This window comes from Micromonospora sp. NPDC048935 (genome assembly GCF_043197875.1).
Classification (GTDB): Bacteria; Actinomycetota; Actinomycetes; order Mycobacteriales; family Micromonosporaceae; genus Micromonospora.
On the sequence record NZ_JBICTZ010000003.1, the window covers coordinates 458,424 to 515,031 of the forward strand.

The 56,608-nt window shown below is 70.9% G+C and carries 53 protein-coding genes (1 of these 53 running past the window's edge); 29 read left to right on the forward strand and 24 right to left on the reverse strand.

Going from position 1 to position 56,608, the window contains the following annotated elements; translation table 11 throughout:
- Positions 1–230: 230 nt before the first annotated feature.
- Positions 231–671 (reverse strand): (deoxy)nucleoside triphosphate pyrophosphohydrolase, encoded by a 441-nt coding sequence (locus tag ACGFIW_RS12780; RefSeq protein WP_393313791.1) that lies wholly within the window; start codon positions 669–671, stop codon positions 231–233.
- Positions 672–854: 183 nt separating this feature from the next.
- Here ACGFIW_RS12780 and ACGFIW_RS12785 point away from each other — a divergent pair, with 183 nt between their 5' ends.
- From ACGFIW_RS12785 to ACGFIW_RS12815, 7 genes are all read left to right on the forward strand, one after another.
- Positions 855–1,163, forward strand: a complete 309-nt coding sequence (locus ACGFIW_RS12785; RefSeq protein ID WP_357067759.1) for a 4a-hydroxytetrahydrobiopterin dehydratase — start codon at positions 855–857, stop codon at positions 1,161–1,163.
- Positions 1,164–1,214: 51 nt separating this feature from the next.
- The gene (locus ACGFIW_RS12790) at positions 1,215–1,577 is read left to right on the forward strand and encodes a PH domain-containing protein (protein ID WP_203147864.1); all 363 of its coding nucleotides are present in this window, start codon (positions 1,215–1,217) and stop codon (positions 1,575–1,577) included.
- Positions 1,578–1,810: 233 nt separating this feature from the next.
- Entirely contained in the window at positions 1,811–2,542 is a 732-nt protein-coding gene (locus tag ACGFIW_RS12795) for a class I SAM-dependent methyltransferase (protein WP_393313794.1), read from the forward strand.
- Between the two features lie 193 nt (positions 2,543–2,735).
- On the forward strand, positions 2,736–3,110 hold the full coding sequence (locus ACGFIW_RS12800; protein ID WP_393313796.1) for a VOC family protein: 375 nt from the start codon (positions 2,736–2,738) through the stop codon (positions 3,108–3,110).
- Positions 3,111–3,114: 4 nt separating this feature from the next.
- Positions 3,115–3,717, forward strand: a complete 603-nt coding sequence (locus ACGFIW_RS12805; protein WP_393313799.1) for an NAD(P)H-dependent oxidoreductase — start codon at positions 3,115–3,117, stop codon at positions 3,715–3,717.
- Between the two features lie 236 nt (positions 3,718–3,953).
- Entirely contained in the window at positions 3,954–4,610 is a 657-nt protein-coding gene (locus ACGFIW_RS12810; protein ID WP_393313802.1) for a phosphotransferase, read from the forward strand.
- A gap of 239 nt (positions 4,611–4,849) precedes the next feature.
- Positions 4,850–5,251, forward strand: coding sequence for a hypothetical protein (locus tag ACGFIW_RS12815; protein ID WP_393313804.1), 402 nt, complete (start codon positions 4,850–4,852; stop codon positions 5,249–5,251).
- Positions 5,252–5,530: 279 nt separating this feature from the next.
- On the opposite strand, the gene ychF is transcribed toward ACGFIW_RS12815, so the two are convergent.
- A complete protein-coding gene (gene ychF, locus ACGFIW_RS12820; protein ID WP_393313806.1) occupies positions 5,531–6,616 on the reverse strand; it encodes a redox-regulated ATPase YchF in 1,086 nt (361 codons plus the stop codon).
- Between the two features lie 96 nt (positions 6,617–6,712).
- Here ychF and ACGFIW_RS12825 point away from each other — a divergent pair, with 96 nt between their 5' ends.
- Positions 6,713–7,282 (forward strand): exonuclease, encoded by a 570-nt coding sequence (locus tag ACGFIW_RS12825; RefSeq protein ID WP_393313809.1) that lies wholly within the window; start codon positions 6,713–6,715, stop codon positions 7,280–7,282.
- A gap of 3 nt (positions 7,283–7,285) precedes the next feature.
- Here ACGFIW_RS12825 and ACGFIW_RS12830 read toward each other — a convergent pair whose 3' ends face one another.
- The gene (locus tag ACGFIW_RS12830; protein ID WP_393313812.1) at positions 7,286–8,020 is read right to left on the reverse strand and encodes a Type 1 glutamine amidotransferase-like domain-containing protein; all 735 of its coding nucleotides are present in this window, start codon (positions 8,018–8,020) and stop codon (positions 7,286–7,288) included.
- Between the two features lie 127 nt (positions 8,021–8,147).
- Positions 8,148–8,666: a hypothetical protein gene (locus ACGFIW_RS12835; RefSeq protein WP_393313815.1), complete on the reverse strand. Its 519-nt coding sequence runs from the start codon at positions 8,664–8,666 to the stop codon at positions 8,148–8,150.
- A 444-nt stretch (positions 8,667–9,110) separates the two neighbouring features.
- On the opposite strand from ACGFIW_RS12835, the gene ACGFIW_RS12840 reads away from it, so the two are divergent.
- From ACGFIW_RS12840 to ACGFIW_RS12860, 5 genes are all read left to right on the forward strand, one after another.
- On the forward strand, positions 9,111–10,562 hold the full coding sequence (locus ACGFIW_RS12840; protein ID WP_393313818.1) for an FAD-binding oxidoreductase: 1,452 nt from the start codon (positions 9,111–9,113) through the stop codon (positions 10,560–10,562).
- A 77-nt stretch (positions 10,563–10,639) separates the two neighbouring features.
- The gene (locus tag ACGFIW_RS12845; protein ID WP_393314075.1) at positions 10,640–12,115 is read left to right on the forward strand and encodes a DNA-3-methyladenine glycosylase 2 family protein; all 1,476 of its coding nucleotides are present in this window, start codon (positions 10,640–10,642) and stop codon (positions 12,113–12,115) included.
- Positions 12,112–12,621, forward strand: a complete 510-nt coding sequence (locus tag ACGFIW_RS12850) for a methylated-DNA--[protein]-cysteine S-methyltransferase (RefSeq protein WP_393313820.1) — start codon at positions 12,112–12,114, stop codon at positions 12,619–12,621. Before ACGFIW_RS12845 ends, ACGFIW_RS12850 begins: the two co-directional genes overlap by 4 nt.
- A gap of 36 nt (positions 12,622–12,657) precedes the next feature.
- Positions 12,658–14,511: an ABC transporter ATP-binding protein gene (locus ACGFIW_RS12855; RefSeq protein ID WP_393313823.1), complete on the forward strand. Its 1,854-nt coding sequence runs from the start codon at positions 12,658–12,660 to the stop codon at positions 14,509–14,511.
- A complete protein-coding gene (locus ACGFIW_RS12860; RefSeq protein WP_393313826.1) occupies positions 14,508–16,388 on the forward strand; it encodes an ABC transporter ATP-binding protein in 1,881 nt (626 codons plus the stop codon). The genes ACGFIW_RS12855 and ACGFIW_RS12860 overlap by 4 nt, the downstream gene beginning before the upstream one ends.
- Here ACGFIW_RS12860 and ACGFIW_RS12865 read toward each other — a convergent pair.
- Positions 16,385–17,131, reverse strand: a complete 747-nt coding sequence (locus tag ACGFIW_RS12865; RefSeq protein ID WP_393313829.1) for an SDR family oxidoreductase — start codon at positions 17,129–17,131, stop codon at positions 16,385–16,387. The two genes, ACGFIW_RS12860 and ACGFIW_RS12865, sit on opposite strands and share 4 nt — an antisense overlap.
- 105 nt (positions 17,132–17,236) lie before the next feature.
- Between ACGFIW_RS12865 and ACGFIW_RS12870 the strand changes: the two genes are divergently transcribed.
- The gene (locus ACGFIW_RS12870) at positions 17,237–18,130 is read left to right on the forward strand and encodes a LysR family transcriptional regulator (protein WP_393313832.1); all 894 of its coding nucleotides are present in this window, start codon (positions 17,237–17,239) and stop codon (positions 18,128–18,130) included.
- Between the two features lie 82 nt (positions 18,131–18,212).
- A complete protein-coding gene (gene valS / locus ACGFIW_RS12875; protein ID WP_393313835.1) occupies positions 18,213–20,882 on the forward strand; it encodes a valine--tRNA ligase in 2,670 nt (889 codons plus the stop codon).
- Positions 20,883–20,927: 45 nt separating this feature from the next.
- Here valS and ACGFIW_RS12880 read toward each other — a convergent pair whose 3' ends face one another.
- From ACGFIW_RS12880 to ACGFIW_RS12900, 5 genes are all read right to left on the reverse strand, one after another.
- Positions 20,928–21,572, reverse strand: a complete 645-nt coding sequence (locus ACGFIW_RS12880; protein WP_393313837.1) for a hypothetical protein — start codon at positions 21,570–21,572, stop codon at positions 20,928–20,930.
- Positions 21,573–21,665: 93 nt separating this feature from the next.
- Positions 21,666–22,376: an ABC transporter permease subunit gene (locus tag ACGFIW_RS12885; RefSeq protein ID WP_393313840.1), complete on the reverse strand. Its 711-nt coding sequence runs from the start codon at positions 22,374–22,376 to the stop codon at positions 21,666–21,668.
- Between the two features lies 1 nt (position 22,377).
- Complete coding sequence (locus ACGFIW_RS12890; RefSeq protein WP_393313843.1) at positions 22,378–23,289, reverse strand: ABC transporter ATP-binding protein; 912 nt, start codon at positions 23,287–23,289, stop codon at positions 22,378–22,380.
- Positions 23,289–24,194 carry an ABC transporter permease gene (locus ACGFIW_RS12895; protein WP_393313846.1) on the reverse strand — a complete coding sequence of 302 codons (906 nt, stop codon included), beginning with the start codon at positions 24,192–24,194 and terminating at the stop codon, positions 23,289–23,291. The genes ACGFIW_RS12890 and ACGFIW_RS12895 overlap by 1 nt, the downstream gene beginning before the upstream one ends.
- On the reverse strand, positions 24,187–25,101 hold the full coding sequence (locus ACGFIW_RS12900; protein ID WP_393313848.1) for an ABC transporter ATP-binding protein: 915 nt from the start codon (positions 25,099–25,101) through the stop codon (positions 24,187–24,189). The genes ACGFIW_RS12895 and ACGFIW_RS12900 overlap by 8 nt, the downstream gene beginning before the upstream one ends.
- Before the next feature lie 392 nt (positions 25,102–25,493).
- On the opposite strand from ACGFIW_RS12900, the gene cysC reads away from it, so the two are divergent.
- The 3 genes from cysC (at position 25,494) to galT (ending at position 29,032) form a co-directional block, all read left to right on the forward strand.
- Positions 25,494–27,023 (forward strand): adenylyl-sulfate kinase, encoded by a 1,530-nt coding sequence (cysC, locus tag ACGFIW_RS12905; RefSeq protein ID WP_393313851.1) that lies wholly within the window; start codon positions 25,494–25,496, stop codon positions 27,021–27,023.
- A gap of 111 nt (positions 27,024–27,134) precedes the next feature.
- Positions 27,135–27,959 carry a DeoR/GlpR family DNA-binding transcription regulator gene (locus ACGFIW_RS12910; protein WP_393313854.1) on the forward strand — a complete coding sequence of 275 codons (825 nt, stop codon included), beginning with the start codon at positions 27,135–27,137 and terminating at the stop codon, positions 27,957–27,959.
- Complete coding sequence (gene galT / locus ACGFIW_RS12915; protein ID WP_393313856.1) at positions 27,956–29,032, forward strand: galactose-1-phosphate uridylyltransferase; 1,077 nt, start codon at positions 27,956–27,958, stop codon at positions 29,030–29,032. The genes ACGFIW_RS12910 and galT overlap by 4 nt, the downstream gene beginning before the upstream one ends.
- A 326-nt stretch (positions 29,033–29,358) precedes the next feature.
- On the opposite strand, the gene ACGFIW_RS12920 is transcribed toward galT, so the two are convergent.
- A complete protein-coding gene (locus tag ACGFIW_RS12920) occupies positions 29,359–30,576 on the reverse strand; it encodes an NADP-dependent isocitrate dehydrogenase (protein WP_350858005.1) in 1,218 nt (405 codons plus the stop codon).
- A 138-nt stretch (positions 30,577–30,714) separates the two neighbouring features.
- Between ACGFIW_RS12920 and ACGFIW_RS12925 the strand changes: the two genes are divergently transcribed.
- A complete protein-coding gene (locus ACGFIW_RS12925) occupies positions 30,715–31,380 on the forward strand; it encodes an MBL fold metallo-hydrolase (RefSeq protein WP_393313859.1) in 666 nt (221 codons plus the stop codon).
- Positions 31,381–31,467: 87 nt separating this feature from the next.
- On the opposite strand, the gene ACGFIW_RS12930 is transcribed toward ACGFIW_RS12925, so the two are convergent.
- Entirely contained in the window at positions 31,468–32,418 is a 951-nt protein-coding gene (locus tag ACGFIW_RS12930; protein ID WP_393313862.1) for a malate dehydrogenase, read from the reverse strand.
- 126 nt (positions 32,419–32,544) lie between these two features.
- Positions 32,545–33,405, reverse strand: a complete 861-nt coding sequence (locus tag ACGFIW_RS12935; RefSeq protein ID WP_393313865.1) for a bifunctional methylenetetrahydrofolate dehydrogenase/methenyltetrahydrofolate cyclohydrolase — start codon at positions 33,403–33,405, stop codon at positions 32,545–32,547.
- 475 nt (positions 33,406–33,880) lie between these two features.
- On the opposite strand from ACGFIW_RS12935, the gene ACGFIW_RS12940 reads away from it, so the two are divergent.
- From ACGFIW_RS12940 to ACGFIW_RS12960, 5 genes are all read left to right on the forward strand, one after another.
- Positions 33,881–35,482, forward strand: coding sequence for an ABC transporter substrate-binding protein (locus ACGFIW_RS12940; protein WP_393313868.1), 1,602 nt, complete (start codon positions 33,881–33,883; stop codon positions 35,480–35,482).
- A 196-nt stretch (positions 35,483–35,678) separates the two neighbouring features.
- Positions 35,679–36,617 (forward strand): ABC transporter permease, encoded by a 939-nt coding sequence (locus tag ACGFIW_RS12945; RefSeq protein WP_357067679.1) that lies wholly within the window; start codon positions 35,679–35,681, stop codon positions 36,615–36,617.
- Positions 36,618–36,795: 178 nt separating this feature from the next.
- Positions 36,796–37,752, forward strand: coding sequence for an ABC transporter permease (locus ACGFIW_RS12950; protein ID WP_393313871.1), 957 nt, complete (start codon positions 36,796–36,798; stop codon positions 37,750–37,752).
- Positions 37,753–37,759: 7 nt separating this feature from the next.
- Positions 37,760–38,791 (forward strand): ABC transporter ATP-binding protein, encoded by a 1,032-nt coding sequence (locus ACGFIW_RS12955; RefSeq protein ID WP_393313874.1) that lies wholly within the window; start codon positions 37,760–37,762, stop codon positions 38,789–38,791.
- A complete protein-coding gene (locus ACGFIW_RS12960) occupies positions 38,772–39,809 on the forward strand; it encodes an ABC transporter ATP-binding protein (protein WP_393313876.1) in 1,038 nt (345 codons plus the stop codon). The genes ACGFIW_RS12955 and ACGFIW_RS12960 overlap by 20 nt, the downstream gene beginning before the upstream one ends.
- An 80-nt stretch (positions 39,810–39,889) precedes the next feature.
- Here the strand turns inward: ACGFIW_RS12960 and purH are convergent, their stop codons facing one another.
- A complete protein-coding gene (purH, locus tag ACGFIW_RS12965) occupies positions 39,890–41,461 on the reverse strand; it encodes a bifunctional phosphoribosylaminoimidazolecarboxamide formyltransferase/IMP cyclohydrolase (protein ID WP_393313879.1) in 1,572 nt (523 codons plus the stop codon).
- Entirely contained in the window at positions 41,458–42,078 is a 621-nt protein-coding gene (gene purN / locus ACGFIW_RS12970; RefSeq protein ID WP_357558433.1) for a phosphoribosylglycinamide formyltransferase, read from the reverse strand. Before purN ends, purH begins: the two co-directional genes overlap by 4 nt.
- Before the next feature lie 287 nt (positions 42,079–42,365).
- Here purN and ACGFIW_RS12975 point away from each other — a divergent pair, with 287 nt between their 5' ends.
- Positions 42,366–42,911, forward strand: a complete 546-nt coding sequence (locus ACGFIW_RS12975) for a DUF4190 domain-containing protein (RefSeq protein ID WP_393313882.1) — start codon at positions 42,366–42,368, stop codon at positions 42,909–42,911.
- Between the two features lie 161 nt (positions 42,912–43,072).
- Here ACGFIW_RS12975 and ACGFIW_RS12980 read toward each other — a convergent pair whose 3' ends face one another.
- The gene (locus ACGFIW_RS12980) at positions 43,073–44,395 is read right to left on the reverse strand and encodes a DUF6350 family protein (protein ID WP_393313885.1); all 1,323 of its coding nucleotides are present in this window, start codon (positions 44,393–44,395) and stop codon (positions 43,073–43,075) included.
- 198 nt (positions 44,396–44,593) lie between these two features.
- On the opposite strand from ACGFIW_RS12980, the gene ACGFIW_RS12985 reads away from it, so the two are divergent.
- Positions 44,594–44,860, forward strand: coding sequence for a DUF4190 domain-containing protein (locus ACGFIW_RS12985; protein WP_357067663.1), 267 nt, complete (start codon positions 44,594–44,596; stop codon positions 44,858–44,860).
- 72 nt (positions 44,861–44,932) lie between these two features.
- Here the strand turns inward: ACGFIW_RS12985 and sucD are convergent, their stop codons facing one another.
- The 3 genes from sucD to ACGFIW_RS13000 form a co-directional block, all read right to left on the reverse strand.
- Positions 44,933–45,820 (reverse strand): succinate--CoA ligase subunit alpha, encoded by an 888-nt coding sequence (gene sucD, locus ACGFIW_RS12990; protein ID WP_393313888.1) that lies wholly within the window; start codon positions 45,818–45,820, stop codon positions 44,933–44,935.
- A gap of 2 nt (positions 45,821–45,822) precedes the next feature.
- Positions 45,823–47,001 (reverse strand): ADP-forming succinate--CoA ligase subunit beta, encoded by a 1,179-nt coding sequence (sucC, locus tag ACGFIW_RS12995; RefSeq protein WP_393313891.1) that lies wholly within the window; start codon positions 46,999–47,001, stop codon positions 45,823–45,825.
- 439 nt (positions 47,002–47,440) lie between these two features.
- On the reverse strand, positions 47,441–47,845 hold the full coding sequence (locus ACGFIW_RS13000; protein WP_088987674.1) for a cobalamin B12-binding domain-containing protein: 405 nt from the start codon (positions 47,843–47,845) through the stop codon (positions 47,441–47,443).
- 512 nt (positions 47,846–48,357) lie between these two features.
- Between ACGFIW_RS13000 and ACGFIW_RS13005 the strand changes: the two genes are divergently transcribed.
- Complete coding sequence (locus tag ACGFIW_RS13005) at positions 48,358–49,065, forward strand: M23 family metallopeptidase (protein WP_357526323.1); 708 nt, start codon at positions 48,358–48,360, stop codon at positions 49,063–49,065.
- 263 nt (positions 49,066–49,328) lie between these two features.
- Positions 49,329–50,099 carry a M23 family metallopeptidase gene (locus tag ACGFIW_RS13010; RefSeq protein WP_393313894.1) on the forward strand — a complete coding sequence of 257 codons (771 nt, stop codon included), beginning with the start codon at positions 49,329–49,331 and terminating at the stop codon, positions 50,097–50,099.
- Positions 50,100–50,170: 71 nt separating this feature from the next.
- Here the strand turns inward: ACGFIW_RS13010 and pcrA are convergent, their stop codons facing one another.
- Positions 50,171–52,576, reverse strand: a complete 2,406-nt coding sequence (pcrA, locus tag ACGFIW_RS13015) for a DNA helicase PcrA (RefSeq protein ID WP_393313897.1) — start codon at positions 52,574–52,576, stop codon at positions 50,171–50,173.
- 277 nt (positions 52,577–52,853) lie between these two features.
- Between pcrA and ACGFIW_RS13020 the strand changes: the two genes are divergently transcribed.
- The gene (locus tag ACGFIW_RS13020; RefSeq protein WP_393313900.1) at positions 52,854–53,249 is read left to right on the forward strand and encodes a chorismate mutase; all 396 of its coding nucleotides are present in this window, start codon (positions 52,854–52,856) and stop codon (positions 53,247–53,249) included.
- Positions 53,250–53,348: 99 nt separating this feature from the next.
- On the opposite strand, the gene ACGFIW_RS13025 is transcribed toward ACGFIW_RS13020, so the two are convergent.
- The 4 genes in view from ACGFIW_RS13025 to ACGFIW_RS13040 are tightly spaced (at most 25 nt apart) and all read right to left on the reverse strand, a layout consistent with a single transcriptional unit that may run on beyond the window.
- Positions 53,349–54,362, reverse strand: a complete 1,014-nt coding sequence (locus ACGFIW_RS13025) for an ABC transporter ATP-binding protein (protein ID WP_393313903.1) — start codon at positions 54,360–54,362, stop codon at positions 53,349–53,351.
- Positions 54,355–55,383 carry an ABC transporter ATP-binding protein gene (locus ACGFIW_RS13030; protein WP_393314078.1) on the reverse strand — a complete coding sequence of 343 codons (1,029 nt, stop codon included), beginning with the start codon at positions 55,381–55,383 and terminating at the stop codon, positions 54,355–54,357. Before ACGFIW_RS13030 ends, ACGFIW_RS13025 begins: the two co-directional genes overlap by 8 nt.
- Positions 55,384–55,408: 25 nt before the next feature.
- Positions 55,409–56,377, reverse strand: a complete 969-nt coding sequence (locus tag ACGFIW_RS13035) for an ABC transporter permease (RefSeq protein WP_393313906.1) — start codon at positions 56,375–56,377, stop codon at positions 55,409–55,411.
- Positions 56,370–56,608, reverse strand: partial view of an ABC transporter permease gene (locus tag ACGFIW_RS13040; protein WP_393313908.1) — the final stretch only. It continues 688 nt past the right edge of the window; 239 of the gene's 927 nt are visible here — the last part of the coding sequence; its start codon lies off the right edge, out of view — the gene reads right to left on this strand; its stop codon occupies positions 56,370–56,372. The genes ACGFIW_RS13035 and ACGFIW_RS13040 overlap by 8 nt, the downstream gene beginning before the upstream one ends.

Consider the following 56,608-nt stretch of genomic DNA (forward strand, 5'->3'; position numbering starts at 1 on the left):
CGTTTGGGTGACGAGGTCACCTCCCCGCGCCCCCCACACCACCACAACTCCCCCCCCCCGCACCCGCACAACAAAAAACACCCCCCCCGGGGGGGGGGGCCCGGGCCCCCCCCGGCGCCCCCCACCCGTTTCCCCACCCGCAGACCGTTGACCATGGGGTTGTTGCCGCGACACGCCGAGCGAGCGGGCAATGACTCCATGATCGACGGGAACTGGGGCCGAGGGTGTTTCTAGGGGGTTTTCAGGTGGGGGCGGAGGGCTGCGACTATCGGGGCGTCGGCGGGGAGCCAGGTGACCGAGTCCAGTTCGTCCGCCGCGAGCCAGCGCAGCGCCTCGTGTTCCAGCGCCTGCGGCTGGTCATCGTCGAGCAGTCGGGCAGCGTAAACCTTGAGCACCGAGCGGCCGTGCGCCATCCGGACATTGCGGCCGACCCGGTCGCCGATCTCGACGCGTACGGCCAACTCCTCGGCGCACTCCCGGATCAGCGCGTCGGTCTCGGTCTCCCCCGGCTCGACCTTTCCGCCGGGAAACTCCCACATCCCCGCCACCTCGGGTGGGGCGGCACGCGCACAGGCGAGCACCCGCCCGTCCCGGATGATCGCCGCACCGACGATCACCTTCAGGTCTCGTCGCTCGGTCTGCCCGCCGTCATTCGCCCGTTCGGTCCGCACGGGCGTCCAGGGTGCCAGATCAATCGGCGGTTTGGGTACCGTAGCCGTCCGCTAGGCCAACAGAACACGGAAGTGTGGGCGTGGACACCCCTTCCGAGCGGCGACAAACTAGAGGACACCGACAAGACACGGGATGGCGACGATTTGGCCACGAGCCGACAACGGCGCTTGGGGGGTGCGGTGATGCGAGTGCTGTTCAACAGCAGGGCCAAGCACGACTACCTCTCCGACGCGTTGACCCTGCTATCTGGTTGGACGCGCGAGGGCGAGCAGATCCGCCGGACGCTCGCGATCGACGACAGCCAGCACGCCGCCCTGACCGAACGGGTCAAGGTCGTCGCCGACGCACTGCACCTGCGCCCCGAGATCAGCCGTCTGCCCGACAGCACCCAGATCCGGGTCGGTCACGGCAACGGCGAGCCGCTGACCGAGGGTGAGGTCCTGTTGGCCGCCCGCATCGAGGACGCGTACCGGGCGGTCACCGAGTCCTGACGCCCGTCGCTCTCGCCGGCGGGCTGGCACCGGTTTTCTAGCCTTGGACCCATGGCGAACATCGCGTACGACCGCAAGGAGCAGGTCCAGCAGATCGAGAGCGGCCTCCTCGACGGTGAGCAGATCATCGCCGTCTACGACGCGGTCGGCACCGGCACCGGGTTCATCGGGCTGACCGACCGCCGCGTGATCATCCAGGATCGCTCGTTCGTCGGGAAGCGGTTCGCGATCACCAGCATCCCGTACTCGAAGATCACCAGCGTGAGTGTGGTCAGCAACAAGTCCTGGGGTGGCTCGTTCTTCTCCACCGGTGCGATCGCGATCCACGTGGGGACGCACACCTACGAGGTGGAGTTCCGTGGCGCGCAGAAGAGTCACCACGTGCACAACGTGATCCTGCACCACATCTCCTGACCGCCCGCGCACCGCGGCCCGGCTGGCGTATATGCCTTGCCGGGCCGCTGCCGTCTCTGGTCTGCTCGGTGCACAGCCGCGCGAAGGGAGCAGCCACCATGCCCGACACGACGAAGTCCCTCCGACCGAACGTCATCCGACCTGAGGAATCGAGGCTTCGTGAGCAGTTCTGCTCCGACTCCCCCGGCGCGGGAGCGCGCCACTGACCCCCTGACCAACCCCGGAGGCCGCTGATGTCGGTCTTCGACGATCCCGGCCTCTTCGGCCGACTGTGGGCGGCCGGCTACGACAGCCCCGGCAATCCCGACCCGGTGCCGGCGGTGGACTTCCTGGCCGACCTGGCCGACGGTGGGCCCGTTCTCGAACTGGCGATCGGCACCGGCCGGGTCGCTCTGCCACTGGCCGAGCGCGGTCTCGACGTGCACGGTGTCGAGGCGTCCGAGGAGATGGTGGCGCAGATGCGGGCCAAGCCCGGTGGCGACCGGATCCCCGTGGTCGTCGCCGACATGGCGGACGTACCGGTGACGGGTGAGTTCCGGCTCGCGTACCTGGTCTTCAACACGCTGTTCAACCTGGTGGACGCCGAGCGGCAGGCGGACTGTTTCCGCAACGTCGCCCGGGTGTTGTCGCCGGGCGGGGCGTTCGTCATCGAGACGTTCGTGCCCGACCCGCGCACCTTCGACGCCGACGAGCAGGTGCAGGTCTGGGGCGTCACCGAGGACTCCGCGACGATCCGACTGCATCGGTACGACCGACCGGCGCAGTCCTTCATCCGGCAGACCATCACCTTCGACGCCGGCGGTGTGCACCTGAAGCCGTTCGCCATGCGGTATGCCTGGCCGCACCAGATCGACGAGATGGCGCAGCGGGCAGGGCTCCGGCTCACCGAGCGGTACGCCGACTGGCACCGGCGGCCGTTCACGGCCGACAGCCCGTCGCACATCTCCGTGTACCGCGCGGAGTAACGGCGGTGGGTCGACTCCGGTTCCGGGAATCCGGGGTGTCGAGGTCTCCGTGACCCCCCGACTCCAAGGAACCGGAGTCGATCTCACTCTTGCCGGTCGTGTCGACCTGGTAGTGGCGCTCGCGACCGGCCGGCTCGGTGAAGCACCACCGCATGTCATGGTCGCGTCGTACCCGGGGCGCACAATGGCGTGCATGTCTGAGCCATCGCCGCACCGGCACCACGCCATCGACTACATCGAGTTCACGGTGACGAACCTCGTCGAGGCCAAGCGCTTCTACGCCGACGCGTTCGGCTGGGAGTTCACCGACTACGGCCCCGGGTACGCGGGCATCCGCAGCCCGCACGGCGACTCGGCCCCCGAGGTCGGCGGGCTCCGCCTGGACCAGGACATCCGGGCCGGCGGTCCGCTGGTGCTGCTGTACTCACACGATCTGGACCGGTCCGTGCAGGCCGTGAAGGAGGCCGGCGGCCAGGTGCTGAAGGGGCCGTACGAGTTTCCCGGTGGCCGGCGGTTCCACTTCACCGACCCCAGCGGCAACGAGCTGGGCGCCTGGGCCGAGCGGTAATCGCATGCACACGCTTGTGGTAACCGTGCATCCGGAGCCCGAGTCCCTCACGCACCACACGGTGCGGCAGCTCGCGGCCGCGCTGCGCCCCGGTTCGGTCGAGATCGCCGACCTGACGAAGGAGGGGTTCGATCCGAGGTTCACACTGGCCGACCATCAGGCATACCAGCAGCGCGGCGGGTGCCCGCCCGACGTGCGCCGCGAGCAGCAGCGCATCGACCGAGCCAGCGACCTCGTGCTGGTCTTCCCGGTCTACTGGTGGTCGATGCCGGCACTGCTCAAGGGGTGGATCGACCGGGTCTTCATCAACGGCTGGGCCTTCGACTACACCCCCGCCACCGGCATCCAACCGAGGCTGCAACGTCTCACCACCCACCTGCTCCCCATCGCCGGCGACGACGCCGGCAGCTACGAGAAACACGGGTACGGGCAGGCGCTACGGACACAGATCGAACACGGGATCGTGGACTACTGCGGCAGCCGCCGTGGCGTCACGGCCTTCGTGCACGAGTCCGAGCGGGACGACTCTGCGGCCACCGCGGGAGAGGTCGACCGAGCCGTCGCCCTGATCCGGGAGGCCATCGCCGTACCGCTGCACGCACGCTAGGTCGGCCCCACCCGGCCGGGCAGGCGTCGGCGACCCCACGGGCCTTGCCGGGGCTGAGCAGCGTGCGTCGCGAGAACGGCGTCGCCATCCGGTCGGCGCCGCCGCAGGAGACACCCCGCCGCTGAACGTGCCGGCTCACCAGGTGGCCGCTTCCACCGGGGTGGCCAGCAGATCGAGCTTGCCGGCGAACTCCCTGCCCTTCGAGGGGTTCAGCATCCGTCGGTTACGGTCGGGTCGTGGTGGATCCGGTCCCGCTGGCCTCGGGCCGAGACGCCGACGTCTTCGCCATCGACGATCGGCGCGTCCTTCGGCGCTACCGCAACGGTGGGGACGTGGCCGCCGAGGCGGCAGTCATGGCGTACGTGGGCAGTCTGGGTTTTCCGGTACCCACCGTGTACCAAGCGCGCGGGACCGATCTCGTCATGGAACGACTGGACGGGCCCACCATGCTGTCGGCACTCGTCGCCGGCGAACTCGACGCCCCGGCGGCTGCCGCCTGTCTGGCAGACCTCCATCATCGACTCCACGCGTTGCCGCCCCGGCTCAACCCACACGACGACGCCCGGATCCTGCATCTCGACCTGCACCCGGACAACGTCGTGCTGACGTCACGAGGGCCGGTCCTCATAGACTGGCGCAACGCCAGCGAAGGACCTGCGAACCTCGATGTCGCGCTCTCCGCGGTCATTCTCGCCCAGGTCGCGGCCGATACCGGGCATCCCCTGGCGGCACCGGCCGCCACGCTGTTGGGCGCCTTCCTGGACGGTGTCGGCGACGGCCTGCTGACCGTGCTGGGCCAGGCCCTGGCGGTACGGCGGAACGACCCCGCGCTCACCACCGGTGAACGGGAGCGGCTCGACGCCGCCGCCGGCCTCATCACCGGTCACTGGTGAGGCCGGAACGTGCCGACCGGCATACCTTGCAGGGTGCTCGTGGTCGCCTTCCCGAATACCGCGCTGTCAGGGCCGGCGGGTCACCGCACAAAGGCGAGAACCACGCGGCCCAATTACCTTGACCAACCGACCAAACCCCTGGTCAAGCCACGTATATCTATCCGTTACCACTGGCGGACTTCGCAATGACCGCGACAGCTATACGGTCCAACTCAGAGCCTACGGATATGGAGCAATCTATGCGGAAAGCAACGTCGAGGAGACTCGCAGCGGCGGGTGGCGCACTCACGCTGGCGTTTGCCGGCATCCTTCCGATCGCGACACCGGGAGTTGCGGCGGCCCGGCACGCTCCGGGCGTATCGTCGAACGAGACGATCGGCGTACCGACCGAGGTCGGAACGATGGCCTCTTGTTCGGACTGGACGCCGCACATCAGGCGGGTCATCGTCGGCAGCGCGGCGGTGCACACCAGCTATTCGGGGTCATCCTCGGTGATAGCCCACTGGAAGTCCAAGACGCTTTTCCGTATCGACAAGCGTTGCGTGAACGATGCCGGAAACCTGTGGTGGCACTCCGACTGCTGCACGGGCGTCAAAGGCTGGATCTGGAACGACTACACCGAGTTCGCCCACTACAACTAAACACCCCAGCAGTGCCGACAAGAATGGCGCGGTGAGGTGGTGGGCGACAAGGTGCAGCGTCCTACCGGACTCCAACCTTGTCGCCCCACCGCGTCATCCCCAGAGGCAGTCATTCGCCAGGCTGGCCCGATTCAGACGCCGGCGCAACAGCACGGCAGTTACCAGGTAGCCAAGGCCAGGCAGTGCTGACAGGGCGGCGAGAATCACGGACCAAGCGATCGGCTTCCCGATGGCGAACACCCAGTACTCGACAACCTGACCTGCGAGAACAGGCCGAACTCAGACGTTGAAGCGGAACTCCACCACGTCGCCGTCCTGCATCACGTACTCCTTGCCCTCGATGCGGACCTTGCCCGCCGCCTTGGCCGCCGCCATCGAACCGTGCTCGACCAGGTCGTGGTAGGAGACCACCTCGGCCTTGATGAAGCCGCGCTGGAAGTCGCTGTGGATGACACCCGCGGCCTCCGGCGCGGTCGCGCCGACCGGGACGGTCCAGGCGCGTGCCTCCTTGGGGCCGGCCGTGAGGTACGTCTGGAGGCCGAGCGTGCGGAAGCCGACCCGGACGAGCTGGTTGAGGCCGGGTTCGTTCTGCCCGATCGACTCCAGCAGCTCGCGGGCCTCCTCCTCGGGGAGGTCCACCAGCTCGGACTCGATCTTCGCGTCCATGAAGACGGCCTCGGCGGGGGTGACCAGGGCGCGCAGCTCGTCGAGGAACGTCTCGTTGGCCAGCTCGGCCTCGTCGACGTTGAAGACGTAGAGGAAGGGCTTGGTGGTGAGCAGGTGCAGCTCGCGCAGGTGCTCCAGCTCGATCTTGGCGGCGGCGGCCCCGGAGTAGAGGGTGGTGCCGCCGTCGAGCACCTCGATCGCGGCCTTCGCGGCGGCGACCGCGGCGAGGCGGTCCTTGCGGAGCTTGGCCTCCTTCTCCAACCGGGGCAGCGCCTTGTCCAGGGTTTGCAGGTCGGCGAGGATCAGCTCGGTGTTGATCGTCTCGATGTCGTCGGCCGGGGAGATCTTGCCGTCGACGTGCACCACGTTCGGGTCGGAGAAGGCGCGGACGACCTGGCAGATCGCCGAGGCGTCGCGGATGTTGGCCAGGAAGGCGTTGCCCCGACCCTGCCCCTTCGACGCGCCGCGGACCAGGCCGGCGATGTCGACGAACGACACCGGGGCCGGCAGCACCTTCTGCGAGGAGAAGATCTCGGCCAGCTTGCCCAGCCGCTCGTCCGGAAGCCCGACCACGCCGACGTTGGGCTCGATGGTGGCGAACGGGTAGTTCGCCGCCAGCACGTCGTTCTTGGTCAACGCGTTGAACAGCGTGCTCTTGCCGACGTTGGGCAGGCCGACGATGCCGATGGAAAGACTCACGACCAGCCAGCTTACGCGGCGTGCGGTTTATGTCGCGACGGGACCCGGCAGACGTTGCTACCCTGCCGAACTCGATGTCCCGCCGCTGGAGGTGAAATGACCTCGACGTTGCCCGAGCTGTATGTCGCCGTCGATGTGGAGGCGGACGGGCCGATCCCCGGGCCGTACAGCATGATCTCGCTGGGCATGGCCGTGGCCGGCCACCCGGACCTGACCTTCTACACCGAGCTGCGTCCGATCTCCGAGGAGTTCGTGCCGGCGGCGCTGGCCGTCTCCGGCCTGGACCGGGACCGCCTGCTGCGGGAGGCACCCACCGCGCAGGAGGCAATGACCGCCGCGGCCGCCTGGGTCAACGGGCTGCGCCGGGTCGGCCGCCCGGTCTTCCTGGCCGCCCCGGCCGTCTGGGACGGCATGTTCGTGCACTGGTACTTCGTGCGCTTCGTCGGCCACAGCCCGTTCGGTGCCACCGGTTCGGGTGTCGATCTCCGCAGCTACTGGATGGGGTTGACCGGCAGCGAGTGGGTCCAGACCCGCAAGGGCAAGATCAAGCACAAGCTGGGCCTGCACGACGTGCCGCACACGCACCACGCCGGGGAGGACGCCGCCGAGCTGGCGCAGGTCTTCGACGCGGTGCTCCGACGTCGGACGCCTGCCGAACAGGCGTGACGCTCAGCCGAGCAGGCGCGGGGCGATGACCGCCTCCCGGACGCTGCCGTCGGCGTCGCGGCTGACCTCGTACGCCGACACGCCGTCGCGGTCCGCGATCGCCTCGACCAACTGGGTGCCCCGGTAGACCAGGCCGACCCCGTCGTCGGTGCAGTGGCTGGTCGGCAGCGTCCCGTTGCCGACCAGTTCGTGCATGAGCGGACGCCGCTGCCCCTCGCTGTCGTAGTGGACCCCGTTGCCGTAGGGCAGCCAGGCCAGGCCGTCGGTGAAGCCGCGCAGGCGCGGGCCGAAGCTGTCGGTGGCACCGCCGACATGCCAGCAGATCGAACCGGCGGAGACCCCGGCCAGCACCACGCCGGCCTGCCAGCACTCGTGCAGGATCTCGTCGAGCCCGTGCACCCGCCACACCGCTACCAGGTTGGCCACGCTGCCGCCGCCGACCCAGAGGACGTCCTGGGCGAGCAGGTGGGCGCGGATGTCCTCGACGTTCGGCATCGGGAACAGGGCGAGGTGTGACAGCCGGAACCGGGTGTCGGCGAACGCGCCGTAGAGGGCGGTCAGCGAGGTGGGCTGGTCGCCGACGGCCTGACCGAGGTAGCAGACCCGTGGCTGTGCACCGGCCTCGGCCAGCTCGGCCGCCAGCTCGAAGACCGGGCTGGGACGCAGGCTGTAGGGGCCGCGGTCGCCGGGGAAGAAGCCCATGCTGGTGGCGACGATTGTCGGTGCGCTGGCGGGCATCGGGCGTCCTTCCGTCGGTGGCCGCCGTCCATCCTGCCGCAGCCGCCCGCCGGCACGCCGTCGACCCAACCGGTGATCATGAGGTTGGCGGGTCACCTGTCGATCGCACACCCCGCCAACCCCATGATCACCGCGAGGATTCGGGCCGGCGCTGGTGGGGCACGTGGGACCCGGGCTGGAGGGCGGCCGGGGGTAGCTCGTCGAGTGGGCAGTCGGCCTCGGGCAACTGGGCCGCGGCGGCCCGGGGCAGCGTGAACCGGTCGGCGGCGGCCGGGCCGGCCGACAACGACTCGCGCAGCATCCAGCGCACCTCGTCGGCCGTCCAGCCCAGCCCCTGCCGAGCCGCGATCTCGCGGACCAGCCGTCGGCCGGCCCGGGTGTCGTCGTCGTAGAAGCGCATGCACCAGTGGTGCGTCCACATGCCAAGCGCCCGCAGACCCGCTTCGTCGAGCGAGCCGACCAACCTGCCGCAGGCGGTGTCGGCGAAGGCCCGCTCGAAGCCGGTCGCCCGGTCCCGGTCGATGGCGCCCCGGGCGGCGGGTGCGACGGCCCGCATCCGGCGGTAGAGGGACTGCGCCACCGCGCGGGGCAGCGGCGGGAACGTGCCCGGTGTCGACGCCGCCGCCCAACCCGCCACGCTCGCCATGTCGCGTCACCCCTTCTTGAATTGGTGGCCGGACGTTACCCGTCCCGACCGACACTTCCGGGCGGGAAAAATCCCGGCAGACCGCCGACAGCCACGATGACCTGCGGCGTCTGTATCTGTGACAACGAAACGGAGGTGGTGGGTGGACGAGGACGAGCGGGCGGAAGTGCCCGGCCCGCCCGCGCCCGAGTCGTCCGCGCCGACCGTGGTGCCGCCGGCCGCACCGAGCCCCGGCGGCGCGAAACAGGACCCGTGGACGCGGCCGACCGCGCCCAGAGCAGGGGCCGACCGGAGATTCCTGTCACCTCACCCGCACCGGCGAGCGCAGCGCGGCTCCGTGACCAGCGGGCACCCGCCCACCGGGTTTGCCGAGGCCGGTAAGCCCGCCCATCCTTGGGCCATGACCGATCTCGGACACCCGGCGTGCGGGCCGCGGGGGCGACGATGAGCACCACCATGCCCCGGGTGCCCGCCTCGCTGACCGGACAGATCGTCACACCTGGCGACCGCCGGTACGCGCAGCTGCGCTCCACGTACACCACCACGGCGTCGCCGGCCGCCGTGCTGCTGCCGAAGACCACGGCCCAGGTGGTCGACGCGCTGCGCTATGCGCGGGAGCAACGGTTGCCGATCGCCGTCCGCAGCGGCGGGCACGGCTTCTCCGGGGCCTCCTCCAATAACGGTGGCGTGGTCGTCGACCTGTCCATGCTCAACCGCGTGCAGGTGCTCGACGAGCGGGCCGGGCTGGTCCGGGTGGAGGCCGGTGCCCGCTGGGCGAACGTCGCGAAGGCGTTGGCACCGTACGGCCTGGTGATCAGCTCGGGTGACTACGGGGGCGTCGGGGTCGGCGGTCTGGCCACCGGCGGCGGTGTCGGTTGGTTGGTCCGCGCCCACGGCCTCACCATCGACCGCGTCCGCGCCGTCGAGGTGGTGCTCGCCGACGGGACGCTGGTACGCGCGGACGCCGCGCACGAGCCGGAGCTGTTCTGGCTGGTCCGTGGTGCCGGAGCTGGTGCGGGGATCGTGGTGGCCTTCGAGATCGAGGCCGTCGAGCAACGCAACGTCGCCGTGACGCAGGTGGTCGTCGAGGCGCACCCGGACGGGCGCACCGTCCGGGAGTGGACGGCCTACCTCGCGCAGGCCCCACGGGAGTTGTCCGCGGCGGCGATGGTGTTCGCGGACGGACGCTCGGCCCTCATGTCCATCACCGCCGTGGTGGCCGCCGAGAGTTTGCGCCGGGCCCGGCCCGCGGTGGAGCCGCTGCTCGCCATCGGCAAGGTGCTCGAACACCGCACCGACCTGCTGCCCTACCCGGCCCTGGTGCCGACCGCGCACCTGAACCCCAACGTCGGCCAGCAGCGCGGCACCACCACCAACGGCCTGTTCAGCGGGCTGAACGACGCGGGGGCGCGGGCCGTGATGCGAGCCGTGACCGGGCCGGGGCGAGCGGTGGTCCAGCTCCGCTCGCTGGGCGGGGCGGTCAACGACGTGGCTCCCGACGCGACCGCGTACTCCCATCGCCACCAGGACACCCTGGTCATCGCCTCGGTGTTCCCACCGCAGGGCGGTGCGGCGTTGGACGCCGCCTGGCGGGGCGTCGGAGCGCGGGCCGACGGCGCGTACGTCAACTTCGAGAGCCGACCGGACCCGGCCGCGTTCGCCCGGATCTACCCGGGCGAGACCGGGGCCAGGGTGCGGCGGCTGTGGAAGCGGTACGACCCGGACGGCGTCTTCCGGTCCGCCCTGCTGACCGGCCAGCCACACCGCGCCGCCCCGTCGAGTCGATCGGCCCAGCCGAATCGTGCCGCCCAGCCGAATCGTGCCGCCCAGCCCAGTCGTGCCGGGCAGCCCACCGGGGCCGGCCAACCTCATCGGCGTCGCCGTCGTCCCCGTTGACGGGCCCCTGCTCACCGGCACGGCAAGGTCCGATTCCCGCCAGCCGACAGCGGGTCGAGCGGGGCATGATCGGTGACATGGAGTTGGACTTCGAGCGGTGTTACCGGGCCGTGGACAGTCGTGACCAGCGGTTCGACGGCTGGTTCTACACGGGCGTGACGTCCACCGGGATCTACTGCCGGCCGTCCTGCCCGGCGATCACACCCAAGCGGCAGAATGTCCGGTTCTTTCCGTCCGCCGCGGCGGCGCAGGGGGTCGGGTTGCGCGCCTGCCGCCGCTGCCGGCCGGACGCCGCACCGGGCTCACCCCTGTGGGACGTCCGCGCGGACGTGGTCGGCCGCGCGATGCGGCTGATCGCCGACGGGGTGGTCGACCGGGACGGCGTGCCGGGGTTGGCCTCCCGTCTGGGCTACACCGAACGGCACCTGCACCGGATGCTGAGCGCCGAGATGGGTGCCGGGCCGCTTGCGCTGGCCCGGGCCCAACGGGCGCAGACCGCCCGGATCCTGATCGAGACCACAAACCTCTCGATGGCGGAGATCGCGTTCGCCGCCGGCTTCGGCAGCGTCCGGCAGTTCAACGACACGCTCCGCGAGGTGTACGCCAGTGCGCCGTCCGACCTGCGGACGGCTCGCGCCGGTCAGCAGCCCTCGACCGGTGCGGGGACCATCGCGCTCCGGCTGGCGTACCGTCCGCCACTGCACGCCGGCGCGCTGCTGGACTTCTTCGCGGTGCGGGCCCTGCCCGGCGTGGACGAGGTGCGCGACGGGGCGTACCACAGGGGTTTGCGGTTGCCACACGGCACCGGCGAGGTGGCGCTGGTCCCGGCGGCCGGGCACGTGGCGGCGACGCTGCGGCTGACCGACGTCCGTGACCTGGCACCCGCGGTGGCCCGGTGTCGCCGGCTGCTCGACCTGGACGCGGACCCGGCGGCCATCGACGCCACACTGGCCGCCGACCCGGCGCTCGCCCCCGCCGTCGCCGCGGAACCGGGAATCCGCGTCCCCCGCGCGGTGGACGGCTTCGAGATGGCCGTCCGCGCCATCATCGGCCAACAGGTCTCGGTGACCTCCGCCCAAAAAACCCTGACCCGCCTCCTCCTGGCCGCCCGCGACCAGGTTGATCATGAGGCTTTTGCCGCCGACTCCGACGCTTCGGGACAACAACGCCATGGTCAACGGGGGTTTCTGAGCGCGGAGGAGTTGTTGGCCGTGCCGGATTCGGGGTTCGGGATGCCGGTGGGGCGGCGGGAGACCCTGCGGGGGTTGGCGCGGGCCGTTGTCGACGGGGTGGTGGACCTGGCGGCTTCGGTGGATCGGGAGGAGGCGGCTCGGGGGCTGCTCGCGTTGCCCGGCATCGGCCCGTGGACTGCCAACTACCTGGCCATGCGCGCCTTCGGCGACCCGGACATCCTGCTCAGCACCGACCTCGCGGTCCGGCGCGGCGCCGCCGCCCTCGGCCTGCCCGACAACCCGCCAACCCTCGACCGGTACGCCGAGCGTTGGCGTCCCTGGCGGTCCTACGCAACGATGAGACTCTGGAGAGCGGCATGAGCATCGACAGCACCGTACTGAGCACGCCCGCCGGCCCGTTGAGCATCCTCGCCGGCCCGGACGGCGACGTACGAGCGGCCGGCTTCACCCCGGACCCGGCGGCGCTGCTGCCACTGGTCCACCCGAGCCTGCGGGCGCCGGTGCGCGAACGGGCCGACCTCGGCCCGGTCAGCGCGGCGGTCCGGTCCTACCTGGACGGCGACCTCGGCGCCATCGACACGGTGCCGGTGCGGCAGCGCACCGGCGGGGAGTTCATGGCGCACGCCTGGCAGGTGCTGCGCGAGGTGCCGGCGGGCACCCCGGTCACCTACACCGGGTACGCGGCGCTGGCCGGTCGGCCACCGGCGGTGCGGGCCGCCGCGGCGGCCTGCGCCCGGAACGCGGCGGCGCTGTTCGTGCCCTGTCACCGGGTGCTGCGCACCGATGGCACGCTCGGCGGATACCGCTGGGGGCTGGACGTGAAGAAGTGGCTTCTCGGTCATGAGCGGCGCCTGACGGCAAGCTGACACCGGCGCCGGCCGCCATTGACGCTACCGTCTGGTATGCCTCTGCGGAGCGACGGCGACCCGGCCACCCCGGTCACCGCGCCCCGGCGCCCGTTGCACAACCTCTGGCGGTTGCGTCCCTACCTGCGCCCGTACGCCGCCGAGTTCGCCTGGCTGCTCGTCACGGGCCTGGCGGGCACGGCGGCCGGGATCGCCGTACCACTCGTCGTGCAGCGGGTGGTGGACGGGCCGGTGGCCCGACACGAACCGGCCGGGCTGTTTCGGCTCGGCGGCCTGGCGCTGCTGCTCGGCGTCGCCGAGGCGGTGCTCATCTTCATCCGGCGGTGGGTGCAGTCCTCCTCGGCCGTGGGCATGGAGGCGGCGCTGCGCGCCGACGTCTACGCCCACCTGCAACGGCTACCGACGAGCTTCCACGACCGTTGGCAGTCCGGCCAGTTGCTCTCCCGGATCACCAGCGACCTGTCGGTGATCCGCCGGTTCCTCTCCTTCGGCGTGTTCTTCCTGCTGCTCAACCTGACCACCTACGTGGTCGTCGTCGTACTGCTGTTCAACCTGCACCCGCTGCTCGGGGCGCTGGTCGCGGCCAGCTCGGTGCCGCTGCTGCTGATCAGCCGCCGGTTCGGACAGCACTACCACGCCGCGTCCCGGCGGATGCAGGACCAGCAGGGCGACGTGGCGACCCTGGTCGAGGAAACCGCGCAGGGTCTGCGCACCATGAAGGCGTACGGCCGGGGGCCGGAACTGGCGGCCCGCTTCGCCGTGGGGGCACAGCGGCTGCACGACACGGGCGTGGGCAAGGCGCGGCTGCTGGCCAACACCTCGGCGTTGCTCGACCTGGTGCCCAACGTGACCCTGGGCGTGGTGCTGGTGGCGGGGGCTGCCGCCGCCGCGAAGGGTGCGTTGACCATCGGTGAGCTTGTCGCGTTCGTCAGCCTGCAACTGATGCTCATCTGGCCGGTGCAGTCGCTGGGCTGGATCATCGCCAACGGTCAGGAGGCCGCCACCGCCGCCGACCGGCTCCAGGAGGTGCTCGACACCCCACCGGAGATCGTGGATTCTCCCGGCGCGCTCGCCCTGACCCGCGACGCCGTGCACGGCCGGCTCCGCATCGACGGGGTCTCGTTCCGCTACCCGGGTGGCACCGCGCCGGTGCTGTGCGAGATCGACCTGGTCATCGAGCCGGGCGAGACACTCGCCCTGGTCGGTGCCACCGGCTCCGGCAAGAGCACGCTGCTCTCGCTGGTGCCCCGGTTGCAGGAGGTGACCGCCGGCCGGATCACCCTGGACGGGCACGACCTGCGCGAACTACGGCTGGCCTCGCTGCGCCGGCTGGTCGGGGTGGCGTTCGAGGAGCCCACGCTCTTCTCCATGTCGGTGCGGGAGAACCTCACCCTGGGGCGCCCGGACGCCGACGACGACGACGTCCGGGCGGCCCTCGCGCTGGCCCAGGCCGACTTCGCGTACGAGCTGCCGTGGGGGTTGGCCACCCGGGTCGGTGAGCAGGGGATCTCCCTCTCCGGTGGGCAACGGCAGCGACTCGCGTTGGCGCGGGCCGTGCTCGGCCGACCGGCGGTGCTGGTGCTCGACGACCCCCTGTCCGCACTCGACGTGCACACCGAGGCGCTTGTCGAGGGGGCGCTGCGACAGGTGCTGCGCGACAGCACCGCGCTGCTGGTGGTGCACCGGCCGTCGACGATCGCCCTGGCCGACCGGGTCGCCCTGCTCGAAGATGGGCGGATCACCGCAGTGGGGCGGCACTCCGAGTTGCTGGCCACCGTTCCGGCGTACCGGGCGCTGCTGGCCGCCGATCCACCCACCGGGCACCCACCGGCGGCCGAAGCCGGCCCGCGCCCGCCCACCCCCGACGGATGGGGGCTGGTGCGCTCGTGACCGTGCCGCAGCAGGCCGACCCACCGCCGCAGGAGGAACCGGAGCTGGCCCGCTGGCGCGGGACCGCCGCGGATCCGGAGGCCGACCGGAGCCGCGCCGAGGACACCACACCCGAGGCGGTGGCCCGGCTGCGCCGGCTCAGCCGGGCCCTGCTCGCCGACCAACTCCGACCACACCGGCGGCGACTCGCCGCCGCGATCGGCCTGCTGCTGACCCGCAACGCCGCCGCGATGGCCGGCCCGTACCTGGTGATGATCGGCATCGACCGGGCCATCGCGCCGCTGCGCGCCGGCGACCCCCGCCCGCTGGTCGCGGTCGCCGGGGCGTTCGTGGTCGCCGCACTTACCGAGTACGCGGCCCGGCGCGGGTTCCTCACCCTCTCCGCCCGGATCGGCCAGGCCGTCCTGCTGGACCTGCGGCAGCGCGTGTTCGGGCACTTCCTGCGGTTGTCCGTGGGCTTCCACGAGCGGTACACCTCCGGCCGGATGGTCTCCCGGCTCACCAGTGACATCGACTCGATCGCCGAGCTTGTCGACGGGGGGATCGACAACCTGGTGATGGCCGGGTTGTCGATGTTGTCGGTGGCCGCCATCCTGCTCTGGCTGGACCTGCCGCTGGCCGCCGTGACGCTGCTCGCCTTCCCGTTCCTGTTCTGGTTGTCCCGCTGGTTCGCCCGGTCGTCGGCGAGCGCGTACCGGCGGACCCGGGACGCGATCGCGCTCGTCATCGTGCATTTCGTCGAGTCGATGCGGGGCATCCGGGCGGTGCAGGCGTTCCGCCGGGAGCCGCGCAACCAACGGATCTTCGTGGCGCTCGGCGACGACTACCGACGAACAAGCCTGCACACGTTCCGCCTGATCGCCACGTACTCGCCGGCGATCAAGCTGATCGGCAACGTCACGGTGGCGGTGGTGCTCTGCTACGGCGGCTGGCGGGTGCTCGACGGGCAGACCGAGGTGGGTGTGCTCGCCGCGTTCCTGCTCTACCTGCGTCGTTTCTTCGAGCCGATGCAGGAGCTGAGCCAGTTCTACAACTCGCTCCAGTCGGCCACCGCGGCACTGGAGAAGCTGGCCGGGGTGCTCGACGAACGGCCGGCCGTCGCCGAACCGGCCCGGCCCACACCGCTGCCGACCGGGCCCGGTCGCGGCGAGGTGACCTTCCGGGAGGTCTCCTTCGGCTACCGGGCCGGCACCCCGATCCTCGACGGGCTGGAGCTGACCGTGTCGGCCGGGCAGACGGTGGCGCTGATCGGGCCGACCGGCGCGGGCAAGTCGACGATCGCCAAACTGGTCGCCCGTTTCCACGACCCGGACACCGGAACGGTCCGGCTGGACGGCGTCGACCTGCGCGACGTGAGCGACGCCGACCTGCGCCAGGCCGTGGTGTTGGTGACCCAGGAGAACCACCTGTTCAGTGGGACCGTCGCGGAGAACATCAGGTTCGGCCGCCCCGGCGCGGACGACGAGACGGTCCAGGCCGCCGCGCGGGCGATCGGCGCGCACGACTTCATCGCCGCCCTGCCCGAGGGGTACGCGACCCAGGTGCACCGGCGCGGCGGCCGACTCTCCGCCGGGCAGCGCCAACTTGTCGCGTTCGCCCGGGCGTTCCTGGCCGACCCGACCGTGCTGATCCTGGACGAGGCGACGTCGTCGCTGGACGTGCCGACCGAACGGCTGGTGCAGCGCGCACTCGGCACCATCCTGCGCGACCGCACCGCCCTGGTGATCGCGCACCGGCTCTCCACCGTGGAAACGGCCGACCGGGTGCTCGTCCTCGACGACGGGAGGGTGGTCGAGGACGGCCCACCCGCCGTGCTGGCCGAGGCCGGCGGCCGGTACGCGGCCCTGCACCGGCAGTGGCGCGACTCGCTGGTCTAGGCGAGCACCGTCCCGCCGTCGACGGTGAGCACCGTCCCGGTGGTGTACGGATTGACCATCGTGAACAGGTACGCGGAGGCGACGTCGTCGACCTCCCCGACCCGGCCCAGCGGCACGGAGGCCGCGCTCAGCCGGTACAACTCCTCCCGGTCCGCCTCGGGCATCGACGCCCAGAGTGGGCTGCGGATGACGCCCGGGGCGACCGCGTTCACCCGGATGCCGCGCGGCGCGAGGTCGACGGCGAGGGCGCGGGTCAGTGCCTCCGTCGCGCCGCAGATGCTGGCCGCCACCGCCCAACCCGGGCCGGGCCGGGCCGAGGCGGTCCCGCTGGTGAGCGTGACGGAGCCGCCGTCGCGCAGGTGCGGGGCGGCGGCCCGGACCGCGCCGAGCGCCCCGAAGTAGCGCAGCTCGAAGAACTGCCGCGCCCGGTCCAGCTCCAGTTCGTCCAGGGACATCAGGGCCAGCGGCTCGCCGGCGGTGTAGGCGAGGTGGTCGACCGGGCCGACGTCCGCCGCCAGTCGGGTGAACAGCCGGCCCACAGCGTCGGCATCGGTCAGGTCGACGGCGTGGCCGTGCGCGCCCTCCGGTAGTTCGGCGAGCGACCGCTCGATGCTGGCCGGGTTGCTGGAGGCGACGGTGACGACCGCGCCGGCCTCTGCGGCGGCCCGGGCCGTCGCGAGGCCGATGCCGGAGGTGCCGCCGAGGACGACGACGTGCCGGGAACGCAGGGAAGTGGTGTCCATGGCGTGGTGCCTTTCTTTCGGATGGGGCCTGCGCCAACACTGCGTCGGTTCCATTACACCGTCCAAGACCCTTGTGGTCAGCTGTGATACCCGTAGGGTATTGACGTGGACGCCGACCTCGACCTGCGGAAACTGCGCTACTTCCTGGCCGTCGCCGAGCACCTGCATTTCGGTCGGGCCGCCACCGAACTGCGCATCGCCCAGCCGGTGCTGTCCCGCCAGATCCGGGCGCTGGAACGCGAACTGGGCACCCAACTGCTGCACCGGAACCAACGCCACACCGCGCTGACCGCCGCCGGCGAGCAGTTGCGGGCGGACGGGACGGTACTGCTGGCGCGCGCCAACGCGCTGCGTCGCAGGGTGCTCGACACCGCCCGCGGCGGCGCCCGCACCTTCCGGCTCGGATTCATGCCCGGCCTCACCGTCACCGCCGAGGTTCGCGCGCTGCGCGAGGCCAATCCGGGACTGGAGGTCGAGGTGGTGCGTACCGGATGGGACGACCAGACCGAGATGATCCGGGACGGACGGGTCGACGCCAGCTACGTCCGGCTGCCGCTGGACCCCCGGGACCTCGCCCTGGAGCCGCTCTTCGACGAGCCACGGGTAGTCGTCGTACCGGCCGACCATCGGCTGGCCGGCAAGCAGCGGGTCAGCATCCACGACCTGGCCGACGAGCACCTGCTCCAGGACCCGGAGGCGGTGCCGGAATGGCGGGACGTCGCCGCCGAGATGCGGGCCGGCGAACGGCTGCCGGAACGGTCCGTACGGACCGTCGAGGAGAAGTTGGAGTACGTCGCGGCCGGGCGCGGCGTGGTGGTCCTACCCCTCTCGACGGCGCTCTTCTACAGCCGCCCCGACGTGCGGCACAGCGTGATCGCCGACATCGGCCCCAACCGGGTCTGCGTGGCCTGGGCGGCCGACAGCCACAGCGACCTGGTCCGCCAGTTGACGGCGATAGCCCACCGGCTGCACCCGGAACCTCCGACCGACGACAGGTAGCCGACCTGCCCGGCGCCACCGGCCCTCGTGTCCCGGTCGTAACTACGTGGTCCGGCACCCTCGCGGTGCCTACGATCGCAGGATGACCGATACGGCGAGGACGGCCCGCGCCGGCGTCCCCGAGCGTCCGAGTTTGGACGGGCTCGAGGAGAGCTGGGCACGCCACTGGCAGGAGGAGGGCACGTACGCGTTCGACCGCTCGAAGACGACTGTTCCCGGTCGCGGCGCGGCGTCAGACGCCCCGAGCGGGAATGGTCGCAGGGCCGACGTGTACGCCATCGACACCCCGCCGCCGACCGTATCGGGCGAGTTGCACATGGGGCACGTCTACTCGTACACGCACACCGACATCGTCGCGCGATACCAGCGGATGCGCGGCAAGGTGGTCTTCTACCCGATGGGCTGGGACGACAACGGCCTGCCCACCGAGCGTCGGGTGCAGAACGTGTACGGGGTGCGCTGCGATCCGGCGCTGGCGTACGACCCGGTGTGGCGGCCACCGACCGCCCCGGTCGACGATGCCGCGCGCCGCGACCCCACCCCGATCTCCCGGCGCAACTTCATCGAGCTGTGCGAACGGCTGACCGTGACCGACGAGCAGGCATTCGAGGCGCTGTGGCGGCGGCTCGGGCTCTCGGTGGACTGGTCGTTGACGTACACGACGATCGGCCGGATCGCCCGCACCACGAGTCAGCGGGCGTTCGTGCGCAACCTGCTGCGCGGCGAGGCGTACCAGTCGGAGGCGCCGACACTCTGGGACGTCGGCTTCGCCACCGCCGTCGCCCAGGCGGAGTTGGAGGACCGGGAGCGCCCCGGCGCCTACCACCGGCTGCGGTTCGCCGGGCCGGGCGGGCGCGAGGTGCTCATCGACACCACCCGGCCCGAGCTGCTGCCGGCCTGCGTCGCGCTGGTCTGTCACCCTGACGACGAGCGGTACGCCGACCTGGTGGGTGCGACGGTGCGCAGCCCGCTGTTCGACGTCGAGGTGCCGGTGCACGCCCATCCGCTCGCCGACCCGGGCAAGGGCACCGGCGTCGTGATGGTCTGCACGTTCGGCGACCTGAGCGACGTGACCTGGTGGCGGGATCTCGACCTCGACACCCGGGTGGTCATCGGCCGCGACGGTCGGCTGCTCGTGGAGCCGCCGGCCGGGGTGCCGGCACAGCCGTACGCGGCGCTGGCCGGGCAGACCGTCAACGGTGCCCGCCGGGAGATCGTCGGGATGCTGGCCGACGCCGGTGGCCTCGTCGGCGAGCCGCGCCCGATCACCCACCCGGTCAAGTTCTACGAGCGTGGCGACCGCCCACTGGAGATCGTCTCGACTCGACAGTGGTATCTGCGCAACGGCGGCCGGGACGCCGACCTGCGGGCCACGCTGCTGGCCCGGGGCGGGGAGCTGCACTGGGTGCCGGCACACATGAAGCACCGCTACGACAACTGGGTGGGCGGCCTGACCGGAGACTGGCTGGTCAGTCGGCAGCGCTTCTTCGGGGTGCCGGTGCCGGTGTGGTACCGGCTCGACAACACTGGCGAGCCGGACTGGTCCCACCCTCTCACGCCGGACGAGTCCGCGCTGCCGGTCGACCCATCCAGTGATCCGGCGCCCGGCTACGACGAGTCGCAGCGCGGCCGGCCGGGTGGCTTCATCGGTGACCCGGACGTGCTGGACACCTGGGCCACCTCGTCGCTGACCCCGCAGATCGTCGGTGGTTGGGAGACCGACCCGGAGCTGTTCGCACAGATCTTCCCGATGGACCTCCGCCCACAGGGGCAGGAGATCATCCGGACCTGGCTCTTCGACACCGTGGTCCGTTCGCACTTCGAGCACGGGGTGCTGCCCTGGCAGGACACCGTGCTCTCGGGCTGGATCCTCGACCCGGACCACAAGAAGATGGCCAAGTCCAAGGGCAACGTGGTCACCCCGCTGGCGCTGTTGGAGCAGCACGGTTCGGACGCGGTGCGCTACTGGGCGGCCAGCGGCAAGCCCGGCATGGACCTGGCCTTCGACCCGGCGCAGATCAAGATCGGCCGCCGGCTGGCCACCAAACTGCTCAACGCGTCCAAGTTCGCTCTCGGGCTGGGCGCGGCGGACGCGCTGCCCGCCCCGTACGACAACTCCAGCTCGGCGCGTCTGACGCCGCGCCGCGACCTGGAACTGCCGGCCACCACCCCACTGGACCGGGCCATGCTCGCCGAGCTGACCACCGTGGTCACCGCCGCGAGCACCGCCCTCGCCGCGTACGACCACACGGCGGCGTTGCAGGCGACCGAGGCGTTCTTCTGGCGGTTCTGCGACGACTACATCGAGCTGGTCAAGGAGCGGGCGTACGGCACCGGAGCGGGTGCCGACTCGGCGCGGGCGGCGCTGGCCTCGGCGCTGTCGGTGCAGCTCCGGCTGTTCGCCCCGTTCCTGCCGTACGTGACCGAGGAGGTCTGGTCCTGGTGGCGGTACGGCTCGGTGCACCGCGCGCCGTGGCCCACCACCCACGAGGTGGCCCGGTCGATCGAGGGTGCGGGTGAGCCGGCGCTGCTGCGGCTCGCCGGCGACGCGTTGAGCCAGGTGCGGCGGGCCAAGTCGGAGCGGAAGCTGTCGATGAAAGCGGAGGTGCCGTTGGCCGAGGCGCTCGGGCCGGCGGCGCTTCTGGAACAGCTCACCCTCGTCGCCGACGACCTGCGGGCGGCGGGCCGGATCGGCAAACTCGACCTGCTCCCCGACCGCACCCCGGAGCTCGTCATCGCCTGCGCGTTCTGACCGCCGTCCGCCGCCGCCACCCCCCGGGGCGGCGGCGGACGGGAGTCACCAGCCGCGCAGGAAGCGCAGCCCGAGCAGGATCGCGATCACGGAGGGCCCCACCAGCAGGGTGATCGCCTGGAGCCGGTACGGCATCCGGTGCCGGGTCAGCTCACCCGCGTTGCCCAGCACGATGGCCCCGGCCAGCATCAGGAACGCACCCCACCAACCGGTCTCCAGGTCGATCACGTCCAGGCGGATCAGTTGCAGGGTCACACCGAGCAGCGCACCGGTCAGCGCGAGCAGTGCCACCGCCCGGTGCAGGCCGCGGGCCAGCGGGTGGGCCGCCCGCCAACCGTAGGTGCCGGCGACCGCCAGGCAGGGCAGCACCACCATCAGCGGCCAGCCCCGCCCCATCACGCCGAACATCAGCAGCGCACCCACGGTGAACACCAGGGTGCCGACGCAGGCGAGCAGGTAACCGCCGAAGGCCCGGCCACCACCCCGGGCCAGCAGCGGCCCGCCGCTGGCCGCCAGCAACGCGCCCGGAATCAGGATGAACACCGCCCACCAGTGGAACTGGCCGGTGCCCTGGGCGGCCGTGGCGACCGTGGCGCAGGCCAGCCCGGCGACCGCCAGACTGGTCAGCCACGGCCGGCTACTCCGGGAGTACGGCTCAGCCAACGACGTTCGTTCCGCTTCGACGCTCACGCCCACCAGACTGGCCCGAGGCGGGGCAACGGGTCCATCCGGCCAGCCCTACCGCCGGAGGGTGGCTGGCCGGAACACCGCCGTGCACGGGTCTCAGCTCGTCTCGCCGGCCACGCTGAACGACCGCAGCCGGTCGATGGCCAGCACGGTGAAGCCGACGCTGACCAGCGCGGTCATCACCGAGGCCACCGGCACGGAGACGGTGGTCTCCAACAGCCCGGTGGGGGCGAGCCGGTCGGCGAGGGCGATCACGTACTGCTGGATGGAGAGCACCTTGGTGCCGCTGACGAAGTTGCCCAGCAGCCCCTCCCAGATCAACACGTAGACCAGGCCGAGCAGCACCGGCCGCCTGGTGACCAGGCTGAGCGCGAGGAACAACGCCGAGTACGCCAGCGCGCCGAGTGCCGCCGCGAACGCCAGTGCCAGACCGAGGCGTACCGAATCGGCGAGCACGCCCGCGACGTAGAGCGGCAGCGCGACGGTCACCGCGCTGACCCCGGCGGCCACCGCGAGCTTCGGCAGCACGATCTGCCAGCGCGGCAGCGGCTTGGTCAGGATGTGCACGACGGTGCCGTCGTCGATCTCGGCGCCCAACACACCCGTGCCGATGATCAACGCGACCACCGGCAGCACCACGGCCAGCCCGAGGCCGACGAGCACCGGCGGCCCCCACTCGCCCGGGTCGACGCCCAGGGACCGGCAGAGCACGGCCAGCCCGAGCAGCACCAACGGCAGCGGGAGCAGCAGCAGGAACCGACGCCGGCCGAACAACCCGCGTGCGGTGATCCAGGTAACTGTCGACATGTCAGGCCTCCACCAGGTAGGAGAAGACGCTCTCCAGAGACTCGTCGGACGGCACCAGCTGGCGCACCCGGATGCCTTGCTTGAGCGCGATCCGGGGCAGTGCCCGGGTGAAGGCGCCGTAGTCACCGGCCCGCACGGTCAGGCCCGTGGGGTCCAGCTCGACGCCACTGACCGACGGCTCGGCGATCAACGCGACGGCCAGTGCCCGGTCGTTCGTCGACCGCACCGCGAACACGTGCGGTCGGTTGGTCATCAGCCGGCGGATGGTCCGGAAGTCGCCGGAGGCCGCCAACCGCCCGGCCACCATCACCTGCACCGTCCCGGAGACCTGCTCGACCTCCTCCAGGATGTGCGAGCTGAACAGGATCGTCCGGCCCGCGTCGCCAAGCGTGTGCAACAGCTGCATCATGTGCAGCCGCTGGCGCGGGTCCATCCCGTTGAACGGCTCGTCGAGCAGCAGCACCTGCGGGTCGTGCACCATCGCGGCGGCCACCCGGGCCCGCTGCCGCATGCCCTTGGAGTACGTGCCGATCCGGCGGTCCTGCGCCGACTCCAGCTCCACCAGGTCGATGGCCCGCCGGGCGGCCGCCGCCGGGTCGGGCAGCCGGTGCAGCTTCGCGCTGGCCAACACGAACTCGTACGCGGTGAGGAAGCCCTGCACCGCCTCCCGTTCACTGACCAGCCCCAGCCGCCGGTAGACGTCGGGGTTTCGCCAGGTCGGCTGGTCATCGAGGGTGACGGTGCCGCGCGACGGGGACAGGAAACCGGCCATCATGTGCAGCAGGGTGGTCTTGCCGGCGCCGTTCGGGCCGAGCAGGCCCGTCACGCCCGGCCCCAGGGCCATGCTGATGTCGTTGACCGCGACCACGTTGCCGTACCACCGGGACACCCCGGTCAGGCTCAGCGTGCTCATCAGGAGGCGACCTTCCGGTAGCGGACCAGCAGGAGGGTGGTGGCACCGGCGACCAGCAGCACCGCGGCCAGGGCGTAGACCGGGCCGAACCCGCCGATCATCATCTCGCCCGGATCGCCCTCGACCAGCAGGTCACCCAACGACCAGATGCCCACTCCCTGCACCAGCGTGGAGGGCGAGGCGAGCCCGGCCAGTTCGTTGGCGGCGCGTGACGGCAGGATGCTCAGCACCCCGACGATCGGAGTGGTCATCAGGAAGACCGCCACCACCCCACCGGCGGCGAAGGCGCGCTTGCCGGTCAGGGAGGCGACCAGCAGCCCGACCGAGGCGAAGACCACCGCCCACAGCCCGGCGTAGAGCAGCCCGGGCAGCAGGTCGAGCAGCTCGTTCCACACGCCGCGCATGCCCTGCTTGGTGGTGAAGGCGGCACCCAGGAACATCAGCACCTGCGGCCCACCGAGCAGCAGCCAGAGCGCCGTGACAAGCGCCAGCAGCTTGGCCAGTGCGTAGTCGGCGCGCGGCAGCGGCCGGGAGAAGTACAACGGCAGCACACCGCTGCGCAGATCGCGGGAGACCAACTCCGGAGCGACGACCGCGACGAAGAAGATGACGAGCCAGCTCATCGCGTCGGCGAACTGGGCGTACGTGGCGACCGGCTCGCCGATCTGGCTGCGTACCGCGGCCAGGGCCACCGCGACCAGGGACACGATGCCCACCACCAGCCACGGGAAGATCTTGGCCTTGGCGCTGCGTCCGAAGCCGAACGCGGTGCGCAGCCCGTGCCCGTAGAGGGCGCCGAAGACCTGGCGGCGGCCCAGCCTCGGGCCCTGGTAGCGCTGGTAGCCGATGTCGTGGATGACGCCTGTCGGCGTCTGGCGCACGGCGGCTGCGGTCGGCTCAGGCATGGGAGAGCTCCCTCGTGGCGAAGAGTTCGGCCACCCGGTGCCGGCGCTGGTCCAGTCGGTGCAGTGGCAGGTCCAGTTCGGCGACCGCGCCGAGGATCAGGTCGTAGGTGCCGTCGTCGGCGAGCGGCACGAGGAGCAGTCGCCCGTCCCGTGCCACCGGCAGTTTCAGCTCGGCGAGCCGGGCGGCGAGCTCGTCGGTGCCCTCACTGACCTCCACGGCGAGCACGTCGGTGGCCGACGTCATCGCGGAGATGTGGTCGGCGCGCAGCAGTTTGCCGCCGTCGATGGCGATAAGCGTGTCGCAGATCCGCTCCACCTCGCCGAGCAGGTGCGAGCAGACCAGCACGGAGATGCCGAACTCGGTGCCGATCCGGTGCACCAGCGCCAGCATGGCGTCCCGGCCGGCCGGGTCCAGGCCGTTGGTCGGCTCGTCGAGCAGCAGCAGGTCGGGGTCGTGCACCAGCGCCTGGGCCAGCTTGACGCGCTGCTTCATGCCTGTGGAGTAGCCGCCCACCGGGCGGTAACGCTCCTCGTAGAGCCCGACGTGCCGCAGGGCCTCCGAGGCTCGCTCGCGGGCGGCGGTGCGGGGCAGGCCGCTCATCCGGCCGAGGTGGGTGACCAGCTCGGCGGCGGACAGGTCGGGTGGGAGGCAGTCGTGCTCGGGCATGTAGCCGACGCGGGCACGGACCGCCGCCGGGTCGGCGGACGGGTCGATGCCGAGCACCGAGACCTGACCGCTGGTCGGGGGGATCAAGCCGAGCAGGATCTTGATCAACGTGGATTTGCCGGCGCCGTTCGCGCCCACCAGGCCGATGATCCCGGGCTCGACGGCGACGGTGAGGTCGGCGAGCGCGGTGACCCGACCTCCGTACGTCTTGGTGAGCGACTGGGTCGCGATCAGTGTCACGCTGCCAGCGTAGGGAGTCGACACCCGTCGCGGACAGCGGCTCGCCCCCCGCGCTCCCCTGATCCTTGGCGCGACGGACCCCTAAGGTCTGCCTGCGGGTCGAGGTGAGGACGTCTCCCTGGCGCGACCCCGCCTGCGGAAACGGCCCTTGTGGATGACACCATTCACCTCCCGGCCGGCTGGTTCTCGCGCCCACGTCACCTGGGTGTCGCGCCCCGGTGCGCCGAGGCGGTCCGCCGCGCCGACGACGGTTGATCCGGGGGCGAACCGGTGTGGCCGACGGCGGGCCCGGCGATCCGGGGGCGCCGCCCGTGGGAGTCGTGGAGTGGCGGCCTCGACCGATCGACGGTCGGCTGCGAAACTGTGTGCCGGTCAGCGAGTGGGGGGCGTGGATGAGCAACGGTTGGGTGCTGCCCGACGAGGTGCTGCGGGACGCACCGGCGTACACGCCGCGTCCCGGTGAGCTGGCTGATCTGGAGCTGCTGCTGACCGGCGCGTACGCCCCACTGAGCGGTTTCATGACCCGCGCCGACCTGGTGTCGGTCAGCCGGCGGGGTCAACTGGCCGACGGCACCCCGTGGCAGGTCGCGGTGACCCTCCAGGTGCCGGCCGCGCTGGCCCAGGGCTTCGATCCGCGTGACCCGGCCCGCCGGGCGCTGGTGCTGACCGACGGCGAGGGCGCACCGGTGGCGGCACTGGACGTGGCAGACGTCTGGCCGGTACGCGAGGGCGTGGCCGGGGTGGGCGGCCAGGTCCGGCGGCTCGGCGACGGTGGGCACGGCCCGTTCCAGCGTCTGCGCCGCAGCCCGGAGGAGGTCCGCGCGCTGCTGCCACCGGGCCGGGTGCTCGGAGTCATCGCCGACCGACCGCTGCACCGTCCACAGCTCGCGCAGATCGCCCACGCCGCCCGCACCCTGGCCGCGCACCTGCTCGTGATGATCCCGGTCGGTGAGGGGGGCGTCGGTGGGCTTCCGCCGGAGGCACTGGTGCGCACCATCTTCGCCGCCCGGGACCGGATGCCGCCGGCCACCGTGATCGCGGTGCCGCTGTCGCACCGACGGGAGGAGATCAGCGACGCGTTGCTGCGCGCCCGGGTGTCCGCCGCGTACGGGGTCACCCACCTGCTCTCCACCGGCGACATGCTCTCCGGTGCCGGGCTGCGGGTGCTGGTGCCGCGCGAACTCGCGTACGACAACCGGGACGGGCAGTGGCGCTGGCGGGAGGACATCCCACCGCGCAACCGTCGGCTCGCGCTGACCCAGCAGGAGATCGACGACCTGCTCGACCGGGGTTTTCCCCTGCCGGAGTGGCACACCCCGCCGGCCGTGGCGAGGGAGCTGGCCCGGGCCCGGCCACCGCGTCGGCACCGCGGGCTGGTGGTCTTCCTCACCGGCCTCTCCGGCTCCGGCAAGTCGACGATCGCCCGTGGGCTGGCGGACGCGTTGCGGGAGAGCGGCGACCGCACGGTGACCCTGCTCGACGGTGACGTGGTGCGCCGGGAGCTCACCGCGGGGCTGGGCTTCAGCAAGGCCGACCGGGACACCAACGTCCGGCGGATCGGGTGGGTGGCCGCCGAGATCGCCAGGCATCGGGGAGTGAGCGTCTGCTGCCCGATCGCCCCGTACGCGGCGTCCCGCGCCACCGCCCGCGAGATGGCCCTGGCCGCCGGGGCGGGCTTCGTGCTGGTGCACGTCGCCACCCCGCTGGAGGTGTGTGAGCGCCGGGACCGCAAGGGCCTGTACGCGCGGGCGCGAGCCGGCCTGCTCACCGGGATGACCGGCATCGACGACCCGTACGAGGAGCCGACCGACGCCGACCTGGTGGTGGACACCACCGATCTCAGCGTCGCGGACGCGGTGCAGGCCGTGCTGCACCAGCTGACCGAGACCGGTTGGGTGGAGCTGAAGATCGCTGCTTCCTGAGTCGTTTCCGTAGCCCCCGTTCGGCCCCCGCTCACTACGCGCTAGTGTTCGTCTTTGTTGGAACACGTTTGACCGCGTAAGAGTCGGGGACCCCCGGGGGAGGCACGGCGAATGCTCGCTCAGCAGCGGCAGGCGGCCATCCTGGAGCGGGTCCGGTCGACCGGCGGGGTCCGGGTCACCGAGTTGGCCGGCGAGTTCGGTGTCTCCGACATGACCATCCGCCGTGATCTGGAGTCACTGCACGAGCGTGGCCTGCTGGCCAAGGTGCACGGCGGTGCCACGACGGCCAGGCCGAGTTCGACGGACGAGCCGGGCTTCCACGCCAAGTCGGTCCGGCAACTGGCGGAGAAGGCCGCCATCGCGGACCGGGCCGCCCAGCTGGTCCGGCCGGGCGCGGCGGTCGCGCTCTCCGCCGGCACCACCACCGCCGAGCTGGCCCGCAGGCTTGTGGACGTGCCAGACCTGACCGTGGTGACCAACTCGCTGCCGGTGGCCGAGATCCTGCACGCCGCAGGTCGACGGGACCAGACGGTGGTGCTCACCGGGGGCGTACGCACGCCGTCGGACGCGCTTGTCGGCCCGCTCGCGGTCGGGGCCGTCCGGTCGCTGCACCTGGATCTGCTCTTCCTGGGCGTCCACGGCATCACCGAACGGACCGGGTTCACCACCCCGAACCTGATGGAGGCCGAGACCGATCGGGCGCTCGTGGCCGCGGCGGACCGGTTGGTGGTGCTCGCCGACCACACCAAGTGGGGCACGGTGGGCATCTCCTCGATCGTCGAGCTGGCAGCAGCACACGTACTGGTCAGCGACGACCGGTTGCCTCCACCCGCACGACGGGTACTCGGCGAACACGTGGGCGAATTGATCATGGTAGGAGCGACAGGGGCGGGCCGCGCGACGCGCACGCCGACGAGTGAGGGGGCGGCGCAGTGAAACGCACCGCGATCGACCTGGCCGACGGCCGGGAGCTGATCTACTTCGACGAGCGCGACGACGCCGTCCGCGACCAGCCGGACCGCCGCGACCTGCCGCCGCCGCCCCCCGCGTCCCAGCTACGCTACGACCCGCTCACCGACGAGTGGGTGGCGGTGGCCGTGCACCGGCAGACCCGCACCTTCCTCCCACCGGCGAACGAGTGCCCCCTCGACCCGTCGGTGGGTGACCGGCTGACCGAGGTTCCCGCACCCGACTACGACGTGGTGGTCTTCGAGAACCGGTACCCGTCGCTCAGCGGCCGGGTGGCGGACGAGCCCGGCGAGATCACCCCGTTCACCCCTGTTCGACCTGGTGTCGGCCGTTGCGAGGTCGTCTGCTTCACCTCGGACCACAACGCCTCCTTCGCCAGCCTGCCGCCGCGCCGGGTGCGCACCGTCCTGGACGCGCTCGCCGACCGCACCGAGGTGCTCGGCGAGTTGCCCGGCGTGGAGCAGATCTTCTGCTTCGAGAACCGGGGCGTCGAGATCGGCGTCACGCTGCACCACCCGCACGGACAGATCTACGCGTACCCCTTCGTGACGCCGCGCACCCGCGCGCTGCTGGCCGCGGCGCGCCGCCACGCGGAACGGACCGGCGGGGGCAACCTGTTCGCCGACGTGCTGGCCGCCGAGCGCGCCACCGGCGACCGGGTGGTCACCGAGAACGAGCACTGGACGGCGTTCGTCCCGGCGGCCGCCCGCTGGCCGTTCGAGGTGCACGTCGCGCCGCACCGGCTGGTACCGGACATCCCGGCACTCAGCGACAGCGAGCGGGACGCCTTCGGGCCGCTCTACCTGGATCTGCTGCGCCGCTTCGACGGCCTGTTCGACATGCCGATGCCGTACATCTCGGCCTGGCACCAGGCGCCGGTGCGCATCGATCGCGAGTTGGCTTACCTGCACCTACAGCTCTTCAGCATCCGGCGGGCCCCGGACAAGCTGAAGTACCTGGCGGGCTCCGAGTCCGGAATGGGTGTCTTCATCAACGACATCGCCCCCGAGCGCGCCGCCGAGCTGCTGCGCGCCGTCTGAGCCGCGCTGTTTTCCGGCCCTGCGGGTGAGCACTGTGAAGCCCCGCGCTGAGCGCTGCGAAACAGGGCGCGGGGGGCCCGGGACAGGGCCCCCCGCAGGGAAGGGACGGCTGGCTGTGCACGGCACAGCCGGGAAGGCTGGCTGATCGGCGCACGGGTGCCGCGGGTCGACCGTGGTCAACCTTCCTCGGACGCGACTGGCATCTCGTCCATCCTGGTCAACGAGGCGCGCCGACGGCGGTGACGCCGACCGGCGCGTCCGCCCCGGACACGCCGAAGCCCGCCGGCTGAGACGCCGGCGGGCTCCGATGACGCGGTACGCCTGGATCAGGCGGCGATCTTGCGGGCCAAGTTCTCGTCGAGCGCGTTCATGAACTCGTCGGTGGTCAGCCACGGGGCGTCCCGCGAGATGAGCAGCGCGAGGTCCTTGGTCATCTGGCCACCCTCGACGGTGTCGACGATGACCTGCTCCAGGGTGTTGGCGAACTCGGTGACCGCCGGGGTGCCGTCCAGCTTGCCCCGGTGCGCCAGGCCCCGGGTCCAGGCGTAGATCGACGCGATCGGGTTCGTCGAGGTCTTCTCGCCCTTCTGGTACTGCCGGTAGTGCCGGGTGACAGTGCCGTGCGCGGCCTCGGCCTCGACGGTGCGGCCGTCCGGGGAGAGCAGCACCGAGGTCATCAGACCCAGCGAGCCGAAGCCCTGCGCGACGGTGTCGGACTGCACGTCACCGTCGTAGTTCTTGCAGGCCCAGACGTAGCCGCCCTCCCACTTGAGCGCGGCGGCGACCATGTCGTCGATGAGCCGGTGCTCGTAGGTGATGCCGGCGGCGTCGAACTCGGCCTTGAACTCGGCCTCGAACACCTCGGCGAAGATGTCCTTGAACCGGCCGTCGTACGCCTTGAGGATGGTGTTCTTGGTGGACAGGTAGACCGGGTAGTTGCGGTCCAACCCGTACCGGAACGACGCCCGGGCGAAGTCCCGGATCGACTCGTCGTAGTTGTACATGCCCATGGCGATGCCGCCGCCGGGGAAGTTGGCGACCTCCATCTCCATCGGCGCGCCGCCGTCGGCCGGGGTGTAGGTGATGGTCACCGTGCCCGGGCCGGGGACGACGAAGTCGGTGGCCTTGTACTGGTCACCGTGGGCGTGCCGGCCGATGATGATCGGCTTGGTCCAGCCGGGGACCAGCCGCGGCACGTTGGACATGATGATCGGCTCGCGGAAGACGACGCCGCCGAGGATGTTGCGGATGGTGCCGTTGGGCGACCGCCACATCTTCTTCAGGCCGAACTCCTCCACCCGGGCCTCGTCCGGGGTGATGGTCGCGCACTTGACGCCGACGCCGTGCTCCTTGATGGCGTTGGCGGCGTCAATGGTGACCTGGTCGTCGGTCTCGTCGCGGTGCTGGATCGACAGGTCGTAGTAGTGCAGGTCGACGTCGAGGTAGGGCAGGATCAGCTGCTCCCGGATCTGCTTCCAGATGATCCGGGTCATCTCGTCGCCGTCGAGCTCCACGACCGGGTTGTTTACCTTGATCTTCGCCATCGGCCGGCGCTCCTCTCGGGGGACACGTGCTCAAGCAGTACGAGCGTACTGCAATTAGGCCGGCGGCCCCCAGCCGGCCTCGACCGACCGGCGGAAACCGGGCTGCGCGGAACAGGAATGCCCTGGAATCATCGTCCGATGCCACTGAGCCGCACCCTCGGGTCTATCACGGTCACCGCGCTCACCGACGGCGAGGGGGCCTTCTTCCAGCCCCGTGCGGAGGCGTTCCCGCAGGCCACGGCGGCACACTGGGCGGAGGCCGACCGCCGTGACCCCGACTCGGTGACCACCGACGGGCAGTGGTGGCTGCCGTTTCGCAGCTTCGCGATCCGCGCCGACGCCGGCCCGGTCACCCTTGTCGACGCCGGCATCGGCCCGGCCGACTCGCCGGCCGCGAGCTGGGCGCCCGTGCCGGGTCGACTGCCTGCCGAGCTGGCCGCCGCCGGCATCGACCCCGCCGACGTCGACACCGTCGTGCTCACCCACCTGCACACCGACCACGTCGGCTGGGCGGTCACCGGCACACCCGCGCGACCGTACTTCCCGAACGCGAGCTACCTGCTGCACCGCGCCGACCTCGACGCGGCGCAGTCGCTCAACCCCGGGCTGCCGGCCAGCCTGATCGCGCCCTTGCGCGCCGCCGGCCAGCTCCGGGTGGTCGACGGCGAGACCACCCTGACCCCGGCGGTACGCCTGCTGCCCACCCCCACCCCCACCCCCCACCTCCCGAATCGGTTGATCATGAGGTTGACGGGGTTTTCGATCTCCATCACTGCCGCCAACCTCATGATCAACCGCGGATAGGCATGATCAACCGCGGATGGGCAGGGGGACGGGGAAGGGCCCGCCGGGTTTGCCGGCGGGCCCTTCGGGTGGTTCTGGTTCGGGGAACTACATGCTGGAGATGTCGCCCTGCTTGGCGCGGACGGCTTCGGCGGCCTCCAGGAGGCTGGCGCGCTCGTCGGCGTCCAGGTCGGTCTCGACGACCCGCTTGACGCCCTCGGCGCCGATCTCGGCCTCGACGCCGAGGTAGACACCGGAGATGCCGTACTCGCCGTCGACCCAGGCGCAGACCGGCATGACCTCGCCGGAGTCCTCGGCGACGGCCTTCGCCATCCGGGCCGCGGCGGCGGACGGGGCGTAGTACGCCGAACCGGTCTTGAGCAACGCGACCACCTCGGCGCCACCGTTGCGGGTCTTGACGACCAGCTCCTCGATCTGCTCGGCCGGCATCGCGTCGCGCAGCGGCTTGCCGTTGACGGTGCTCTTCGAGGGCACCGGAACCATGGTGTCGCCGTGCGAGCCGAGGGTCAGCGTGCGTACCGACGCCACCGGCACGTTCAGCGCCTCGGCGACGAAGTTGCTGAACCGGGCGGTGTCCAGCATGCCGGCCTGGCCGAGGACCCGGTTCTTCGGGAACTGGGTGGCGAGCTGCGCCAGGGCGGTCATCTCGTCCAGCGGGTTGGAGACCACGATGACGACGGCGCTCGGCGCGTACTTGGCGACGTTCTCGGCGACCTGCCGGACGATCTTGGCGTTGGTCTCCAGCAGGTCCATCCGGCTCATGCCGGGCTTGCGCGGCAGACCAGCGGTGATCACGACGACGTCGGAGCCCTCGATGGCCTCGTAGCCCTCACCGTTGACACCGGTGGTCACACCGACCACCTTGGTCTCGAAGCCCTCGATGGCCCGCGACTGGTTGAGGTCGAGTGCGAGACCCGCGGGCTTGCCCTCCACGATGTCGGTGATCACTACGGTGTCGAAGACGTCGTACTCGGCCAGGCGCTGTGCGGTGGTGGAGCCGTAGAAGCCAGCCCCGACGACAGTGACCTTCTTACCCATGGTCGTCCCACTCCCTGATACCAGTCGGTTTTCCGGACCGTATCAGTCATCCTGGCACCCATCGGGCCAGGGGCGGCGGCCATCGCCGGGATGGGGCGAACGTCACCGGAGTCACCGGCGCGCGAGTCAGCCGCGCTCGGCGCGCTCCACGACGTTGCTGAGCAGCATGGCCCGGGTCATCGGGCCCACGCCGCCCGGCATGGGGACCAACGCGCCGGCCGTCTCGGCCACCTCCGGGTGCACGTCACCGGTGTAGCGACCCTTGCCGTCCGCGCCGATCACGCGGGTGATGCCGACGTCGACCACGACCGCACCGGGGTTGATCATGTCGGCGGTGAGCAGGCCCGGTACGCCGGCCGCGACGATGACGATGTCGGCGGCCCGGGTGTGCGAGGCGAGGTCGAGGGTGCCGGTGTGGCAGAGGGTGACCGTGGCGTTCTCGCTGCGGCGGGTGAGCAGCAGGCCGAGGGGCCGACCGACGGTGTTGCCGCGCCCGACCACGGCCACGGTGGCACCGCGCAGGGCCACGTCGTGCCGGCGGAGCAGCTCGACGATGCCGCGCGGGGTGCAGGGCAGCGGACCGTCGTAGCCGAGCACGAGCCGGCCCAGGTTGACCGGGTGCAGGCCGTCCGCGTCCTTGTCCGGGTCGATCAACTCCAGCACCCGCTGGGTGTCCAGGTGAGCCGGCAGCGGCAGCTGGACGATGTAGCCGTGGCACGCCGGGTCGGCGTTCAGCTCGGCCAGCACGTCGTCGACCTGCTGCTGGGTGGCGTCGGCCGGCAGCTCGCGGCGGATCGAGGCGATGCCGACCTCGGCGCAGTCGCGGTGCTTGCCGTTGACGTACGCCTGGCTGCCCGGATCCGCCCCGACGAGGACCGTGCCCAGCCCGGGGGTGATGCCGCGTTCCGCGAGTGCCTTGACCCGTATCCGCAGCTCGTCCTTGATCTCCGCCGCGGTTGCCTTGCCGTCCAGAAGCGTCGCCGTCACGACCAGATCGTCTCACGGCCGTCGCCCACCGGTTCGAGGACCTCGGCCATCGCCCACCGGTTCGAGGACCTCGTTCGAGCGGCCCGCCACCGGCCGACCGCTGGCAACATCCTGTGACTTTCGGTGACGTGGCGCTAGTCACTCTGCGTGACATTTAGTGGATTCGGTCACCGTCGAACCAGACACGGCGACTGAGTGCGGCAGGGACGGGACGGCTGGCCGAGAGAGCGCCAGCGCGGCCCAGGCCGGCACGGCATGCGCTCGGGCCGACCAAATATGCACAGGCCGAAGGCGTTTAGGTCGGATTTTGCTAGCAGATCCGCCGACCTTCGGCAAGCCCGGAGGTGCCGGACCGTTACCCACCCGCAACCGCCTCGTTGCCGAAGAACGGTCGCCGACCTACCGTTGCCGCTTGTTGCGCAGCGTAACCCAGCGTCGGGCCTGACTGCGCAGCGTGAGGAGATGAGGAGGCACGATGCGAGTTCGTAGACTCGCCGCCTGGACCGCCCTCCCGCTCGCGGTGACGCTGGGCCTCGCGGCCTGCGGCAGCGGCGGAGACAGCGGATCCGGCGGCAGCGGCAGTTCGGCGGTCAGCATTCAGATCGCCGAGCCCAAGCACCTGGTTCCCACGAACACCACCGAGACGTCCGGGTCGCAGGTGCTCGCCGGCCTGTTCAGCCCGCTCGTGGACTACGACGCCCAGAACAAGCCGTACGAGGTCGCCGCCCAGTCGATCACCTCGTCCGACAACAAGGTCTGGACGATCAAGCTCAAGGACGGCTTCACCTTCCACAACGGTGAGAAGGTCACGTCCGAGGACTACATCAACGCCTGGAACTACGGCGCGTACGCCCCCAACGGTCAGGACGCCAACGCCTTCTTCGACAAGATCGCTGGCTACGCGGACCTTCAGGGCAAGGCGCCGAAGGCCAAGGAGATGTCCGGCCTGAAGAAGGTCGACGACGCCACGTTCACCGTGACGCTGTCCGACCCGTACATCGACTTCAAGACCACGCTCGGCTACAACGCGTTCTTCCCACTGCCGAAGGCCGCGTTCTCGGCACCCGGTGTGCTCAAGGACGGTTACGAGCAGGCGCCGATCGGGCAGGGCCCCTTCAAGATGAAGGGCACCTGGCAGCACGACAGCAAGATCGACGTCGAGCGCTTCGACGCGTACCCGGGTGAGAAGCCCAAGGTCAAGGACGTTGAGTTCCGGATCTACCAGCAGCTCACCGCGGCCTACGCGGACGTCCAGGCGGACAACCTGGACGTGCTGCCGACGATCCCGACCGAGAGCCTGAGCACCGCGCCGAGCGACCTGGGCGACAGGTACCAGACCAGCCCGATGTCGTCGTTCCAGTTCCTCGCGTTCCCGACGTTCGACAAGGACTACAGCAACCCGGACGTGCGCAAGGCCATCTCGATGGCGATCGACCGTGACGAGATCACCAAGTCGGTCTTCAAGGGCTCGCAGACGTCGGCACGCTCCTTCGTCTCGCCGGTCCTGCCGGGCTACCGGGACGACACCACGGGCAAGGCGGGCGAGTTCAACCCGACCGAGGCCAAGAAGCTCTACCAGGCCGCCGGCGGCCCGTCGAAGATCGTCATCTCCTACAACGGCGACGGCGGGCACAAGGACTGGGTCGACGCGACGGTCAACCAGCTCAAGGCCAACCTGGGTGTGGACGCCGTCGGCTCGGCCGAGCCGAAGTTCGCCGACCTGCTCACCAAGGTCGAGAAGAAGCAGCCGGTGGGTGCGTTCCGGATGGGTTGGGTCATGGACTACCCGACCATGGAGGACTACCTCGGCCCGCTGTACAGCACCAACGGCTCGTCGAACTACTACGGCTACAGCAACAAGGAGTTCGACAAGCTGGTCAAGGAGGGTTCCGCCGCCAAGACGCAGGACGAGGCGATCGCCAAGTACCAGCAGGCGGAGGACATCCTGGCAAAGGACATGCCGGTGATCCCGCTCCGCTTCGGCGAGAACGTGTTCGGCCACTCGTCCAAGGTCAAGAACGTGCAGATGGACCTGTTCCAGCGGGTCAACCTCGTCAAGATCGAAGCGGCCAGCTGAGCTGACCATGGTGCGGGCCACCCGGGCGACGACGCCCGGGTGGCCCGACCGCACCACCGGGCCGGGTCGCGGTAGCGGACCCGGCGTCGGTGGTGCCGGCTTCCCCGGGCCGGACGGCACGTCTGGAGATATTTCGGGTACGACCAGAGATGCCGTCCTGCGACCCTTTCGCACATTTCCGGAGAGACTGCTAAGCATGTTCCGCTACATCTTGCGGCGCCTACTGCAGATGGTCCTGGCGTTCTTCGGGACCACCCTGATCGTCTACGCGCTGACATTCGCCGGGCAGGGCGACCCCATCCAGGCGCTCGCCGGTGAGCGGCCGGTGACGCCGGCCCAACGGGCCTACCTGACCGAGAGGTACCACCTGGACGCCACAGGCGTCGGTGGCTTCTTCTACCGCTACTTCGACTACGTGAAGAACCTGCTCCAGGGCAACCTGGGCGAGTCGCTCACCGGTCGGAACATCGGCGACATCCTCCAGCAGGCCTGGCCGGTCACCGTCCAACTCGCGCTCATCGCGCTCGCCGTGGCGATCATCTTCGGTGTCACCGCCGGTGTGCTCGCCGGCATCCGCCGGGCCAGCATCTTCGACAACTCCACGCTGGTGCTGACCCTGCTGGTGCTGGGCATCCCGACCATCGTGCTGGCGCCTCTGGCGCAGTACTTCCTCGGCGTGAAGTGGCAACTCTTCCCACCCACCGCCGGCTCCGACCCGACGTTCTACGCGCTCCTGCTGCCGGGCATCGTGCTCGGCTCACTGTCGCTGGCCACCGCCCTGCGGCTCACCCGGGCCTCGGTGGCGGAGAACCTGCGCGCCGACTACGTCCGGACCGCCCGCTCCAAGGGCCTGGTCAAGCGCCGCATCGTCGTCGTCCACGTGCTGCGCAACTCACTGATCCCGGTGGTCACCTTCCTCGGTGTGGAACTGGGCAACCTGATGAGCGGCGCGATCATCACCGAGGGCGTCTTCAACATCCCCGGCGTGGGCTTCAACCTCTTCCGCGGCATCCGCACCGAGGACGGCCCCCTGGTGGTGGGCATCGTCAGCGTGCTCGTCGTGGTCTACCTGGTCTCGAACCTGGTGGTGGACGTCCTGTACGCCGTACTCGACCCGAGGATCCGCTATGAGTGAGCGCAGCGAACGAATCGACAGCGCAGCGTGCCTGGGCTCTCATGCCGGCGCCGAGCGCAGCGAGGTGCAGGCATGAGTGAGCGCAGCGAACGAATCGACAGCGCAGCGTGCCTGGGCTCTCATGCCGGCGCCGAGCGCAGCGAGGTGCAGGTATGAGTGAGCGCAGCGAGGTGCTGGCATGAGTGACTTCGAGACGGTGGCGGCCAGCGAGAACCAGGCCGCGCGGCGCGGGCCCTCGGGCGAGCCGGGCACGCCCAACCAGGTCGGCGCCCCGAACAAGCCCCGCAGCCTGGCCGGAGACGCCTGGCGCGACCTGCGCCGCAACCCGATCTTCTGGATCTCGCTGGCACTTGTCGTCATCTTCACCCTGATGGCGCTGTTCCCCGGGGTGTTCACCGCCAACAACCCGAACGACTGTCTGCTCTCCCGACAGCACGCCGGGCCGTCCGGCGGGGCCATCTTCGGGTACGACTTCCAGGGCTGCGACACGTACTCCCGGGCGGTCTACGGCACCCGGGCCTCGCTGCTGGTCGGTGCGCTCGCCGCACTCGGCACCGGGATCATCGCGCTAGTGATCGGCATGCTGGCCGGTTACTTCGGCCGCTGGATCGACGCGGTGCTCTCCCGGGTGATCGACGTGGTGCTCGGCATCCCGCTGCTGCTGGCCGCGATCGTGCTGCTCAAGCGGGTGTCCAGCGACAGCCAGTGGGCGCGGATCGGCGCTGTCGTCTTCGTGCTGGCCCTGCTCGGCTGGACCACCGCCGCCCGCGTGGTCCGCTCGTCGGTGATCACCGCCAAGGAACAGGACTACGTCGCGGCGGCCCGGATGCTCGGCGCGGGCAACGGGCGGATCATGTGGCGGCACATCCTGCCGAACTCGCTGGCCCCCGTCATCGTCGTGCTGACCATCGCGCTCGGCTCGTTCATCGCGGCCGAGGCGACGCTGTCCTTCCTGGGCATCGGCCTGAAGGCACCGACCATCTCCTGGGGCCAGGACATCGACACCGGCCGCATCCACATGCGGGAGGCGGCCGCACCGCTGATCGTCCCGTCCGCATTCCTCGCGCTGACCGTGCTGGCGTTCATCATGCTCGGCGACGCGATCCGTGACGCCTTCGACCCGAAGCTGCGGTGACACACTCATGACCGTCCAACCCACACCCGCCTCCACCACGCCCGAGGGCGGCCACCTGCTGGAGTTGCGGGACCTGCACGTCGAGTTCCGCACCAACGAGGGCGTGGCCCGGGTGATCAACGGCGTGTCGTACCACCTGGACGCCGGCGAGACGCTTGCCGTGCTCGGCGAATCGGGCTCCGGCAAGTCGGTCACCGCCCAGGCGATCATGGGCATCCTGGACACCCCACCCGCGCTCGTCCGCTCCGGCCAGATCCTCTACCAGGGTCAGGACCTGCTCACCCGCTCCGAGGAGCAGCGCCGGCAGGTACGCGGCACGGAGATCGCGATGATCTTCCAGGACGCGCTGTCCGCCCTGAACCCGGTCTTTCCGGTCGGCTGGCAGATCGGCGAGACGCTGCGCCAGCGCGCCGGCATGTCCCGGGCCGACGCCCGGCGGCGCGCCATCGAGCTGATGGATATGGTCAAGATCCCGGGAGCCGCCAAGCGGATCGGCGACTACCCGCACCAGTTCTCCGGTGGCATGCGGCAGCGCGTCATGATCGCCATGGCCCTGGCGCTGGACCCGAAGGTGCTGATCGCCGACGAGCCCACCACGGCGCTCGACGTGACAGTCCAGGCCCAGATCATGGACCTGCTGGCCGACCTGCGCCGGGAACGCGACATGGCGATGATCCTGATCACCCACGACCTGGGTGTGGTCGCCGGTGTCGCGGACCGGATCGCGGTCATGTACGCCGGCCGGATCGTCGAGCACGCCGACGTCCGCTCGCTCTACAAGGCGCCCGCCCACCCGTACACCAAGGGGTTGTTGGAGTCGATCCCGCGCCTGGACGTCCGCGGCGAGGAACTGTCGACGATCAAGGGGTTGCCGCCGAACCTGATGCGCATCCCGTCCGGCTGCCCGTTCCACCCACGGTGCCCGTACGTCCAGCAGGTCTGCGTGGACGTCGTACCCCACGACCTGGTCCTCGGCGACGGCCGGACCAGCGCTTGCCACTTCGCGCAGGAGGTCCGTGATGACAGCGTCGCCCGCTAGTCCCGCCAAGGTCCGTGGCGAGACGATCCTCTCCGTCGACAACCTGGTGAAGCACTTCCCGATCACGCAGGGCGTCCTGTTCCAGCGGCAGATCGGCGCGGTCAAGGCCGTCGACGGGGTGAGCTTCGAGCTGCGTCGGGGCGAGACGCTGGGCGTCGTCGGCGAGTCCGGCTGCGGCAAGTCCACCCTCGCCCGGCTCCTGATGCGGCTGGAGACGCCCACCTCCGGCCGGGCCACCCTGGAGGGCAGGGACCTGTTCAAGGCCAGCGGCGGCGAGCTGCGGCGGGTACGCCGCAACATGCAGATGGTGATGCAGGACCCGTACACCTCGCTGAACCCGCGGATGACCGTCGGCGACATCATCGGCGAGCCGTTCGAGATCCACTCGGACGCCGCCCCGAAGGGCAGCAAGCAGAAGCGGGTCCAGGAGCTGCTGGACCTGGTCGGGCTCAACCCGGAGCACATCAACCGGTACCCGCACCAGTTCTCCGGCGGTCAGCGCCAGCGCATCGGCATCGCCCGCGCGCTCGCGCTGAAGCCCGACGTGATCGTCTGCGACGAGCCGGTGTCGGCGCTCGACGTCTCCATCCAGGCCCAGGTGATCAACCTGCTCAAGCAGCTCCAGGACGAGCTGGGGCTGTCGTACATCTTCATCGCCCACGACCTGTCCGTGGTGCGGCACATCGCGGACCGGGTAGCGGTGATGTACCTCGGCCGGATCGTCGAGATCGGCACCGAGGACGAGATCTACGAGCGGGCCACCCACCCGTACACCCAGGCTCTGCTCTCCGCGGTGCCGGTGCCGGACCCGGAGGCCCGCGACCAGCGCAACATGATCCGGCTGGTCGGCGACGTGCCGAGCCCGGCCGACCCGCCGAGCGGCTGCCACTTCCGGACCCGCTGCTGGAAGGCCCAGGACATCTGCGCCGTAGAGGACCCGAAAACGGTCCCGAGAGCAGCGGACCCCCACCCGTCCGCCTGCCACTTCGCCGAGCTGCGCCCCACCACCGCAGCCTGAACCCCACCGCGGTGATCATGGGGTTGACGGGCCGTTTCGTCCGGCTTCTCGCTCGTCAACCCCATGATCGACCCGTCGGGTCAGTGGAAGAAGTGGCGGGTTCCGGTTAGGTACATCGTCACGTTTGCCTTCTTTGCCGCTTCGATGACCTCCTCGTCGCGGATCGAGCCGCCGGGTTGCACGATGGCGCGGACGCCGGCGTCGATGAGGATCTGCGGGCCGTCGGCGAACGGGAAGAACGCGTCAGACGCCGCGACCGAACCCCTCGCCCGGTCGGCACCGGCGCGGTCGACAGCCAACCGCGCCGAGTCGACCCGGTTGACCTGACCCATGCCGACGCCGACCGTCGCGCCGTCCTTGGCGAGCAGGATCGCGTTGCTCTTCACCGCGCGGACCGCGCGCCAGGCGAACGCGAGATCGCGCAGCAGCTCCTCGTCGGCAGCCTCGCCGGTCGCCAACTGCCAGTTGGCCGGGTCGTCGCCGGGGGCGTCCACGCGGTCGGCGACCTGGGCCAGCACGCCACCGGTCACCGGCCGCCACTCGACCGGCGCCGGGGTCCAGGCCGGCGCGCGCAGCAGCCGGATGTTCTTCTTGCCCTGCAACACCTCGACCGCGCCCTCGTCGAAGCCGGGAGCGACCACCACCTCGGTGAAGATGTCGGCGACCTGCCGGGCCAGCTCGACCGAGACCGGCCGATTGACCGCGATCACACCGCCGAACGCCGACACCGGGTCGCAGGCGTGCGCCAGGCGGTGCGCCTCGGCCACGTCCGCGCCCACCGCGATGCCGCAGGGGTTGGCGTGCTTGATGATCGCCACCGCCGGCTGGTCGGCGAAGTCGTTCGCCGCACGCCAGGCGGCGTCCGCGTCGACGTAGTTGTTGTACGACATCTCCTTGCCGTGCAACTGCTCGGCCTGGGCCAGACCCGCCGGGGCGTCCGGGTCGGTGTAGAGCGCGGCCGGCTGGTGCGGATTCTCGCCGTAGCGCAGCACCGTCGACTTGCGCAGTGCCGACCCGGCGAACGCCGGCCAGGAGTCGTCGGCCGGGGCCAGCTCCCGCGCGCACCACTGGGCCACCGCCACGTCGTACTCGGCGATGTCCGCGAACGCGCGGGCGGCCAGCGCGCGCCGCTGCGCCAGGGTGAAGCCACCCTCGCCGAGCGCGCCGAGCAGCGCCGGGTAACCGGTCGGGTCGGTGAGCACGGCGACCGAGGCGTGGTTCTTGGCGGCGGCCCGCACCATGGCCGGGCCACCGATGTCGATCTGCTCCACGCACTCCTCGACGCCGGCGCCGGACGCGACAGTCGCCTGGAACGGGTAGAGGTTGGAGACCAGCAGGTCGAACGCCGCCACCCCCAGCTCGTCGAGCTGCGCCACGTGCGTGTCCTTGCGCAGGTCGGCGAGGAGACCCGCGTGCACCTTCGGGTGCAGGGTCTTCACCCGGCCGTCGAGCACCTCGGGGAAACCGGTCACCGTCTCCACAGGCGTCACCGGCACACCGGCGGCGGCGATGGTGCCCGCCGTGCTGCCGGTGGAGACGATCTCCACGCCGGCCGCGTGCAGGGCCTGGGCCAGCTCGACCAGCCCGGTCTTGTCGTAGACGCTGACCAGCGCCCGCCTGATCGGGCGGCGCCCGTCCTGAGTGGGACTCACGGAACCGTGACCTTCCTTCCGGTAATGGTCCAGCCTTCGCGGACCAGGCGACCGACCTGCTCGACGAGCTGGCGCCGTTCGGCTTCCTTGATGCGCTCGGTGAGCGTGTCCACGTCGTCGTCGTCGAGCACCGGCACCGCGACCTGCGCCACGATCGGCCCGGTGTCCATACCGGCGTCGACGAAGAAGAGGGTGGCCCCGGTGAGCTTCACGCCGTAGGCGAGAGCGTCGCGGGGGCCGTGGATGCCGGGGAACGCCGGCAGCAGCGTGTTGTGCGTGTTCAGGTAGCGGTCGCCGAAGGCGGCGAGGAAGTGCGGGCCGACCAACTTGAGGAAACCGGCGGAGATGACCAGGTCGGGTTGGTGCTTCGCGACGTGCGCGGTGAGCGCCACGTCCCAGTCCTCCCGGGTGTCGTGGTCACGGACCCGCTCGACGAACGTCGGCACGCCGGCCGCGGCGGCCCGGTCCAGGCCCGCGATGCCGTCGCGGTCCGCGCCGACGGCGACGACCTGGGCGCCGTACGCGGGGTCGGCTGCGGCATCCAGCAACGACTGGAGGTTGGAGCCGGAGCCGGAGACGAGGACGACGATGCGGGCGACAGGCGCGGGCTCGGTCACCGGGCCACCCTATCGGGCAGGTCAGGATGCCCATCCGCTGGGCGGTGCGCCGATCTTCGCCGGTGCTGACGAGCATCGACCCGGTACGCTGCCGCTCGCTCGGGCCGAACGTCGTACGACCCACGCCCGGCACTGACCCGACGCGCGGAAATCGACCAGAAGGCCCTTTTCCCGCGCTTTGGGAGAGATGTCCTCCGGCTGCGGCACTGGGCTTTGGGAGGACTGACCGCGATCATGGATGGAAACAACAGCAGTAACTGACGGAACCAGTCCAAGGAGCTTTTCGAATGCAGCCCGGTAACCCCGGTCAGGACCCGTACGGCCAGCAGCCCAACCAGGACCCGACCGCCCCTCCGCCGCCAGCCGCCCCGTACGGCCAGCAGCCCACCTCCGGCCAGCCGTACGGCCAGCAGGATCCGTACGCGGCACCGCAGGCCCCGTACGGCCAGCAGCCCACCTCGGGCCAGCCGTACGGCCAGCAGCCGGCGTACCAGGACCCGTACGGCCAGCCGCCGCAGTACGGCACCGGCCCGACGTACCCGAACGCCGGGTATCCGCAGGCGCAGGGGCAGAACAACACCCTCGGCCTGGTGTCGATGATCCTCGGTATCGCGTCGATCCCGCTGCTGTGCTGCTTCTACCTGGGCATCCCGGTCGGCATCGCGGCAGTGGTCACCGGTTACCTCGCCAAGCAGAAGGTCGCCCAGGGCCTGGCCAACAACGCCGGGCAGGCGAAGGCCGGCCTGATCTGCGGTGCGGTCGGCGTCGTGCTCGGCATTCTGCTGATCATCCTGCTCGTGGTGGCACAGGTAAACCTGCCCACCCAGCCCTGACCGGGTGGTTGTCGACGGGGCGCTCCGGATTCGTCCGGGGCGCCCCGCGCTCGTTCGGCGCGGGGTGTCTCACGTTCGTTCAGCCCGCGAGGACACGCGCGGGGCGTCCCGCGGTCGCGTCCCGCGCGCGGGGGCACCTGCGGGGCGTTCAGCGCCCGCCTTCAGCGCGAGGGCAGGCGCGGGGGCAGCGCGGCCTGCGGTGCGGGGGCGCGGGTGAGCGCTCGGGTGGCCGCGGCACCGAGCAGCGCGCCGACCGCGATGACACCTGCCGCCACCGCCCCGACCTGCCAGCCCACCGGCCCGACCTGCGCCAGCCGACCGGCACCGAGCGGCCCGCCGGACACCGCGGCGGCCACGCCGAGCAGCACCCCGGCCACCGGCCCGGCCAGCGCCGCCGGCACCAGCACCTCGGCCCAGCGCTGCGGGGCCCGCTCCGCCCCGGCGAGCCGCGCCAGCCGGCGTGCGAGCAACCAGCCGGCGACCATCCCGGCCAGCACCGGCACCGCGAGCAGGAGGGCACCGAAGCCGTCCACCGGGCCGCGCGGCAGGCCGGCGAGCAGTGGCACGGCCGGCAACGCGCCGACCGACACCTCGCTGGTGCGGACCGCGGTGTCGGTGCCCACCGCGAAACCCGGCCCGAGCAGGTAACTGGCCGACCAGACCGCCGCGTTCGGCGCGTACGCGACACTGACCAGGGTGATCCCGGTCTGCCCGGCGACCCCGGTCCGGTACGCGCCGATCATGTCGGCCGCGTCGCCGCCGCCGGTGGCCACCGCCAGGCCGGCCGCGCCGGCACCCGCGCCGAGCAGCAGCAGCCCGGCCACCAGACCGCTGCGCACGCCGTCACGCACCGGGCTCGGCAGCCAGCCGACGACGATCTGGGTCACGGCGGTGATGCGGGCGGCGCCGACAAGCGCGGCGAGCGTGCCGACCACCGCGAACGTCGCTGCCGTCCGGAGCACCGACACATCCGGCCCGTCGGCGCCGATCAGCACCGCCGCGAGCGCGCCGAGCAGGGCGTACGCGATGCCGACCGCGCCCGCGGCGAGCAGCGCCCGACGCGGTGAGCGGGTGTCGCGGGCGCCGATCGCGCGGCTGACGTGCACGCCGGCCCGGGTCAGCCGCCAGAGCGCGAGCACGGTCAGCGCCAGCGGGGCGAGCCCGAGTGGACCGGACTCGGTGTGCAGCCCCACGCCGTGCCCGAGCAGCCAGCCGGCGAGCGCGGTGCGCAGGGTGCTGGTCAGGGTGCTGGAATCCGTGCCGAGGTGCACCAGGCCGAGAACGATGGCGACCGGCAGGTAGGAGGTGAGGGCGGCCCAAACGGCCGCCACCCCGGCGGCGACGGGCAACGGCGCCCGCCCGCGTGGCGACCCCGCCGCGCGGGGCGCGGGCACCCGTCGGGCCGGTGCGGCGCGATCGACCGGCCGGTCGTCGGCGTGCACACCGCCGGGACGGCTGGGACGGTCAGGGGTGACGGGGGACATCCGCTCTACTCTGGCACGTCGCGCGGGCCGTGGCAGTCCGATAACCCGCCCGAAGGGCGGCGAGTTCACCGAACCCGGGCCCCGGCCGCCCCGTCCGGTCTAGCCTCGGCCGAAGGGGGCGCGAGTCGCCGCCGCCCGGGTCGGGTCCACCTGTCGCGGTCCGGCCGGCCCGCCGCCGACGAACGTCCGGAGGACGCTGTGACGACGCCATACCCGCCACCACCGCCACCACCGGCCCGGGGACGGGACCGGACGACGCTCTGGGGCGTGCTGGGCATCGTGCTGGGGCTGATCTGCTGCGGCATCCTGGGCATCATCTTCGGCTACCTGTCCATCCGCGACGCCCGGCGCAACGGGCAGTCACCGGTGCTGGGCTACCTCGCCATCGTGTTCGGCGTGATCAACATCATCGGCGGGGCGATCCTGCGTGCCACCGGCAACTACCCGTTCTGGAACAACGACTGACCAACCCACCACGCGTACGCCGAAGGGGGCCGACCGGCTGCGGTCGACCCCCTTCGGTGTTGCCTGGCCGGCTCAACTGCCGGACATGATCTCCCGCATCAGCTTCGCGGTCTCGGTCGGCGTCTTGCCGACCTTGACGCCGACCGCCTCCAGCGCCGCCTGCTTCGCATCGGCGGTGCCGGCCGAGCCGGAGATGATCGCCCCGGCGTGCCCCATGGTCTTGCCCGGAGGAGCGGTGAAGCCGGCGATGTAGCCGACCACCGGCTTGGTGACGTTGGCCTTGATGAACTCGGCGGCCCGCTCCTCGGCGTCGCCACCGATCTCACCGATCATCACGATGGCGTCGGTCTCCGGGTCGGCCTCGAAGGCCGCCAGCGCGTCGATGTGGGTGGTCCCGATGATCGGGTCACCGCCGATGCCGACGCAGGTGGAGAAGCCGATGTCGCGCAGCTCGTACATCATCTGGTAGGTCAGCGTGCCGCTCTTGCTGACCAGGCCGATGCGGCCGGAGCCGGTGATGTCGGCCGGGATGATGCCGGCGTTGGACGCGCCGGGCGAGGCGATGCCGGGGCAGTTCGGCCCGATGATCCGGGTCTGCTCGCCCTTCGCCACGTTGTACGCCCAGAACGACGCGGTGTCGTGCACCGGCACGCCCTCGGTGATCACCACGGCCAGCGGGATCGAGGCGTCGATCGCCTCGACCACGGCGGCCTTGGTGAACTGCGGCGGCACGAAGATGACCGTGACGTCGGCCCCGGTCTCGGCCATCGCGTCCGCGACGGACGCGAAGACCGGCAGCTCGGTGCCGTCGAAGTCGACGGTCTGGCCCGCCTTGCGCGGGTTGACGCCACCCACCACGTTGGTGCCGGCGGCCAGCATCCGCCGGGTGTGCTTGGAACCCTCGGAACCGGTCATCCCCTGAACGATGACCTTCGAGTCCTTGGTCAGCCAGATAGCCATGATCAGACCCCCGCAGCTGCCAGCTCGGCGGCCCGCTCGGCCGCACCGTCCATGGTGTCCACCCGCTGCACGAGCGGGTTGTTCGCGCTGTCCAGGATCGCCCGGCCGGCCTCGGCGTTGTTGCCGTCGAGACGGACGACGAGCGGCTTGGTGACCTTCTCGCCGCGCTGCTCCAGCAGGGCGAGTGCCTGGATGATGCCGTTGGCGACCTCGTCGCAGGCGGTGATGCCGCCGAAGACGTTGACGAAGACGCTCTTCACCGCCGGGTCGGAGAGCACGATCTCCAGCCCGTTCGCCATCACCGCGGCGCTCGCGCCGCCGCCGATGTCGAGGAAGTTCGCCGGCTTGACGTTGCCGTGCCGCTCACCGGCGTACGCGACCACGTCGAGGGTCGACATGACCAGGCCGGCGCCGTTGCCGATGATGCCGACCTCACCGTCGAGCTTGACGTAGTTGAGGTCCTTGGCCTTGGCGGCCTGCTCCAGCGGGTCCACCGCGGCCTGGTCGACGAGCGCCTCGTGGTCCGGGTGCCGGAACGCGGCGTTCTCGTCCAGGCTGATCTTGGCGTCGAGCAGCAGCATCCGGCCGTCGCCGTTCTTGGCGAGCGGGTTGACCTCGACCAGGGTGGCGTCCTCGGCGACGAACGCCTGCCACAGGCCGACGGCGATCTCGACCACCTGGTCGGCGACCTCGGCCGGGAACCCGGCGGCGGTGACGATCTCGCGGGCCTTGGCCTCGTTCACGCCCTGCACGGCGTCGATCGGGGCCTTCACCACCTTGTCGGGGGTGTCGGCGGCGACCTGCTCGATGTCCATGCCGCCGGCAACGCTGGCGATGCAGAGGAAGGTGCGGTTCGCCCGGTCGAGCAGGTACGAGAAGTAGTACTCCTCGGCCACGTCCGCGGTCACCGTGATCATGACCTTGTGGACGGTGTGGCCCTTGATGTCCATGCCGAGGATGTCGGTGGCGCGGGCCACCGTCTCCTCGGCGCCCTCGGCCAGCTTGACGCCGCCGGCCTTACCGCGGCCGCCGACCTTCACCTGCGCCTTGACGACCACGCGACCGCCGAGGCGCTCGGCGATCGCACGGGCCTCTTCCGGGGTAGTGGCGACGCCGCCGGCCAACACGGGCAAGCCGTGCCGCTCGAACAGGTCCCGCCCCTGGTACTCGTACAGGTCCACGATTGCGCGTCCCGTCCCGTCTCCGCGGCGCGCCGTCGCGCCGCCACCAGCGTTCAGAAAACAGTTTGACGCCTGTCATCAGTTGAAACAGGCCATTGGCCGCAGCCTAGCGAGGTCGGCACCGCCGGCAACCGAGCGGGTGCGCGGTGTGCGGTAATGCACAACCGGACATCGGTCGGGGCCGGTTCTCGGCCACGACCGGGGCCGCATCCACCGTCCGAGCGATGTTGTCCGGCTTGCGTAACCCCGCCGTCGGGGCGTCGTTGAGTCAGATGTCGGCGCGCTGAGCAGCGCAAAGACGGGATACGGCCGATGCCCTGTCGGTCGAGGGGTGGCGGCGGGGCATCGTGCATAGAGGGGCCGGACGTGTGAGGGGTGCGTCCGGCCCCTCCCCCGTGCCCAGAACCCGGTCGTCGATCAGGGCCCGCCGTGGCGTGGCTCAGGAAACCGGCTGGGCGACGTTCTCGCGGACCCACTCGACGATCGCCTGAGTGGTGGCGCCCGGCGTGAAGATCTTGGCGACGCCCAGCTTCTCCAACTCGGGAATGTCGCCGTTCGGGATGATGCCGCCACCGAACACGACGATGTCGCGGGCGTCCCGCTCACCGAGCAGCTCCAGCACCCGCCGGAAGAGCGTCATGTGCGCACCGGAGAGGACGGACAGGCCGACCGCGTCGGCGTCCTCCTGGATGGCGGTCTCCACGATCTGCTCGGGGGTCTGGTGCAGGCCGGTGTAGACGACCTCCATCCCCGCGTCGCGCAGGGCACGCGCGACGACCTTCGCGCCCCGGTCGTGGCCGTCCAGGCCGGGCTTGGCGACGACGACCCGAATACGAGAGCTCATCAGCGCACACCTTTCACCGGCTACACGGCCTTCACCTGAACGAACGGTAACCTGACGGACCCGGCGCCGGAAAACCGGGCCGGAACCCGGCTCCGTGACCAGTCAACCGCGCGCCGCGACCACGGCGCAGCCCGAAGAGACCCGCCGAGGAGATTCCAGCACCGCCCGGCGGCGGTCCGGCGCTGCCCGACGTGGCGTTCGAGCACCGCCCGACGCGTCGCGGCACGGCCCGCAGTCAAGTCGGACGACTCCGCCGGACCGGTCACGCTCGGCGACGAACGGGCAGCAACGGGGGCACCGTTCGGCGTCACGATGCATGACAATCACGGACGCAAACGGACAGATCGACACGCCAATTTTCCGCTCTAGCTTGTGACTCGTCTGGTGGTTGGCTAACGTGTCCACGGTTGTCATCAGGTCCATGGACGGGTGACGACGCGGTCAGCGGACGTTCACTGGAGCTTCACGAACGCCCACCGGCCGCTTCGGAACCCCGACAACGGAGGGTGTGCGTGCGCCAGCGCCTGTCGTCTGAGCCCGATCGATATCGCGGTCGTCGCCGTGTGCCCACCCCACCGCGCAGCCGTTACGCCGCTGTCGTCACCACCGCCTTCGTCGGAGCCGGCATCGTCGCGCTCGGCGCGAGCGCCCTGCCGGACGCCAAGGACGTCAGCCCGACGGTGCTCGACGAGCTCAAGCAGGCGTCGGTCACCAGCCAGGACGCCGCGGCCCGTGCCGACAACGCCGACCGCGCCTCGCGGGACAGCCGCAACAAGGACAGCGCCGAGCCCGAGGTGTGGCTGCTGCCGCTGCAGGGCTACGACTTCAACTCCCCCTACGGGATGCGCTGGGGCAAGATGCACACCGGCGTGGACCTGGTCGCCGGCGAGGGCACGCCCTACGTCGCGATCCACGACGGACTGGTCACCAAGGCCGGCTGGTTCGGTGGGTACGGCAACGCCGTGATCGTGCAGCACGCCGACGGCAGCGAGGCCATCTACGGCCACTCCTCCGCGGTCAGCGTCAAGGAAGGCCAGCAGATCAAGGCCGGTGACCAACTCGGCCTCGTCGGCCAGACGGGTCACGCCTACGGCACCCACCTGCACCTTGAGATCCATGTCAAGGGCAAGCCGATCGACCCGGTGCCGTTCCTCCAGGACCGCGGAGTGGACATCAAGCTGCAAGTCGAGGCAATCTACAGCGAGGTAGCGGGCTCCTGACGCTGCGTACCGACCGTTGACCGCCCGGATCTGTCGATCCGGGCGGTTTTGCGTGGGCCGATGTCTTCCAGGTCACAGCGAAGACTGTGAGCGGCGACACCACCACGCATGATCACTTTTCCGGTCGTAGTGCCGCAGAGCGGGTCATATCCGGGCAGGTGAGCCGCCGTTCAGTGCCAGGCCACCCGGTCCCCATCCCGCCCCCGACCCGGCTCGACACCAGTATTTCGAGGTCAAGTGCCCCTCGACTGTGAAGGTCCGCCGTGCAGGAAGACAGCCCCGTCCAGAACGAGAACACCCCCGACACCGCCCAGACCGAGCAGCCGCGACGCTCCGTCCGGCGCAACCGCCTCATCGTGGTCGGTGCCGCCGCTCTGGTAGCCCTCGGCCTCGGTGGCGTCGTCGTCGCCACCACAGGTAGCGACCGCCCGGCACCCGCCGCCGTCTCCCTCGACGCGCAGGCCCGCAACGAGGCCGCCAGCCGGGCCGACCGCTCCACTCGCGAGTCGAGCACGCCGGTCACCCCCTCGGTCAGCGCCACGCCGAGCCCGGTCGCGACAAGCGCCAGCCCGGCACCCGCGAAGACGGCCACCGCGAAGGCCAAGCCGAAGCCGAAGAAGACCAGCAGGCCCACACCCGCCTGGGTCAACCCGATGCCGGGCGCCGCCGTCACCTCCTGCTACGGACAGCGCTGGGGAACCCTGCACGCCGGTATCGACCTGGCACTGCCCTCCGGCACGCCGATCCGCGCCGCGGCCGCCGGCACCGTGACCCAGGCCGGTGACGCCGCCGACGGGTACGGCAACTCCGTCTTCATCGACCACGGCAACGGCTACCTGACCCACTACGCCCACCAGAGCCGCATCGCTGTCACCGTCGGTCAGAAGGTCAAGGCCGGCCAGGTCATCGGGTACGAGGGTGCCACCGGCGATGCCACCGGCCCGCACCTGCACTTCGAGGTGCACCAGGGCATGTGGAACCAGATCGACCCGGCCCCGTTCATGCGGGCGCACGGCGTCGACCTGGGCTGCTGAGCCGGCGCGACAGCCGGACAGGGATGGTCTCCGTCGCACCGGAGGCCACCCCTGCCGTCATCCGGAGCCGGTCAGAGTTTGTCGACCGGGGCGTGCCGGAGCACCAGCCACATGGTCTGGTCGCCGAAGTCGATCTGCGCACGGGCCCCCGGGCCGTGCCCCTCCACGGCCAGCACCCGCCCCAACCCGTACCGCTGGTGGTTGACCCGGTCGCCCGCCGACACCTTCGGCCCCTGCGGCAGCTCACTGGCCGTGGTCAGCCGGCTGGCGTCCACGCCGAGCCGCTGGGCCAACTGCGCCGCCTTCGGCGTACCCCCGGTGAAGTTGCCACGCGCGCCGGGCGCGCGGTCCGCGCGGCCGCCGACGCCGCCGCCCCCGCCGGCCCACGAGGTGTACGACCCCTCGGTGCGCTCCCAGTGCACCAGCTCGGTCGGCAACTCCTCCAGGAACCGCGACGGCGGGTTGTAGGACGGTTGCCCCCAGGCCGAGCGGGTCACCGCCCGGGAGAGGTAGAGCCGCTGTCGGGCGCGGGTGATGCCGACGTACGCCAGCCGGCGCTCCTCCTCCAGCTCGCGGGTGTCGCCGAGCGAGCGCAGGTGCGGGAAGACGCCGTCCTCCAGCCCGGTCAGGAACACCACCGGGAACTCCAGGCCCTTGGCGGTGTGCAACGTCATCAGGGTGACCACGCCCTGGTGGTCGGGGTCGTCGGAGGGGATCTGGTCGGCGTCGGCGACAAGCGCCACCTGCTCCAGGAAGCCGGCGAGGGTGGCCCGCTCCCCCTCCTCGCCGAGCGCCTCGATCCGCTCGGTGTACTCCCGGGCGACGCTGACCAGCTCCTGGAGGTTGTCCACCCGGCCGGCGTCCTGCGGGTCCAGGCTCTCCTCCAGCTCGGTGAGGTAGCCCGAGCGGGTCAGCAGCGCCTCCAGCACCTCCTCCGGGGTGCCGGTCTCGGCCAACTCCCGGGCACCGTCGAGCAGCGCCACGAAGTCGCCGATGCCGTTGGCCGCCCGGCTGGAGATGCCCGGCGCCTCCCGGGCCCGGCGTAGCGCCGCGCCGAACGAGATCCGGTCGCGGCTGGAGAGCGCCTCGACACACGCCTCGGCCCGGTCGCCGATGCCCCGGCGGGGGGTGTTGAGGACCCGCCGCAGGCTCACCGTGTCGTCGTCGTTGACCACCGAGCGCAGGTACGCCAGGGCGTCGCGGACCTCCTTGCGCTCGTAGAAGCGCACCCCGCCGACCACCTTGTAGGGCAGGCCGACGCGGATGAACACCTCTTCGAAGACGCGGGACTGGGCGTTGGTGCGGTAGAAGACCGCGACGTCGCCGGGGCGGGTCTCGTCGGCGTCGACTAGCCTGTCGATCTCCCGGGCCACCCAGTCGGCCTCGGCGTGCTCGGTGTCGGCCACGTAGCCGACGATCTGCTCGCCGGCGCCGGCCTCGCTCCACAGCCGCTTGGGCTTGCGGGAGGTGTTGCGGTCGATCACCGCGTTGGCGGCGTTGAGGATGGTCTGGGTGGAGCGGTAGTTCTGCTCCAGCAGGATCGTCCGCGCGTCGGTGAAGTCCCGTTCGAACTCCAGGATGTTGCGGATCGTCGCACCCCGGAACGCGTAGATCGACTGGTCGGCGTCGCCGACCACGCACAGCTCGGCGGGCTCCAGCCCGTCGGTGCCGGACACCAACTCCTTGATCAGCACGTACTGGGCGTGGTTGGTGTCCTGGTATTCGTCCACCAGCACGTGCCGGAACCGCCGCCGGTAGCTCTCCGAGACGTGCGGGTGCGACTGGAGCAGGTGCACCGTGGTCATGATCAGGTCGTCGAAGTCCAGTGCGTGCGCCTCACGCAGCCGGCGTTGGTAGAGCGTGTACGCCTCGGCGAGGGCCCGCTCGTTGGGCCCGGTGGCCCGCGCCGCGAACTGCTCCGGGTCGACCAGCTCGTTCTTGAGGTTGGAGACCTGGGCGGCCAGCCCGCGCGCCGGGTAGCGCTTCGGGTCGAGATCGAGCTCGCGGGTGACGAGCTGCATCAGCCGGCGGGAGTCGTCCGCGTCGTAGATCGAGAAGGTCGACTTGAGGCCGGCGTGCTCGTGCTCGGCGCGCAGGATCCGGACGCACGCGGAGTGGAACGTCGACACCCACATCAGGCGGGCCCGGGGGCCCACCAGCGCGGCGACGCGCTCCTTCATCTCGCCGGCGGCCTTGTTGGTGAAGGTGATCGCGATGATCTCACCGGGATGGACGTCCCGTGCGGCGAGCAGGTAGGCGATCCGGTGCGTGAGCACCCGGGTCTTGCCGGACCCGGCGCCGGCAACGATCAGCAGCGGCGAGCCGGCGTGGCTGACCGCGTCGCGCTGTGGCCCGTTCAGCCCGGCGAGCAGCTGCTGCGGATCGAGGCGCGCGGGAGCCGGCCCGGGTCGGTGCGGGCGGGCCGGCGCGGACTCCGGCGCAGGCGGGGACGCGGGGATGTCGAAGAGAGGATGCATCGCCCGACAAGTCTATGCCGCCGGTCAGACACTGCCCCGCCCCGCTGCGCCGCGACGCGAGGAAGAGCCGCTGGATCCTTGCGCGCCAGGTGCGGACGTGGGCATACTCGTCAACGTGATCGCTGCGCGCTACGACTTTTACTATGGCACCGGGAGTCCGGCTGCCGTGGGTCGCGCCTGATCGATTCAGACCTGCAAAAGCCCCGGGCTCCTGGAGTCCGGGGCTTTTTCCGTCCCGGGTTCCGGGCACCGGGCACCACAGCGCGAGAGGTACCCGATGATGACAGACGTGATGGAGCAGAGCGGCGGCACGACCCGACCCGAGTCGGAACGGCCCGTGCCGAACGGGACCGAGCCGGCGGTGTCCGCGCCCCCGGCGGTCGACAGCGCCGGGCCGGCCGAGGCACGGACCGGCACCGAAGAACCAGCCGCCTCCGCGCGGATCGTGCAGATCAGGGAACGGATCGACGAGATCGACAATGCGATGATCGCGCTCTGGCAGGAGCGGGCCGCGTTGTCCCAGGAGGTCGGGGCGACCCGGATGGCCTCCGGCGGGACACGCCTGGTGCTCTCGCGCGAGCGGAAGATCCTGGAGCGGTTCCGGGTCGCCCTCGGCGCCGACGGCACCCAGTTGGCCCTGCTGCTGCTCCGTGCGGGCCGCGGGCCGCTCTGAGCCGCCCGGCCGCTGGCGAGCCCGAGCCGGCCGGGTCACACGGACAGACGAAACCGCCTGCCGTCGTCGTGGTGACGTCGGCAGGCGGTCTCGGGTGACTCAGGCCTCGTGGGTGGCGACGATCTCGCGCCGCTCCGCGAAGTGGCAGGCGCTCGGGTGGTCCGAGTCCCGTCGGATCTCCAGCAGCGGCACCTGCTCGGCGCAGATGTCCTGTGCCTTCCAGCAGCGGGTCCGGAACCGGCAGCCCGAGGGCGGGCTGATCGGCGACGGCACGTCACCCGTGAGCCGGATGATCGTCTTGTTGTTCCGCTGCGTCGGGTCCGGAACCGGCACCGCCGAGAGCAGAGCCTGGGTGTACGGGTGGGTCGGCCGCTCGTAGATCTCGTCCTCGGTGCCGATCTCGACGACCTTGCCGAGGTACATGACCGCGACCCGGTCCGAGAGGTGGCGGACCACCGACAGGTCGTGCGCGATGAAGACGTACGAGAGCCCGAACTCGCTCTGGAGCTTTTCCAGCAGGTTCATCACCTGGGCCTGGATGGAGACGTCCAGGGCCGACACCGGCTCGTCGCAGACGATGATCTCGGGCCGCAGGGCGAGCGCGCGGGCGATGCCGATGCGCTGCCGCTGACCGCCGGAGAACTGGTGCGGGTACCTGTTGATGTGCTCCGGGTTGAGCCCCACCAGGTCCAGCAACTCCCGGACCTTGGCCCGACGGCTGCCCCTCGGCGCCACCTCCGGGTGGATCTCGAACGGCTCACCGAGCAGGTCACCGACGGTCATCCGCGGGTTCAGCGAGGTGTACGGGTCCTGCATGACCAACTGGATCTGCCGACGCAGACGCCGCAGCGCCCCGCCGGACAGCTTCGAGGTGTCCTGGCCCTTGTACATCACGCTGCCGGAGGTCGGCTTCTCCAGGTTCATCAGAACCCGGGCGAGGGTCGACTTGCCGCAGCCGGACTCGCCGACCACGCCGAGCGTCTCACCGGCACGCAGACCGAACGAGACGCCGTCCACCGCCTTGACCTGACCAACGGTCTTCTTGAACACCACGCCCTGCGTGACGGGGTAGTGCTTGACCAGGTCACGGACCTCGAGGATGTTCTCAGACACGGTTCACCAGCTCCTCGGCGAAGTGGCAGGCGCTGGCCCGGGCGGGACCCACCTGCAGCAGCGGCGGGACCTTCTCCCGGCACACCGGCTGAGCCATGGGGCAGCGCGGGTTGAACGGGCAGCCCGGCGGGATGTTCATCAGGTTCGGCGGGAGGCCCTTGATCGTCCGGAGCTGCTGCCCCTTCTCGTCCAGGCGCGGGATCGAGTCGATCAGACCGATCGTGTACGGGTGCGCCGGCTTGGCGTACAGGTCGTACACGTCGGCTTCCTCGACGATCCGGCCCGCGTACATGACCGCGATCCGGTCCGCGACGTCGGCGACCACGCCGAGGTCGTGGGTGATCAGGATCATGCCCATCTGCCGCTCACGCTGGAGCTCGGCGAGCAGGTCCATGATCTGGGCCTGCACTGTCACGTCGAGCGCGGTGGTCGGCTCGTCCGCGATCAGCACCTCCGGGTCGAGTGCCAGCGACATCGCGATCATCGCGCGCTGCCGCATACCACCGGAGAACTGGTGTGGGTAGTTGTTGAACCGACCCTTGGCGTTCGGGATCTTGACCTGGTCGAGCATGTCGATCGCGCGCTTCTTGGCCTCGGCGCGCCCCATGCCCCGCCGGACCCGGAACTGCTCGGCGATCTGGAACCCGACGGTGAAGACGGGGTTCAGCGCGGAGAGCGCGTCCTGGAAGATCATCGCGATGCCCTCACCGCGGATGCGGCGACGCTCCTCGGCGGACATGGCGAGCATGTCCTTGCCGTGGAAGCGAACCTGACCGCCGGTGACGAAGCCGGGCGGCGTGTCGAGGATGCCCATGATGGTCTGCGCGGTGACGCTCTTGCCGGAGCCGGACTCGCCGAGCACGGCGAGGGTCTCCCCCGCGTCGACGTGGTAGGTGACCCCGTTGATGACCTTTGCGACGCCGTCCCGGGTGCGGAACTCCACCCGCAGGTCGTCGACCTCGAGCAGGCGACCGGCGGGGCGCCCGGACCCGCCGGGTCCCGGCGCGGACTGCTCGGACACGAGAATGTCGGACACTGGATCTCCCCTAGCGGAGTTTCGGATCGAGGGCCTCGCGGACCGCCTCACCGAGCATCACGAAGCTCAGCACTGCGGTGACGAGGAACGCGGCGGGGAAGAAGACCAGCCCTGGCGCGACCCGGAGGAAGTCCTTACCGTCGCTGATCATGATGCCCCAGGAGACCACCGGCGACTTCAGGCCGACGCCCAGGAAGGACAGCGTGGCCTCGGCGCCGATGAACGAGCCGACCATGATCGTGCCGTAGACCAGCAGCGGGGCCAGGCAGTTCGGCAGCAGGTGCTTGAGGATGATCCGGCCGGTGCCGGCACCCAGCGCGCGGGCCGCGACGATGTAGTCGGCCTCCTTGGTGGCGAGCACCGAGGAACGCATGAGTCGCATCACGACCGGCCAGCTCAGCACGATCAGGGAGATGGTCACCAGGCCCATGATCTTGACTTTGCTGTTGCCGGAGCCCGAGCCGTTGAACGTGGTCAGGATGACGATCGCGCCGAGCACGAACGGCAGGCCGAAGAACACGTCGGCGATCCGGCTCAGCAGCCCGTCCACCCAGCCACCACGGTAGCCGGAGATGATGCCCATGGTGCCACCCACCAGCAGGGTGCCGAGCACGGCGAGCACGGCAACCTGGATGGAGGCGCTGGCGCCGTAGATGACCCGCGCGTAGACGTCGCGGCCCTGCAGGTCGTACCCGAACCAGGCATCCCCGGACGCCTTGCCCAGGCTGCGCGACAGCGACCCGTTGACCGGATCGCCCGGCGCGAACAGGGCCGGGAAGAGCGCCATCAGCACGAAGACGACGATCAGCGTGGCCGAGATCCAGAACAGCGGCTTGCGCCGGAGGTCCCGCCAGGCGTCGCCGAGCAGACCCCGGGGCTTCTCGTTACTCTGCGGAGCGCCCGCGGTGGCGGGGGCGGCGGAGTCGGTCGGGTGCGCGCCAGGGGTACTGACGACCGATGCGGTGCTTGGGTCACTCATAACGGATCCTCGGGTCCAGGGCGGCGTAGAGCAGGTCAACCAGCAGGTTCATCACGAGATAGACCAGCACGAGGACGACCACGATCCCTACCACGGTAGCGCTCTCCTTGGTGACGATCGCGCGGTAGACCGCACGGCCGATACCGTTGATACCGAAGATCCCCTCGGTGACGATCGCGCCGCCCATCAGCGCACCGAGGTCGGTGCCGAGCAGGGTGACCACCGGGATGA

Bases quoted from the DNA above. Each gene is read 5' to 3' on its own strand.
- ACGFIW_RS12945 (WP_357067679.1), top strand. From the start codon at position 35,679: ATGTTCCGCTACATCTTGCGGCGCCTACTGCAGATGGTCCTGGCGTTC.
- ACGFIW_RS13000 (WP_088987674.1), bottom strand. From the start codon at position 47,845: ATGAGCTCTCGTATTCGGGTCGTCGTCGCCAAGCCCGGCCTGGACGGC.
- ACGFIW_RS12955 (WP_393313874.1), top strand. From the start codon at position 37,760: ATGACCGTCCAACCCACACCCGCCTCCACCACGCCCGAGGGCGGCCAC.
- ACGFIW_RS12845 (WP_393314075.1), top strand. From the start codon at position 10,640: ATGGAGTTGGACTTCGAGCGGTGTTACCGGGCCGTGGACAGTCGTGAC.
- ACGFIW_RS12790 (WP_203147864.1), top strand. From the start codon at position 1,215: ATGGCGAACATCGCGTACGACCGCAAGGAGCAGGTCCAGCAGATCGAG.
- ACGFIW_RS12930 (WP_393313862.1), bottom strand. From the start codon at position 32,418: ATGGGTAAGAAGGTCACTGTCGTCGGGGCTGGCTTCTACGGCTCCACC.
- ACGFIW_RS12920 (WP_350858005.1), bottom strand. From the start codon at position 30,576: ATGGCGAAGATCAAGGTAAACAACCCGGTCGTGGAGCTCGACGGCGAC.
- ACGFIW_RS13035 (WP_393313906.1), bottom strand. From the start codon at position 56,377: ATGAGTGACCCAAGCACCGCATCGGTCGTCAGTACCCCTGGCGCGCAC.
- ACGFIW_RS12830 (WP_393313812.1), bottom strand. From the start codon at position 8,020: ATGCCCGCCAGCGCACCGACAATCGTCGCCACCAGCATGGGCTTCTTC.
- ACGFIW_RS13020 (WP_393313900.1), top strand. From the start codon at position 52,854: ATGATGACAGACGTGATGGAGCAGAGCGGCGGCACGACCCGACCCGAG.
- ACGFIW_RS12950 (WP_393313871.1), top strand. From the start codon at position 36,796: ATGAGTGACTTCGAGACGGTGGCGGCCAGCGAGAACCAGGCCGCGCGG.
- ACGFIW_RS12960 (WP_393313876.1), top strand. From the start codon at position 38,772: ATGACAGCGTCGCCCGCTAGTCCCGCCAAGGTCCGTGGCGAGACGATC.
- ACGFIW_RS12805 (WP_393313799.1), top strand. From the start codon at position 3,115: ATGCACACGCTTGTGGTAACCGTGCATCCGGAGCCCGAGTCCCTCACG.
- ACGFIW_RS12855 (WP_393313823.1), top strand. From the start codon at position 12,658: ATGCCTCTGCGGAGCGACGGCGACCCGGCCACCCCGGTCACCGCGCCC.
- ACGFIW_RS12815 (WP_393313804.1), top strand. From the start codon at position 4,850: ATGCGGAAAGCAACGTCGAGGAGACTCGCAGCGGCGGGTGGCGCACTC.
- ACGFIW_RS12895 (WP_393313846.1), bottom strand. From the start codon at position 24,194: ATGCCTGAGCCGACCGCAGCCGCCGTGCGCCAGACGCCGACAGGCGTC.
- ACGFIW_RS12785 (WP_357067759.1), top strand. From the start codon at position 855: ATGCGAGTGCTGTTCAACAGCAGGGCCAAGCACGACTACCTCTCCGAC.
- ACGFIW_RS12800 (WP_393313796.1), top strand. From the start codon at position 2,736: ATGTCTGAGCCATCGCCGCACCGGCACCACGCCATCGACTACATCGAG.
- ACGFIW_RS12850 (WP_393313820.1), top strand. From the start codon at position 12,112: ATGAGCATCGACAGCACCGTACTGAGCACGCCCGCCGGCCCGTTGAGC.
- ACGFIW_RS12825 (WP_393313809.1), top strand. From the start codon at position 6,713: ATGACCTCGACGTTGCCCGAGCTGTATGTCGCCGTCGATGTGGAGGCG.
- ACGFIW_RS12840 (WP_393313818.1), top strand. From the start codon at position 9,111: ATGAGCACCACCATGCCCCGGGTGCCCGCCTCGCTGACCGGACAGATC.
- ACGFIW_RS12835 (WP_393313815.1), bottom strand. From the start codon at position 8,666: ATGGCGAGCGTGGCGGGTTGGGCGGCGGCGTCGACACCGGGCACGTTC.
- ACGFIW_RS12975 (WP_393313882.1), top strand. From the start codon at position 42,366: ATGCAGCCCGGTAACCCCGGTCAGGACCCGTACGGCCAGCAGCCCAAC.
- ACGFIW_RS12885 (WP_393313840.1), bottom strand. From the start codon at position 22,376: ATGTCGACAGTTACCTGGATCACCGCACGCGGGTTGTTCGGCCGGCGT.
- pcrA (WP_393313897.1), bottom strand. From the start codon at position 52,576: ATGCATCCTCTCTTCGACATCCCCGCGTCCCCGCCTGCGCCGGAGTCC.
- ACGFIW_RS12940 (WP_393313868.1), top strand. From the start codon at position 33,881: ATGCGAGTTCGTAGACTCGCCGCCTGGACCGCCCTCCCGCTCGCGGTG.
- ACGFIW_RS12865 (WP_393313829.1), bottom strand. From the start codon at position 17,131: ATGGACACCACTTCCCTGCGTTCCCGGCACGTCGTCGTCCTCGGCGGC.
- ACGFIW_RS12980 (WP_393313885.1), bottom strand. From the start codon at position 44,395: ATGTCCCCCGTCACCCCTGACCGTCCCAGCCGTCCCGGCGGTGTGCAC.
- ACGFIW_RS12925 (WP_393313859.1), top strand. From the start codon at position 30,715: ATGCCACTGAGCCGCACCCTCGGGTCTATCACGGTCACCGCGCTCACC.
- ACGFIW_RS12890 (WP_393313843.1), bottom strand. From the start codon at position 23,289: ATGAGCACGCTGAGCCTGACCGGGGTGTCCCGGTGGTACGGCAACGTG.
- ACGFIW_RS12795 (WP_393313794.1), top strand. From the start codon at position 1,811: ATGTCGGTCTTCGACGATCCCGGCCTCTTCGGCCGACTGTGGGCGGCC.
- cysC (WP_393313851.1), top strand. From the start codon at position 25,494: ATGAGCAACGGTTGGGTGCTGCCCGACGAGGTGCTGCGGGACGCACCG.
- valS (WP_393313835.1), top strand. From the start codon at position 18,213: ATGACCGATACGGCGAGGACGGCCCGCGCCGGCGTCCCCGAGCGTCCG.
- sucD (WP_393313888.1), bottom strand. From the start codon at position 45,820: ATGGCTATCTGGCTGACCAAGGACTCGAAGGTCATCGTTCAGGGGATG.
- ACGFIW_RS12910 (WP_393313854.1), top strand. From the start codon at position 27,135: ATGCTCGCTCAGCAGCGGCAGGCGGCCATCCTGGAGCGGGTCCGGTCG.